Source organism: Porphyromonas levii DSM 23370, from assembly GCF_000379925.1.
GTDB classification, from domain to species: domain Bacteria; phylum Bacteroidota; class Bacteroidia; order Bacteroidales; family Porphyromonadaceae; genus Porphyromonas_A; species Porphyromonas_A levii.
Map to the genome: position 1 here is coordinate 1 of NZ_KB904239.1, position 57,671 is coordinate 57,671.

Annotated in this window: 45 protein-coding genes and 2 pseudogenes (1 of these 47 running past the window's edge); 33 read left to right on the top strand and 14 right to left on the bottom strand. The window is 45.6% G+C overall.

The window, feature by feature from the left end:
* Positions 1-256 precede the first annotated feature (256 nt).
* Positions 257-1,177, bottom strand: a pseudogene (locus A3GG_RS12595) (ATP-binding protein); the annotation flags it as partial.
* 810 nt (positions 1,178-1,987) lie between these two features.
* On the opposite strand from A3GG_RS12595, the gene A3GG_RS0103105 reads away from it, so the two are divergent.
* Together A3GG_RS0103105 and A3GG_RS0103110 are read left to right on the top strand one after the other, a co-directional pair.
* Complete coding sequence (locus A3GG_RS0103105; protein WP_051074812.1) at positions 1,988-4,504, top strand: glycoside hydrolase family 84 protein; 2,517 nt, start codon at positions 1,988-1,990, stop codon at positions 4,502-4,504.
* A complete protein-coding gene (locus A3GG_RS0103110) occupies positions 4,473-6,218 on the top strand; it encodes a DUF4091 domain-containing protein (RefSeq protein WP_018357863.1) in 1,746 nt (581 codons plus the stop codon). Before A3GG_RS0103105 ends, A3GG_RS0103110 begins: the two co-directional genes overlap by 32 nt.
* Here A3GG_RS0103110 and A3GG_RS0103115 read toward each other — a convergent pair.
* From A3GG_RS0103115 to A3GG_RS0103125, 3 genes are all read right to left on the bottom strand, one after another.
* Positions 6,209-7,549: an MATE family efflux transporter gene (locus A3GG_RS0103115; RefSeq protein ID WP_018357864.1), complete on the bottom strand. Its 1,341-nt coding sequence runs from the start codon at positions 7,547-7,549 to the stop codon at positions 6,209-6,211. The genes A3GG_RS0103110 and A3GG_RS0103115 overlap by 10 nt on opposite strands.
* Positions 7,550-7,636: 87 nt before the next feature.
* Positions 7,637-9,322: a DEAD/DEAH box helicase gene (locus A3GG_RS11715; RefSeq protein ID WP_018357865.1), complete on the bottom strand. Its 1,686-nt coding sequence runs from the start codon at positions 9,320-9,322 to the stop codon at positions 7,637-7,639.
* Between the two features lie 6 nt (positions 9,323-9,328).
* Positions 9,329-10,864: a THUMP domain-containing class I SAM-dependent RNA methyltransferase gene (locus tag A3GG_RS0103125; protein ID WP_018357866.1), complete on the bottom strand. Its 1,536-nt coding sequence runs from the start codon at positions 10,862-10,864 to the stop codon at positions 9,329-9,331.
* 131 nt (positions 10,865-10,995) lie between these two features.
* On the opposite strand from A3GG_RS0103125, the gene A3GG_RS0103130 reads away from it, so the two are divergent.
* From A3GG_RS0103130 to A3GG_RS11725, 18 genes are all read left to right on the top strand, one after another.
* Positions 10,996-11,256, top strand: a complete 261-nt coding sequence (locus tag A3GG_RS0103130; RefSeq protein ID WP_018357867.1) for a LysO family transporter — start codon at positions 10,996-10,998, stop codon at positions 11,254-11,256.
* Complete coding sequence (locus tag A3GG_RS0103135) at positions 11,253-11,855, top strand: LysO family transporter (protein WP_018357868.1); 603 nt, start codon at positions 11,253-11,255, stop codon at positions 11,853-11,855. The genes A3GG_RS0103130 and A3GG_RS0103135 overlap by 4 nt, the downstream gene beginning before the upstream one ends.
* Positions 11,856-11,984: 129 nt before the next feature.
* On the top strand, positions 11,985-12,605 hold the full coding sequence (locus A3GG_RS0103140; RefSeq protein ID WP_018357869.1) for a hypothetical protein: 621 nt from the start codon (positions 11,985-11,987) through the stop codon (positions 12,603-12,605).
* Positions 12,602-12,886, top strand: coding sequence for a winged helix-turn-helix domain-containing protein (locus A3GG_RS0103145; RefSeq protein WP_018357870.1), 285 nt, complete (start codon positions 12,602-12,604; stop codon positions 12,884-12,886). The genes A3GG_RS0103140 and A3GG_RS0103145 overlap by 4 nt, the downstream gene beginning before the upstream one ends.
* 40 nt (positions 12,887-12,926) lie before the next feature.
* Positions 12,927-13,379 carry a DUF2141 domain-containing protein gene (locus A3GG_RS0103150; protein ID WP_018357871.1) on the top strand — a complete coding sequence of 151 codons (453 nt, stop codon included), beginning with the start codon at positions 12,927-12,929 and terminating at the stop codon, positions 13,377-13,379.
* Between the two features lie 409 nt (positions 13,380-13,788).
* On the top strand, positions 13,789-14,709 hold the full coding sequence (dapA, locus tag A3GG_RS0103155; protein ID WP_018357872.1) for a 4-hydroxy-tetrahydrodipicolinate synthase: 921 nt from the start codon (positions 13,789-13,791) through the stop codon (positions 14,707-14,709).
* A 20-nt stretch (positions 14,710-14,729) separates the two neighbouring features.
* The gene (locus tag A3GG_RS0103160) at positions 14,730-15,998 is read left to right on the top strand and encodes a nucleoside permease (RefSeq protein ID WP_018357873.1); all 1,269 of its coding nucleotides are present in this window, start codon (positions 14,730-14,732) and stop codon (positions 15,996-15,998) included.
* Positions 15,985-16,506: a nitroreductase family protein gene (locus A3GG_RS0103165; protein ID WP_026215578.1), complete on the top strand. Its 522-nt coding sequence runs from the start codon at positions 15,985-15,987 to the stop codon at positions 16,504-16,506. Before A3GG_RS0103160 ends, A3GG_RS0103165 begins: the two co-directional genes overlap by 14 nt.
* A gap of 25 nt (positions 16,507-16,531) precedes the next feature.
* Complete coding sequence (locus A3GG_RS0103170; protein WP_018357875.1) at positions 16,532-18,517, top strand: DUF4954 family protein; 1,986 nt, start codon at positions 16,532-16,534, stop codon at positions 18,515-18,517.
* 178 nt (positions 18,518-18,695) lie between these two features.
* Positions 18,696-18,980: an HU family DNA-binding protein gene (locus A3GG_RS0103175; RefSeq protein WP_018357876.1), complete on the top strand. Its 285-nt coding sequence runs from the start codon at positions 18,696-18,698 to the stop codon at positions 18,978-18,980.
* 355 nt (positions 18,981-19,335) lie between these two features.
* Positions 19,336-20,997 carry an Rne/Rng family ribonuclease gene (locus A3GG_RS0103185; protein ID WP_018357877.1) on the top strand — a complete coding sequence of 554 codons (1,662 nt, stop codon included), beginning with the start codon at positions 19,336-19,338 and terminating at the stop codon, positions 20,995-20,997.
* Positions 20,998-21,166: 169 nt separating this feature from the next.
* On the top strand, positions 21,167-22,555 hold the full coding sequence (nhaD, locus tag A3GG_RS0103190) for a sodium:proton antiporter NhaD (protein WP_033408263.1): 1,389 nt from the start codon (positions 21,167-21,169) through the stop codon (positions 22,553-22,555).
* A 245-nt stretch (positions 22,556-22,800) separates the two neighbouring features.
* Positions 22,801-24,303 (top strand): cell division FtsA domain-containing protein, encoded by a 1,503-nt coding sequence (locus A3GG_RS0103195; protein ID WP_018357879.1) that lies wholly within the window; start codon positions 22,801-22,803, stop codon positions 24,301-24,303.
* 11 nt (positions 24,304-24,314) lie between these two features.
* The gene (gene ftsZ / locus A3GG_RS11720) at positions 24,315-25,673 is read left to right on the top strand and encodes a cell division protein FtsZ (RefSeq protein ID WP_018357880.1); all 1,359 of its coding nucleotides are present in this window, start codon (positions 24,315-24,317) and stop codon (positions 25,671-25,673) included.
* Positions 25,674-25,685: 12 nt separating this feature from the next.
* Entirely contained in the window at positions 25,686-26,135 is a 450-nt protein-coding gene (locus tag A3GG_RS0103205) for a GatB/YqeY domain-containing protein (protein ID WP_018357881.1), read from the top strand.
* A gap of 39 nt (positions 26,136-26,174) precedes the next feature.
* Entirely contained in the window at positions 26,175-28,394 is a 2,220-nt protein-coding gene (gene pnp / locus A3GG_RS0103210; protein ID WP_026215579.1) for a polyribonucleotide nucleotidyltransferase, read from the top strand.
* A 227-nt stretch (positions 28,395-28,621) separates the two neighbouring features.
* Positions 28,622-31,030 (top strand): family 20 glycosylhydrolase, encoded by a 2,409-nt coding sequence (locus A3GG_RS0103215; RefSeq protein ID WP_018357883.1) that lies wholly within the window; start codon positions 28,622-28,624, stop codon positions 31,028-31,030.
* Between the two features lie 76 nt (positions 31,031-31,106).
* Positions 31,107-31,472 carry a TfoX/Sxy family protein gene (locus A3GG_RS11725; protein ID WP_156808656.1) on the top strand — a complete coding sequence of 122 codons (366 nt, stop codon included), beginning with the start codon at positions 31,107-31,109 and terminating at the stop codon, positions 31,470-31,472.
* Positions 31,473-31,553: 81 nt separating this feature from the next.
* On the opposite strand, the gene A3GG_RS11730 is transcribed toward A3GG_RS11725, so the two are convergent.
* From A3GG_RS11730 to A3GG_RS14010, 5 genes and pseudogenes are all read right to left on the bottom strand, one after another.
* A complete protein-coding gene (locus A3GG_RS11730; protein ID WP_018357885.1) occupies positions 31,554-33,704 on the bottom strand; it encodes an ATP-dependent Clp protease ATP-binding subunit in 2,151 nt (716 codons plus the stop codon).
* Positions 33,705-33,771: 67 nt separating this feature from the next.
* Positions 33,772-34,428 carry a cytidylate kinase-like family protein gene (locus A3GG_RS0103230; RefSeq protein WP_018357886.1) on the bottom strand — a complete coding sequence of 219 codons (657 nt, stop codon included), beginning with the start codon at positions 34,426-34,428 and terminating at the stop codon, positions 33,772-33,774.
* The gene (locus A3GG_RS0103235; protein WP_018357887.1) at positions 34,418-35,734 is read right to left on the bottom strand and encodes an acetyl-CoA hydrolase/transferase family protein; all 1,317 of its coding nucleotides are present in this window, start codon (positions 35,732-35,734) and stop codon (positions 34,418-34,420) included. Before A3GG_RS0103235 ends, A3GG_RS0103230 begins: the two co-directional genes overlap by 11 nt.
* A 458-nt stretch (positions 35,735-36,192) precedes the next feature.
* A complete protein-coding gene (locus tag A3GG_RS14005) occupies positions 36,193-36,477 on the bottom strand; it encodes an integrase core domain-containing protein (RefSeq protein ID WP_167620606.1) in 285 nt (94 codons plus the stop codon).
* A pseudogene (locus tag A3GG_RS14010) lies at positions 36,475-36,708 on the bottom strand (DDE-type integrase/transposase/recombinase); the annotation flags it as partial. The pseudogene A3GG_RS14010 and the gene A3GG_RS14005, both read right to left, overlap by 3 nt.
* Before the next feature lie 452 nt (positions 36,709-37,160).
* Here A3GG_RS14010 and A3GG_RS0103255 point away from each other — a divergent pair.
* The 8 genes from A3GG_RS0103255 (at position 37,161) to A3GG_RS0103290 (ending at position 46,019) form a co-directional block, all read left to right on the top strand.
* Positions 37,161-37,379 carry a hypothetical protein gene (locus A3GG_RS0103255; protein WP_169333146.1) on the top strand — a complete coding sequence of 73 codons (219 nt, stop codon included), beginning with the start codon at positions 37,161-37,163 and terminating at the stop codon, positions 37,377-37,379.
* A gap of 220 nt (positions 37,380-37,599) precedes the next feature.
* Entirely contained in the window at positions 37,600-39,576 is a 1,977-nt protein-coding gene (gyrB, locus tag A3GG_RS0103260) for a DNA topoisomerase (ATP-hydrolyzing) subunit B (RefSeq protein ID WP_026215580.1), read from the top strand.
* 83 nt (positions 39,577-39,659) lie between these two features.
* Positions 39,660-41,378, top strand: coding sequence for a membrane dipeptidase (locus tag A3GG_RS0103265; protein ID WP_156808657.1), 1,719 nt, complete (start codon positions 39,660-39,662; stop codon positions 41,376-41,378).
* 54 nt (positions 41,379-41,432) lie between these two features.
* Entirely contained in the window at positions 41,433-42,230 is a 798-nt protein-coding gene (locus A3GG_RS0103270; protein WP_018357894.1) for a sulfide/dihydroorotate dehydrogenase-like FAD/NAD-binding protein, read from the top strand.
* Between the two features lie 6 nt (positions 42,231-42,236).
* Positions 42,237-43,715: an NADPH-dependent glutamate synthase gene (gene gltA, locus A3GG_RS0103275; RefSeq protein WP_018357895.1), complete on the top strand. Its 1,479-nt coding sequence runs from the start codon at positions 42,237-42,239 to the stop codon at positions 43,713-43,715.
* Between the two features lie 171 nt (positions 43,716-43,886).
* Positions 43,887-44,720: an enoyl-ACP reductase FabI gene (locus A3GG_RS0103280; protein ID WP_018357896.1), complete on the top strand. Its 834-nt coding sequence runs from the start codon at positions 43,887-43,889 to the stop codon at positions 44,718-44,720.
* Positions 44,721-44,722: 2 nt separating this feature from the next.
* The gene (locus A3GG_RS0103285) at positions 44,723-45,376 is read left to right on the top strand and encodes a DedA family protein (protein ID WP_018357897.1); all 654 of its coding nucleotides are present in this window, start codon (positions 44,723-44,725) and stop codon (positions 45,374-45,376) included.
* Positions 45,369-46,019 (top strand): DsbA family oxidoreductase, encoded by a 651-nt coding sequence (locus A3GG_RS0103290; protein WP_018357898.1) that lies wholly within the window; start codon positions 45,369-45,371, stop codon positions 46,017-46,019. The genes A3GG_RS0103285 and A3GG_RS0103290 overlap by 8 nt, the downstream gene beginning before the upstream one ends.
* Here A3GG_RS0103290 and menA read toward each other — a convergent pair.
* From menA to A3GG_RS0103315, 5 genes are read right to left on the bottom strand one after another with little or no spacing between them, the layout of a single operon-like run.
* On the bottom strand, positions 46,016-46,900 hold the full coding sequence (gene menA / locus A3GG_RS0103295) for a 1,4-dihydroxy-2-naphthoate octaprenyltransferase (RefSeq protein WP_018357899.1): 885 nt from the start codon (positions 46,898-46,900) through the stop codon (positions 46,016-46,018). The genes A3GG_RS0103290 and menA overlap by 4 nt on opposite strands.
* Positions 46,897-48,246: an aspartate kinase gene (locus A3GG_RS0103300; RefSeq protein WP_018357900.1), complete on the bottom strand. Its 1,350-nt coding sequence runs from the start codon at positions 48,244-48,246 to the stop codon at positions 46,897-46,899. Before A3GG_RS0103300 ends, menA begins: the two co-directional genes overlap by 4 nt.
* A gap of 8 nt (positions 48,247-48,254) precedes the next feature.
* Complete coding sequence (locus A3GG_RS0103305) at positions 48,255-48,944, bottom strand: cell division ATP-binding protein FtsE (protein ID WP_026215581.1); 690 nt, start codon at positions 48,942-48,944, stop codon at positions 48,255-48,257.
* A 53-nt stretch (positions 48,945-48,997) separates the two neighbouring features.
* Positions 48,998-50,338: a tRNA lysidine(34) synthetase TilS gene (tilS, locus tag A3GG_RS12765; protein ID WP_018357902.1), complete on the bottom strand. Its 1,341-nt coding sequence runs from the start codon at positions 50,336-50,338 to the stop codon at positions 48,998-49,000.
* A 3-nt stretch (positions 50,339-50,341) separates the two neighbouring features.
* A complete protein-coding gene (locus A3GG_RS0103315; protein ID WP_026215582.1) occupies positions 50,342-52,198 on the bottom strand; it encodes an SLC13 family permease in 1,857 nt (618 codons plus the stop codon).
* 362 nt (positions 52,199-52,560) lie between these two features.
* On the opposite strand from A3GG_RS0103315, the gene cls reads away from it, so the two are divergent.
* From cls to pstB, 5 genes are all read left to right on the top strand, one after another.
* Positions 52,561-54,000, top strand: a complete 1,440-nt coding sequence (cls, locus tag A3GG_RS0103320; RefSeq protein WP_244973099.1) for a cardiolipin synthase — start codon at positions 52,561-52,563, stop codon at positions 53,998-54,000.
* 163 nt (positions 54,001-54,163) lie between these two features.
* Positions 54,164-55,219: a phosphate ABC transporter substrate-binding protein PstS gene (pstS, locus tag A3GG_RS0103325; protein ID WP_018357906.1), complete on the top strand. Its 1,056-nt coding sequence runs from the start codon at positions 54,164-54,166 to the stop codon at positions 55,217-55,219.
* A gap of 100 nt (positions 55,220-55,319) precedes the next feature.
* Positions 55,320-56,171, top strand: a complete 852-nt coding sequence (pstC, locus tag A3GG_RS0103330) for a phosphate ABC transporter permease subunit PstC (protein ID WP_026215584.1) — start codon at positions 55,320-55,322, stop codon at positions 56,169-56,171.
* Positions 56,172-56,175: 4 nt separating this feature from the next.
* Positions 56,176-57,072: a phosphate ABC transporter permease PstA gene (gene pstA, locus A3GG_RS0103335; RefSeq protein ID WP_018357908.1), complete on the top strand. Its 897-nt coding sequence runs from the start codon at positions 56,176-56,178 to the stop codon at positions 57,070-57,072.
* Between the two features lie 16 nt (positions 57,073-57,088).
* Positions 57,089-57,671, top strand: partial view of a phosphate ABC transporter ATP-binding protein PstB gene (pstB, locus tag A3GG_RS0103340; RefSeq protein WP_018357909.1) — the 5' portion only. It continues 263 nt past the right edge of the window; 583 of the gene's 846 nt are visible here — the first part of the coding sequence; it begins with the start codon at positions 57,089-57,091; the stop codon falls past the right edge of the window.

The following is a 57,671-nucleotide window of genomic DNA, read 5'->3' on the forward strand; positions in this document are numbered from 1 at the left end:
GTTGAGCAGAATACGCGAACGCACTCTCCCCAACTTATCCCGAAAAGACTCTTTGATACGGTAGTACTTTTCGTCCCTCCCAGAATCCGGATTATATCTTGTCTGCGAAATAAAATGCATAGTGCCACAAAGGTAAGGATAAAAAAATCCACCGCTGTGTACTACATTTCGATTTAAAAAACAACTACCCCGATGAAATCAGCATTTCACTCCTCAAAATGCCCAAAAAACACCTCAAAATATACTCTAGGGGTCAAACTTGGGTTAGGTAGTACTTGTTGTTGGCTGAAATAGTCTCTTTACCCTTGATGTTATATCTTTCTACCTTATGTACTAGGAAGGTACTCTCGAGGTGGGAGATATAATTGGAGAGTGTCTCGTAGTTGGTTTTCCTGTTTCGTGACTTAAAGAAGTTGACGATGTTGGCAATGGAGATAATATTGGATGCGTTATTGACCAGATACACAAAGAGGTCATCCAAGAGCTTTACATCCTTTACTTTATACCTTGCCACAATGTCACGAAGCATAACCGTATCTTTTACTGAAGAGACATAGTTCTGCTTCATCTCTTCATTGGGCAGATTAAATAGCTCGGGAAGTGCACCAGTTTGAAGGAAGTCGATGTAACTCTCTTTGTTAGGCTCTTTCTGGCTAATGCCACAGAACTCTGAAAAACTAAAAGGGAGTATTTCAAACGCTACATATCTTCCTGAAAGCAGAGTCGCAAGTTCGCCGGATAGCAGACTAGAGTTGGAGCCACTGATAAATAGCTCGCAAGGCTCAGTAAAGTCTTGAGAGTGTGAATTGACAAACCGCTCCCACTCTTCAATTCCCTGTATTTCATCGATGAAGAGGAATACTTTCCCTTGCGGATTGAGTTCCTTCTTATACAACTGAAAGAGACTCTCAAGATCTTGATAGTCATGAATGTCTGCAAACTCAAGGTATTCCTTATTGATATAAAGGATATTATTGGGGGAGGCGCCGTTGGCAATTAGTTGTGCCGCTATTTGCCTTAGGATGTAGCTCTTCCCCGCACGTCGCTGACCTACCAATACTTTGATCAGTTTGTTATCAATGTATTGACTAATCTTTCCTGTGTAGAATGTGCGTGGGTAACCCAAGTTAATAGGGTTCTCATCCCAGAAGTTGTATTTTCGTATTGGTGTAACCATATCAGGTGTACTTGAAATTATTTTGTAAATATAGATAATTTCAAGTACACTTGAAAATTCTATCATTGTAACAATAATTTCAAGTATGCTTAAAATTCGCTCTGTGTTATAACTAACAGAGCTTGCTCTTCGGTTTGTTGTAGAGAAAGTCTGCAATCAAAAGAGAGGAAACAATGTCAACGAGGAAACCAGGAGGTTAATACGGATCTGTAAGCTTTGTATTTGTAGACTCTTATAGGTACAACTTAATAGATGTGTAGATTCTAACTATATTAATACGTAGACCATATCCTTCCTTCAGGATTAATATATTGTACCTTTAGGTCTTCGCCTGAGTAATGAAAGTCTCTCCCCAGAGGGACTCCAGTCTCTCCCTAGAGGGACTCCAGTCTCTCCCTAGAGAGACTCCAGTCTCTCCCTAGAGAGNCTCCAGTCTCTCCCCAGAGGGACTCCAGTCTCTCCCTAGAGAGACTCCAGTCTCTTCCCAGAGGGACTCCAGTCTCTCCCTAGAGGGACTCCTGTTTCTCCCTAGAGAGACTCCAGTCTCTCCCTAGAGGGACTCCAGTTTCTCCCTAGAGGGACTCCAGTTTCTCTCCTGAGGGACTTTCAGTACTATGCCTAGTCATTATTGTTCCTCTAGGGAGAGACAAAATAGGAGATCGGTTAGTTGGGGCAGGGCAGACGCTTCTTTCAGAGCCTAGATAGTGCGTTTTTTGTAGTATTAAGTAGGGAAAAATTGGTATATTGTCTCTCAATTTGTAGAGCTCTCTAACAGAAGAGTTCATTGTTGTTATACATATAGTTAGGTTTATGATTAGAAAAGTTTGTTTGGGTATCAGTCTAGTGGGAATGCTTTCTACTTATGGTGTCTTGGCACAGACCGATAGTTTTGACCTCGGAAGCCAGCGTCGTGAGTCGCAAGTGGTCAGTACAGTGCCAGGAAAGAAGGTGGATCACAAGGGCATTGTCTTGAATCCAACACCTCAAGAGATGAGGATTGATTGGAGTAATAGTCTTAGTATCCGAAATGGGTTCTCTATCCGTGATCCCAAGAAGAGTTATAGTCGTGACATAGACTTTCTTACAATACGAAGTGGAAAGGGCACTATTCGGGTGACTGTCGACTATGGAGAGCGTATTGCGAAGCGTGCCGGTGTTAAGGCCGTGTCGGGGGCATATTTCCTCTCAATAGGCAAGAAGGGTATTACTATTACAGGCTACGACGATAGGGGCGCATTTTACGGACTGCAGACGCTTCGTCAGTTACTCTCTAGCCCTTATTTACGTGGTGGAGTGCTACCTTATATGACCATTAATGACTATCCCGACTTCCCTAATCGTGGCGTAGTAGAGGGCTTTTATGGAGCACCTTGGTCGCACGAGGTTCGGCTATCATTGATAGACTTCTACGGTAAAAATAAGATGAATATCTACCTCTATGGCCCTAAAGATGATACCTACCATCGTACTCCAGGGTGGCGCTTACCTTACCCAGAGGAAGATGCGAAGAAGATTGTTGAGCTAGTTGAAGCGAGCAAGCGAGCTCGCGTAGACTTCGTATGGGCTATCCATCCAGGTCAGGATATCCATTGGAATGAGGAGGACTTCAATAATATTGTGCGTAAGTTCGAGATGATGTACGACCTTGGGGTGCGCCACTTTGCTGTCTTTTTCGATGATATTAGTGGTGATGGCACCAATCCGTATAAGCAAACGGAGTGGCTCAATCGTTTGACCACGGATTTCGTAGATAAGAAGGGCGATGTATCTCCGCTTACTGTTTGCCCCACCGACTATACTAAGTTGTGGGCTAATCCTACGGAGGAGGGTGCCCTTGCTGTATATGGTAAGACATTGAACCCCGAGATTAAGGTATTCTGGACGGGCGATGTCGTGTGTGCCGATCTTACTTGTTCCACGCTAGAGTTTGTAAATAGCCGTATCAAGCGCCCTGCTTACTTTTGGTGGAACTTCCCTGTCACCGACTATGCTCGTCAGGTGCTTATGATGGGACCTTCGTATGGTTTGGATACTACTCTAACGAGCAATGAAGTAGTGGGTGTCCTGAGCAATCCAATGGAGCATGGTGAGGCCAGCAAGTTGGCTCTTTATGGTGCTGCGGACTATGGTTGGAATGTGCAGGACTTCAATTCTATGGACAATTGGGAGCGCGGTTTGGTAGAGATTGTGCCAGAGGCTCCAGAGGCTTTCCGTACTTTTGCTATCCACGCTACAGATACGGAGACTGGCTATCGTAGAATTGAATCGTGGGAGACCGAGACCTTTACGATGGAGCAATGGGAGCCTGCAAAGGTAAGTGCACTGAATGTGGAGTTCATCAAAATCCAAGAAGCAGCGAAGTGCCTACTGAGTGTGGGTATCAATCCCCTTTTGCTCTCAGAGCTGAAGCCTTGGATTATAGAGTTGGGTAAGCTAGGAGCCCGTGGACAGCGTGCTATTGAGCTTGGGCAAATCTATAATGATGGGCACAGTGATGCTCTATTCTGGAATAGGTATGTAGCCAATGTAATGAGTGATGACGAGGTAAAGAACTACCAAGCGCATAAGTCAGGGACCATGAAGCTACAGCCTTTCTATGACCATATGATGGCCGATCTCGCTTTCTTATTTTACCAAAAGCTCACTAATGAAATTCCTCACGACTATAAGGGCATTAGTTCGTTTGCCAATAGTGGTGGGGCTACTTCCAAGCTGATGTTGGATAGAAATGATAGTACCTATTACACATCAGCGGTATCTCAGCAAGCTGGTTCGTGGATAGGAGTAGATCTTAGAGAGGCTCGTCCTGTCCGTGAGATACGTATATTGCAGGGACGTAATAGTGTGGATGATGTAGACTATTTCGACCATGCTACGCTACAATACTCAGTAGACGGTAAGGAGTGGCATACTCTGATTCCTGAAGTAGAGAAGAAGTATGAGATAGAGTGGAAGGGCAAAGAGGTGCAGGCACGGTATGTACGTCTCATGCGTCTCAATTCTGAGCGCCGCAATTATGCTGCCGTGCGTAGCTTCGAGATTAACCCTATGGAGGGGTACAATGCAGCAATGGATTGCAGTCTTTCTACGGCGCTTGATCTGAATGGTTCTCTCGAGTTGGAGGTTGCTTCAGGTGCCAAGCAGCTGGTATTGCTCCTCGGTGAGGTGTCCGCACCAATAGAGGTGAAGCAGCTTAATGCCAAGGGAGAAGTGGTGGCAACTGATAGGGTTACGAGTCCGTATACTCAATTGGATAAGGTGAGTCCTCAGGTGACCAAACTATTGATAAGTGGTAATGGAACTATCTATGAGGTTATTACTAGATAAGTTAGCAATGGGTGTGTGGCTGGTGGCGATTCTTTCGTCACCAGCACTACTTGCTCAGGACTATGTGGAGCTGGGCGATCCTAAACCGCACGATAGTGCGCAGGTATGGGATAAGGGTTTGCAAGAAAAGATGGCTGTGGAGTGGGGTTCGACTAATACCCGCTATCCTAAGCACGATCTCCCACGAGAGATAAGGGGTAAGAGTGTAGAACTATCGGCGTGGCGAGGAGAGCGGGTTAATGCCCAAGCGGTACTGTATACTCGGGTGCCCCTTCATCAAGTAAAGGTGGAAGTGAGTGACCTGAGAGGTGAGCAAGGTTTAATACCTTCGGATGCTATACGTACCCACTTCGTACGCTATGTGATGAGTGATGAGCTAAATCCTGAAGGTTCGGGCAGCGGAGGCTGTGGTCAGAGACCCGACAAGAGTCAGTGGGACTCTATCCTTGTGGCTGACGTACTAGATAGTATTGCAACTCGGGATGTGCAGGCATATACCGTCCAACCCATTTGGGTACAAGTGGCTGTGCCGAGCGAGGTGGCTCCAGGACTATATACGGGGAGTATTGGAGTAGCAGGACATAAGTTGACTCTAAAAGTAAGGGTAGGGGTGAGAGAGCTTCCTCCACCTTCGGAGTGGCAACAGCATCTTGACTTTTGGCAAAACCCTTATGCCGTAGCACGATATCATCAGGTTCCGCTGTGGAGTAAGGCACATTTCGAACTGATGAAGCCCCTATTTGGTATGCTACGTGATTCAGGTCAGCGGGCTATCACAACAACTATACTGTACAAGCCTTGGAATGGACAGACCGAGGATCACTACGATAGTATGATTGGTCGTACTCTTAATATTGATGGTACTTGGCGCTATGATTATACGGTATTTGATAGATGGGTGACCTTTATGCTCGAGGAAGTAGGTATAGATGGGATCATTAGTTGCTACAGTATGATACCTTGGCAGCTTAGCTTCGACTACTACGACCAAGCTACCTCTAGGGTAGAATACGTAAAGGCAAAACCAGGAGATAAGGCATATACTGACTATTGGTACCCCTTCCTGAAAGACTTTGCTAAGCATCTAAGAGAGAAAGGGTGGTTCGACCGCACTATGATTGCCATGGATGAGCGCCCTATGGAGGCTATGCGTGAGGCTATCAAGATTATTAAGAGTGCCGATGCTGACTTTAAGATATCGCTAGCAGGCAACTATCATGAGGAGATTATTGATGACCTTTACTATTGTAGCATTCCCTATGGACACAAGTTCCCCGAGCAAAAGCTCAAAGAGCGAAGAGCAAAGGGACAGATCAGCACGGTGTATACTTGCTGTACGGAGGCTTTCCCCAATATCTTTACCTTCTCGCCACCTGCCGAGGCTTCATTTACTGCAGTCTATGCACTAGCCGCTAATTACGATGGCTATCTGAGGTGGGCTATTAATAGTTGGGTCAAGGATCCATTGAGGGATAGCCGTTTCCGCTCATTTGCCGCTGGTGATCCTTACACTATCTATCCAGGGGCAAGGAGCAGTATTCGTTTCGAGAAGTTCCTCGAAGGCAAACAGATGGCTGAGAAGGTACTTATCCTCAGGCGAGAGGGCTACAATCCACACCTAGAAAAGCTCCTCGAGAGATTTGTCTCCAATGAGCGACAAGAGAGTGCAGAGGAACTGATAGAGGCGCTTGGGGTACTTATCAATCAGTTGTAAGACTTTGTGAGCCTCGTGATATAGCGATAGCTCATGATACCAATGAAGAGGAAGTAGATCACCTCTACGGTGAAGCACATGGCTACTGTAGCACCTAGGAGATAGACCATTACGGCTCCGTATACGAGATAAAAGGCAGTATTGATGAGTTCGATCAGGAATACCATCTTGGTATTTCCGGTCGAACTCACTGCATTGAAGTACATATTACCTGCAGAGGCAATGAGTGCTGCAAGTGAAAATACCCTTAGGGTGGCTACTGCATCATGGATAAGATCCGGATTGTCTGTAAATATGCGGAGCGGTAGCTCAGGAAATAATTGTATGAAGGTAAAGATAATGAGCATCGTGCCAAAGGAGAGACGTACTGCGCGTGCCATATATCGTGATAATTGTTCTAGCTGTCCAGCTCCTACGATATGCCCTACGGTGGTACGTACTGAGGTTCCGTATGAGTTCATCGGCATAAATATAAGGACATAGATCTGTCGGGTAATAGATGCCACTGCCAGCTGCCTCTCGCCCAAACTCTCTAGCATGAAGAAGAATATTGCCCATACCGATTGGCTAACAAATGCTTGTAGCATTAGGTATGAACTCATATTGAAGAGTTGTTTGGAGAGCTGTCTATCTAACGCCAATAGGCTAGATCTATTGATGCCGAATACTTCGGTATCTACCTTGAATCGGATATAGAGGATATAAAACAGCACGGATGCTGCTTCGGCTGCTACACTCGCTATAGCTGCTCCTTTTACGCCCATCTCTGGGAACCCTAGATTGCCAAAGATAAGTCCGTAGTCTAGTACGATATTGACAATGGACATCACTACTGAATTGAGCGTAAGTACCTTGGTGCGACCAATGCCTACAAAGAAGGAGCGGAAGGTGGCAGAGAGAAAGGCGAATACAAAACCGAAGCTGCGATATGTCCAATACTCTATCGCTGTTTCCGCAACCCTTGGGCTACTGAGTAGCCCTCTGAAGAGGGTCGGACCAGCAACTATAGCGATGGTGGTAACGGTAAGTGCTGCTAGGATGAGGAGTTTGATACTTTGCCCCAATACCCTGCCGATGTCGGCTTTGTTATTCGCTCCGTAACGATGACTGGTGAGGATCTGAGTACCACTTGCCAATCCCCATCCTATGGTGTAAATACTAAAGTATACCAAGCTGCCCATAGCGGTACCGCCGAGCTGAATTTCTCCCACACGGGTGATGAAAGCAGTATCCACTACCCCAATAAGGCTTTGAGCTATTAGGGAGATAAAGACAGGCCACGATAGCCTGAGTATATTCTGGGTTGTAAGATCTAGTTTATATTCCGACATATATCGCACTGGATGTTTGTTTCCTACGCAAATATACCCAATATAAATAGGAAAAGCCCGTGGAGTAGGGTGCTCCACGGGCTTCTATTACTTCTTGCGCTTATGGCGGGTAACCCTGATGGGTTTCTCTCGGTATTCAAACTCATTGAGCGCCTCTTGCACATCCTCAGCATCGTGCGGACGTATCTCGAAGGTAGCATTGCGGTCATAGACATCTATCTTGCCTATAGGCACTCGGCGGCCAGTGCAGTGCTCAATCATATCTATCAGGATATTTGGGTAGAGCTTATCTTTCTTCCCGAAGTTAATCTGAAGGAGCTCCATATTCTCTCGCCCTTTACCTTTCCTTGGCTTCTCACTCCTTTCTCGTTTATTGCCTCGCTCAGGTCGCTCAGGTCTCTCCTGCCTATCACGTCTCTCCCTTTTATCCTCTCGAGGTGCTCTATCGGGAATTTCTTCTATCTGCTGAGCATTCTTGTAGTAGTCGAGCATCCGAGAAATCTCTATATACACTAGCCTTTGTAATAGTTCCTCGCTATCCAACCATGAGAGGCGGTTTATTACAGCCTCCATATAGGGAGCTATGGCCTCAAGGTCTGGCACAGTATGTTCCATGCGATGGACAAATTGCATTAGCTGTTTCTCGCAGATATCTTCTGCCTTAGGGAGCATTGCCCGTTCGATAGTGATGCCACTCTCCTTTTCTATGCGCTTAATCTGTCCCCTCTCTCTTGCGTGGCAGATAGCTATAGAGATACCTTTTTTCCCCGCACGAGCTGTACGACCACTACGGTGGGTATAGTTCTCGACCTCAGTAGGGATACCATAGTGGATGACGTGCGTAAGGTTATTCACGTCTAGTCCTCTAGCTGCTACATCTGTGGCTACAAGCAACTGAATCATTCCGTGACGGAAACGATTCATCACGTTGTCTCTCTGTGCTTGGGATAGCTCCCCATGGAGCGCATCGGCACTATAGCCATCGGCGATCAACTTTTCCGCTATCTCCTGGGTGCTCCTACGTGTCTTACAAAAGATGATACCATAGATATTGGGGTAGTAGTCCGCAATGCGTTTGAGCGCTAAGTAACGGTCATCCGAAGACACTACGTAGTAAAGATGCTGTATATTGTGATTGACCCTCTGCTCATTACCCACCGAGATTTCAGTAGGATCTTTCATGTACTTGCTGATAATCTTTCTTATCTCCTCGGGCATTGTAGCGGAGAAGAGTAGTAGATGGCGCTCGGAAGGAATGTTCTCAAGGATACTATCAATATCCTCGCTAAATCCCATATTGAGCATCTCATCGGCTTCGTCGAGTACGACATCGTAGACCTGACTTAGGTCAATCGCTTTCCGCCTCAGGAGATCGAGCAAACGCCCAGGCGTAGCAACGACTATCTGAGCCCCTCTTCGGATACGTGAGATCTGATCCTCTATAGAGGCTCCACCGTACACAGCTACAATATTAACATCGTCTAGGTGGATAGCAAACTGGGCTAAATCACGAGTAATCTGCATACATAGCTCACGGGTAGGAGCTAGTATTAGCGCTTGTGGATGGTGCTGAGTCGTATCAAGATTTTGCAGAATCGGAAGTCCGAAAGTGGCGGTCTTGCCACTACCTGTCTGTGCGAGTGCAATAATATCTCGGGCTTCGCCTAAGAGCAGTGGTATTACTGCTTCTTGTATAGGCATAGGGGCTTGGAAGCCCATCTTGTTGATGGCTTCGAGTAGGGGACGAGATACCCCCAATTCTGCAAACGTCATAATGTTTTATTCTTCAGAAGGTGTGTTGTCTCCAGGCTTACGCTCATGATTGGCTCTAGGGGTGAAGCGAACTGGCTCACACTCCTCGCGGTGGCGAGAGCTGAACATAGACCTCTGCTCCTCATACGCTTCATTGGCATGATTGGCTTGGAAACTACGACGTTCTCCACGCTCCTCCCTTGGTTGGGAACTGCGTCTGTCGTCGCGATTGTTACGGTTGTCGCGTCTGCGATCGTCGCGATTGTCTTGTCTTGGTCGGCGGCTACTCATACGGAAAGCTTGTTGCTCACGCTTCATCGCCTCGCGCTCACGATAGTACCGCTCACGCTCCTCGAGTGATGGAAGTAACCCCTGTTCACTAAGCTCCTCTAGGTGGTCGCTACGCTTGCCCTCAAACATCTCGTAGCCTCTGAGTTCACACTCAATCATCCCATTGTAGAGCTTCTCTCTATGGAATTGCTTTAGTCCAATGGCATTGAACCCTTCCTCTAGGCTGCCACTTATAATCCACGCTTTCCACCCTGTAAATACATGCTTAAGGGTAGACCCAATATTGCTATAAAGCTTCTCAAGGTCATTGGGGCGCATACGGTCGCCATAGGGAGGATTCATGACGATGATACCCTCACTTGCAGGTCTATCCTCTAGAGTGTACTCCTCAAAAGCCTTTACCTGAAGGTCTACATACTTTGTGATACCAGCATTCTTGATATTTCCTCTCGTGATAGCAATAGCCTTAGGATGATTGTCCGAACCATATATCTTATGTTCGAAAGGCTTCTCTTCCCAGTCCTCAAGGACGTCACTAAATAGTTCGCTGTCGAAGTCTGTCCAGCGCTCAAAGGCATACTGAGCTCTGAATATACCTGGAGGTATGCCTAGCGCAATCAACGCAGCCTCTGTTAGGAATGTCCCACTACCACACATGGGGTCTAGGAAATCGCACTGTCCTTCCCAGCCAGCTCGTAATAAGATACCGGCAGCTAGCACCTCACTGATAGGCGCATCGTTTTGTCCTAGACGATAGCCACGCTTGTGCAGACTTTCCCCACTAGAGTCGAGAGCCAGGGTTACAGTAGTATCCGCTATATGTATATGGAATAGCACATCAGGATCCGCTACCGATACATTCGGACGGCGATCTGCGACATCATTGAAATAGTCTGCAATAGCATCCTTAGCTCGATAGGCTACAAACTTACTATGAGTAAACTGCTCTGAGTAAACGACTGTGTCTACTGCGAATGTAGTACGAGGAGTGAGGTATTGATCCCACTTTATATTATCGTAGAGGTATTGGTAGATTTCATCGGGATTGGTTGCTTCGAATTGAGCAATAGGCTTGAGTATCCTAAGCGCTGTTCGGAGGTGGATATTGGCTTTGTAGAGCATCTTTTGATCTCCTCTAAAAGCTACCATTCTCCTTCCTGGTACTATATCCTTTGCGCCTAACTCTTTAAGCTCATCCACCAAGATATCCTCCAGACCATACATGGTCTTGGCAAGCATATCAAACTCCCCAGTAATCACTTCGTTCACCATTTTTGGTTCCTAACAGACTCTTAAAATCAATTTCGGGCACAAAGGTACAAATAATCAGGGGAATATCAATAGCATACAGCGAGATTGAGTATCTTTGTCACTAATTTGCAAAACTATATAAGGTAGAATATATGTTCAAAGTCGTAGCATTTATGCTCTTAGGCGTGGGGACTGGTTGGCTACTCAGACGATGGAGGATGAAGTGGATTAGTCAGGTAACCATGTTGCTTATCTGCTTACTACTCATTGTCCTCGGAGCAGAAGTCGGTTGGTCTAGAGATGGTATTGACAACGTATTTGTAGTGGTCGGTAGTGCACTCCTTGTTGCCGTTCTTGGCATAACTGGTAGCGTATTGCTTACCCATATATTGCACAGGAAGGAGCAGAAATGAGAGACAACTTTATACTCCTAGGTTGCTTTTTCCTCGGACTCGTACTAGGTATTTACGAATTAATTCCACCCCAGGTTATAGAGTCTGACCTTAGCAATTACCTTCTATATCTTCTGATGTTCACAGTGGGGATGAGTGTTGGTAATGATGCCGAAACACTCAAGGGCTTTCGCAAACTGCCAAAGCGCATCGTAACACTACCATTTCTCTCTATTGTAGGTAGCTTACTAGGGGGCGTAGCGGCTGCGCTTATCCTCGGAGGTAGCTTTTTCTCCACTATGGCGATAGCTTCGGGACAAGCCTATTATTCTCTCTCCAGCATCATCATCACTGAGCGATTAGGGATAGCGCTAGGCGCCATTGCACTTCTGGCTAATGTGATACGCGAACTATTGACCATTGTACTTGCCCCTATGTTGGCTAAGTATATCGGACCTCTGGCTCCGATTGCAGCAGGTGGAGCTACTACCATGGATGTTACGCTTGCGCCGATCCTCAGAGCATCAGGCGCTGAATACTTAGTGCCCTCGATATACCATGGTTTTGTCTGTGACTTTAGTGTGCCTATCCTTGTCACACTCTTCGTAGGATTAGTGTAGCAAAATAATCCTCCAAACATTTGGTTTATATTATAAACTTATATACCTTTGCATCGAGAAAGGTGGTGCGCACCCTTTTTTATTGTGTGAATGGTTTATAATATAAACTTACTTTGACTATGTGAGATTATGGATGATAAGAAGATGAACGAGTATGAGAGCCTGAAGACGATAGAACAAATGCTACAGGCTACAAAGAGTGACGATGTACGCGGTATCCGTGCGAGCTTTAGGGTATGGGGCAGTGCCTGTCTCTTACTTGGCTTAGGTGCCTTTTTTGCCACTACCTATTTTACCAGTCCTTGGTGGAATATGCTGTGGTTCCTCCTATTTCTATTGCTACTTATCCCTGCGGCTCGTGGTAAAGGAAATAGTGAGCATGTCACTACCTACCTAGAGGAGAGTGTCTCCAAAGTGCTAGGTGCGATGGGCTTCTGTTTCGCTGCCATTAGTGTGGCATTCTTTATTACGTTATTTGCCAAAGGGGAATGTCATTTTCAGCTGATGGCACCATTATCTGTAATAATTGTGGCGCATACCTCTATGCAAGTGTGGAGCTTAGCGAAGAAGAAAGGCTACTTTATCTTTTCGATGGTGATACTGATTGCAGGTATCTTACTGATGAGCAAGGTTGTACTGTCGCTGCCTCACTTTTCTCCTGTCCTACACCTATCAACGGGTGTGCTTTTGGGACTTCTATTCTTGGTGCCAGGGAGTTATTACAATAGAAGGAAGGGACGTAAGTTATGAGAGATTTGGATCCACTACTACACTCTCAGTTGAGGCTCTCTATTGTCTCTATCTTGCTGAGTGTAGTCGAGGCAGACTTCGTCTATCTCCGCCAGAAGACAAGAGCCACCAGCGGAAACCTCAGTGTGCAGCTCGATAAGCTGTCCGAGGCAGGCTATATAGAGGTGGAGAAGGAAAATGCAGGGCGATCTAGCCGCACTAGTTGTCGCCTAACAGCTAAAGGTCGTGCCGCACTAGAGACTTATATCAGGGTGCTCAAGGAGGACTACTTCCCTATGTAGTAAAATAATAAGAAATCAGTAATGTAAGTTTGATAATAATATGAATGCGATAAAAAGAATGATCTTCCCACTGGCTATCTTAGCTATGTGCCTAGGAGGTGTTGCCAAAGTTTTCGCTCAAAGTGAGCAGGAGACTATCGAAGCTAATCTTAAGATTTTTCTAAAAGGTCTTGAGTGTAATGAGGGGCAAATTATGATAGCGGTATTTGATTCCCCAGAATTTTTTCTCCTGAAGCCAATCAAAGCAATTGCTATTCCTGCAGATAGTATATCTTCCATCCCAGTATCACTAAATCTTCCTAGAGGAATATATGCTATCGCACTATTTCAGGACGCCAATAACAACGGAATATTAGATATTGGAAACAACGGTATCCCTACAGAGAAGTATGGTTTTAGCAATGATGTTGAACCTGTGACGGGTCCGCCTAGTTTTAAGGATTGTTCCTTTGAAATAGAGGAAGACACTACCGTCATGATATCTATGAGATAGCAATATCAGGCCCTAGATTCCGCAAAGTATGCGTTAGCCCCTGATTATTAGTAGGTGGCGCTATTGATAATTAAAGCCCTGTATTCTCCTTGAATACAGGGCTTTAATTATCAATAGCGCCACCTACTAATAATCAGGGGCTAAAGCACACTTTGCGGAATCTAGGGCGCGAGCCGTGATGTCTTTTCAGGGAACTAGCATGGCATGAGTTCCTTTTGAACTCTCTTCTAATCCACTGGGGTGGGGAATGATTGTGCTTCTTCCTGAGTGGATGAACCGAGAGTATTCATCCGTGTCTATTTCTCTAGACTACCGCAAGATATGTTTTCCAAGAGGTGAAGTAGGGCAGATGCTTAGTTTTTTGTAATTTTGCTCGGGTGAGAGGGTGACACATTATATATATTAATATATGAGCAACAAGAGAGAGAGATTATTCCTCAAGGGAATGGGTACGGCTATCGTAACCCCTTTTAAGCAAGATAAAAGTGTAGATTATAATACATTAGAGGCTCTAGTAGAGCGACAAATAGAGTGTGGTGCCGACTTCCTCGTCGTTTTGGGTACTACTGCTGAGACTCCCACGCTTAGCACGGCTGAGCAAGATGTCATTATCCATACTTGTGTAAAGGTCAATAATGGGCGAGTTCCTCTTGTCGTTGGGGCTTCGTCCAATGGCACTTTGAGGACAATTGATAGGCTCAAGACCATGCCAACAGAGGGCGTCGATGCTGTGCTCGTTGTATGCCCCTACTATAACAAGCCCTCTCAGGAGGGACTCTTTCAGCACTTCAAGGCTGTCTCTGAGGCTTCTCCGCTCCCTGTTATATTATATAATGTGCCTGCACGTACAGCGGTGAATATGCTTCCAGCCACTACCCTGCGATTGGCTACAGAGTGCCCTAATATTATAGGAATTAAGGAGGCCAGTGGGATTGTAGGGCAGATAGACTTGGTGTCTAAGCAACGCCCTAAGGACTTCTTTGTGCTTGCGGGAGATGATACCATCACATTCCCACTTATGGCGATGGGTGTAGATGGCGTCATCTCTGTAATTGGCAATGTATTCCCAAAGCAATTTGGGCGCATGGTGCACCTAATGCAGGAGAAGCGATATGAGGAAGCGTTGGTGATTCATCACTTCTTTAAGGAGCTTTATGGACTACTTTTTGTGGATGGTAATCCTGTGGGGGTGAAGTGCGCTATGGCTCAGTTGGGACTTCTAGAGGAAGTTTTGCGATTGCCACTTGTGGAGATGCAAAGCCCTAATAGAGAGAAGATGGTGGAGGAGATGAAGTTACTATGTGCTTCGGAGATTATTAAAGGAGAATAATTAATTTGGTACAAGATTAAATGGATCACACTACAACAAAAAAGACAGGAGCGGGGGGCGTAACGCTACAGTTGATAGCGATGAATTTCTTGCAGTTCGCAGTCTGGGGGGCTTGGCTTATTTCTTTGGGCGCATACCTAGGAGGCACACTACAGTTTAGTGGAATACAGATTGGTAGCTTCTTTGCTACGATGGGTATTGCGGCTCTCTTTATGCCTACTCTGATGGGTATAATTGCAGATAAATGGATTCCTGCTGAGCGATTGGTTGCCATCTGTCATCTTTTTGCAGGCGTGCTAATGGTGTACGCTGCTCAGAGAGTAGACTATTTCGGGCTGTACACCTTTGTCCTACTTAGTGTCTGCTTCTATATGCCCACACTGGGGCTTACCAATGCGGTTGCCTATAGCAAGCTCAATGAAGCCAATCTTGATACCGTGAAGCACTTTCCCCCAATTAGGGTATTTGGTACTATTGGTTTTATTGTAGCGATGCTCGTAGTAGACTGGAGTGGTGTGAAGATGACCAATATTCAGTTTTATATCTCAGCTGGACTCTCCTTTGTGCTGGCGTTATTTATGCTTACCTTCAGACCTACTCCTATAGTCGACAAAGTGGAAAAAGCCAATCGCACGCTTGTAGAGAAGCTCGGCTTGCAGGCTTTTGCGCTCTTTAAGGAGCGGAGGATGGCTATCTTCTTTATCTTCAGCATGCTTTTGGGGATTTGCTTGCAGATAACCAATGGATACGCCAACGACTACCTCACCAATTACTTTGGCAAGATGCCCGAGTATGCCAATAGCTTTGGGGTGAAGTATTCAGGTACACTGATATCCATCTCTCAGATATCCGAGGCGTTGTGCATCTTGATGATTCCTTTCTTTCTTAGGAAATATGGCATCAAGGCAGTGATGCTGATAAGCTTATTCGCTTGGGCTTTGAGGTTTGGCTTCCTAGGGTTTGGTAATCCTGGAAGCGGGGTGATTTTACTTATCCTCTCCATGCTCGTCTATGGAGTGGCATTTGACTTCTTCAATATCTCTGGTTCACTCTATGTGGACAAGAATACGGATGTAAGCCTGCGCAGTAGTGCCCAAGGCGTATTCCTGATGATGACCAATGGATTTGGTTCGTTTATAGGTTCGTATGTGGCAGGATGGGTCGTAGATAAGTGGGGTTATCCTTACTCGTGGTACATTTTTGCTGCCTATGCGCTGACAATTACGATTGCATTTTATTTCTTATTTCAAGATAAATCCAAAGACAAAATAGCGTATGAACATGCTTGAATTATTGAGGACACGCCGCTCCATCCGTAAGTTTGATAGGAGTAGGGCTGTGCCAGACGAAATACTAGAACGCATCTTAGAGGCAGGGCATATAGCACCTTCGGCATGCAATAAACAGCCTTGGCATTTCTATCTGATCAAGAGTCAGGAGGCTAGGGAAAAGGTATGGGCATGCTATGATCGACCATGGGTACAGGATGCTTATGCCTATGTCTTGATTACAGGCGAGGTGGATCAGTGTTGGACTTATCCCGATGGATTAGGCGATACATCACTCTATACCGACTGTGCTATTGCAACAACTAGTATGATGCTACAGGCAACAGCCGAAGGGGTAGGGACCTTGTGGATCTGTAATTTTGATAGACCTAAGTGCTGTGAGCTGTTTGGACTGGATGTCAATAGCCGACGCCCGATAAGTTTCCTCGCTATAGGCTACCCCGATGAGGATACTTCTACACTGCCTTTCAAGCGGAAAGAAATGGAGGAGATCCTAACCATACTCTAAAACACACCATATAAATTTAATACTTATGAGAGCATTGACAAAAGATGAAGTGGTAGTATTGGAGCACAATAACTGCCACTCCGATGATTGGCCTCTGATAACAGTGGCAGAGGGGTTCGACCCTATGTGCTGTAGGGATGTTGTATTCATAGGGCAGTGTACTATCGGAGACCTAAGTGGGAGCCGAACCAATGAATACGGCGTGCCTATACCTAATGGAATCCGTTCGGCACGTATTCATGAGTGTACTATTGGTGATGGTGTATGTATTGACCATATACACGACTGCTTGTCTCGCTATGATATTGGAGACCATGTAACCATAACCAATGTGGATGTGGTGGCAATGAAGGGAGAGAGTTCTTTCGGTGTAGGTGTAAGAGCTTCTGTGCTAAATGAGACAGGCGGTATCGAGGTGCCTATCTCTCGGAACTTAAATGCCCAAACAGCCTATATGCTTACCCTGATGAGCTTCCAAGATAGAGCGTTGAGAGTGAGCTTAATAGAGCTGATTGATGCAGAGTCTGAAGCGGTGCGCTCTACTAGGGGGATAATCGAGGAACATGTGGAGATAAAAAACACGGGTTCCATTGTTAATGCTTTCGTGGGGGCTTATGCCACAATTGAAGGCGCTACTAAGCTGGAAAATTGTAGTCTATGTAGTAGTGTGGAGCACCCGATACGTATAGGATACAATGTGCAGGGGCGTGATTTTATTGCTTCTTTGGGCGCAATGATTGGTGGTAGCTCCATTGTAGAGCGCTGCTTTGTAGGTCAATCGTGCCATATAGACCACTTATTTTCGGCTCATGATTCGTTGATATTTGCCAATTGTAATCTAGAGAACGGTGAGGCTTGTGCTATCTTCGCTGGACCATTTACTGTCTCCAGCCACAAGAGTAGCTTGCTGATAGCTGGGCACTTCTCGTTCCTCAATGCAGGTAGTGGTTCCAATCAGAGCAATCACCTCTATAAACTAGGTCCTATCCATCAGGGCGTAGTAGAGCGTGGTTCCAAGACAAGTTCGGATTCGTATGTCTTATGGCCCTCTCGGATTGGTGCATTCACCTTGGTTATGGGGCGACACGTACATAATGTAGATACAACCGACTTCCCATTTAGTTATCTGATAGAGTCGGAAAATAAGAGTTTCCTTGTTCCTGGTCGTAGCCTACTTAGTGTGGGTACAATGCGTGACGCTAAGAAGTGGCCAGCAAGAGATAAACGCCCCAAGAGCTCTCGTCCAGACTGTATCAACTACAACCTCCTTAGCCCCTTTACCATTGGCAAGATGGAGTGTGCCTACAACAAACTAAAAAGTCTTCAAGACTTTCTTGGACTACACGACCACGTCTATGCTTTTAATAATATCTTCATCAAGTCGAGTAGCCTAAAGCGAGGTCTGGAGACTTATCGCTGGGGTATTGAGAAGTTTGTCGGGAACTCCCTTATCCAGAGAATACAAGATAAATTTGGAGATAAAGCCATCTCCTCCCAAGAGGAGTTGCTCACAGCCCTTCGCCCCGATCATACAGAAGGAACAGGTGAATGGATAGATATGAGTGGTATGATAGCTCCTATCCAGGGGATACACGAGATTATTCGTAAGATAAAGTCTGGCGCCCTTGCCACACTTCCGGAAGTAAATAGTGCGGTGCGTGATCTCCACAGTCGGTACTACGATTTGGAATGGGACTGGAGCTATGAATTGCTGTGCCGGTGGTTCGGAGAACCATTGTCAGCTTCTAAGGTAGTGGAGATAATAGAAAAGTGGCTTCGTGCTGTGGTTGCGATAGACCAGGCACTACTGAATGATGCGCATAAGGAGTATAATATCATAGGTAGGGTAAACCTTGGTATTCAGCCTGATAATGAGATGAATAGATCTTATGGAGAGCAGATAGAAGAGGAGTTTAGTCACAATTCTATTGTGCTCTCAGTACAAGAGCATATTGAGCGCAAGCGAGCCCTAGCTTCGGCTGTTTTGGCTCAATTATCCGGATTATGCTAGTTAATTTTCTACCAATATAAAGGGAATTAGAGTGTTACGGCACAAAAATATAGCTCAAGATTTCGGAAAGCCAATTAAAAATGCTATCTTTGCAATCCGATTACTTTGTGGACGAGAATAACGCTGCTCGGAATGGGAGCGGTGGGAAGTATATAACGATTGTAAAGACATAGATATCATGACTAAAGCAGAGCTCGTAGGAGAGATCTCAAGAAAGACAGGTCTGGAGAAAAAGCAGGTGATGGATACCGTAGAGACCCTGATGGATGTAGTGAGCAATAGCCTCTCAGCGGGTGAGCCGGTATATCTCCGTGGTTTTGGAAGTTTTATCATCAAGCAGCGTGCAGCTAAGACCGCTCGTAATATCACTAAGAATACTACGATTCAATTGCCTGCACGTAAGGTACCAGCGTTTAAGCCTTCTAAGACATTGTCTGTAAAGGTAGATAAGAAGAATGCCTAAGACTAGGCAAAATTGATAACAACTAATATAGATTTGTAATATGCCAAGCGGAAAGAAGAGAAAGCGCCATAAGATGGCCACGCACAAGCGTAAGAAGAGACTGCGTAAGAACCGCCATAAGAAGAAGTAATAACACTTTTGAATATGGTGTGACTCCAGCATGAGTACCCAACTGGGCATAGATTGGTGGCTATGAAGCTACAACAGGCATGCTAAGAAAGCATAAGCTCTTGGAGAGGTTGCCGCCTACTTGTATTAGGTACAGCGACGACTCCAAGGGCTTATCTGCTTTATTGGGGAAAGGGAATATACTGGAGAACTGAAGTTTATTAATTTATTATTTACCAAAACTCGCGTGAAAAGTGAACTAATCATAGATGTTAGACCTAAGGAGGTCTCCATTGCTGTCCTGGAGGATAAGCGACTGGTGGAGCTCCAGAGGGAGAAGCAAAATATTGCTTACTCCGTGGGCGACATCTACCTCGGCAGGGTGAAGAAGATCATGCCAGGTCTGAATGCGGCTTTCGTAGATATCGGGCACAAGAAGGAGGCTTTTCTCCATTACCGTGATCTAGGAGCTAGCTTCAGGACTGCAAAGATCTTTATCCAGGCACAGAGGAAGTATGGCAAGGGCTTTTCTCCCGAGAGGGTAAGGTTGGAAAAGGAGATTGACAAGGCTGGGGCTATCGCAGATATGCTTCAGCAGGGTGATGAGCTGATGGTGCAGATTACCAAAGAGGCAATTTCGACCAAGGGACCAAGAGTTTCTTCGGAGCTGTCGTTTGCGGGTCGATACCTCGTGCTTATCCCATTTGCCGACAAGGTGTCGGTCTCACAAAAGATAAGAGCAGCTGAGGAGAGGCAAAGGCTCAAGCAATTAATCCTCAGTATTAAGCCCACCAATGTATCCGTAATAGTAAGGACATCGGCTGAGGGCGTAAAGGTGGCAGAGCTTGACCACGAATTGCGTTCGCTTGTCAAGAAATGGCAGACTACGGTAGAGAACTTAGGTAAAGAACCAGAGCAGGAGCAACCCAAGGGCAAGAAGGGGAAGCAGAATAATAAGCCTGCAGTGTGGATGCTACATCAGGAGAGCACTCGCCTTCTGAGTCTATTGAGGGATACCTATAGCTCGTCATTTAAGGAGATATGGATCAATGACAAATCGCTCGTACAAGAGACAGCTGATTACATTGATCTAATCGATCCAGGGCACGGTAATATCGTAAAGCTCTATGAGGGACAGAAGCCCATCTTTGATTACTATGAGGTAAGCCGACAAATCAAGCATCTATTTGGTAAGACTGTTACTTACAAGAGTGGAGCATACCTTGTGATAGAGCAGACAGAGGCGATGCATGTAGTCGATGTAAATAGTGGCAATCGCTCTCGAGGTTCTAAAGAACAGGAAGAGACTGCGGTAGATGTCAATCTCTCTGCAGCAGAGGAGATTGCTCGTCAGATGAGGCTGCGAGACCTAGGTGGTATCATTATTATCGACTTTATCGATATGGCTCAAGCCGCCAATAGGCAGAAGCTATTTGAGCATATGAATGAGTACATGCGAAATGATCGTGCAAAGCATACTATTTTGCCTATTACTAAGTTTGGTCTGATGCAGATTACACGACAGCGTGTGCGCCAAGCTACAAAGATTGAGACAGAGGAGGTATGCCCTACCTGCCATGGTAAGGGACAAGTACAGCCCACTATTTTCTTTACCGATCAGGTAGAAGAGATGGTGCGTAAGCTGGCTAATGAAGAGAAGATCAATAAGTTTGCCCTCCATCTCCATCCATATGTGGCTGCCTATCTTACTAAGAAAAAAGGTTTCCTAGGTGGGTCGATACTCACATCATGGCGTTCGAAGTACGGCAAGGGTATTAATGTGATACCTGATGAGTCATTGGGGATGCTTGATTATGAGTTCTACGACTCTGATAAAAACGAACTCTCTTATCTCCTTGAGCCTGAGGATGACAATGAGAGAGAGGACAAAGAGGATTTAGGAAAATAGATAATTATCGCTTTTCCAACCTTCTCCCATAGGGAGAATTTAAGCGTAACTACTCGAAGTGGAGCTATCGGAGATCACCGACAGTTCCACTTCTTCTTGATATTGTGCTTGGTTGCTGATGCTCTTTTTGTACCTTTGCGGCTCTAAATTACAATTAATACTGTTGGTTATGACTTTTATATTAATGCCAATTGTTTTTGTGCTAGGTGTTATAGGTATCGCTTTTGAGGATAAACTGCATATCAATAAGAGCGCAATAGCGCTTCTTATGTGCGTTATTCTTTGGGGGCTGCTTATTGTAACTTACCATGGGAATTATTCTAACGAACTCTTTCGTACTTTCCTAGAGCACAATCCTGCTCTTGCCGATGCCTCTCGGATAGATAAGGCTCAGGCTTATGTTGCAGAGTCTCTTAACATCCACTTGGGCGATGTGGCGGGGACTTTGTTTTTTGTCCTTTGCTCCATGCTTATTGTTAATACCGTAGACCGATATGGAGGATTCAAAGAGATTGCTGCGAAGCTTGCTACAGCCAATAAGCGTAGGCTTATATGGCATATTGGTTTTCTTGCCTTTTTCTTCTCAGCTCTCTTGGATAATCTTGCAGCTGCCATTGTGGTTATTGCTATTATTCGAAAACTGGTGCGGGATAAGACAGATCGCATGAAGTATGCTTGTATTTCTGTAATCGCGTGTAATGCAGGAGGCTCTTGGAGCCCAATCGGTGACGTGACCACATTGCTCCTTTGGCAGAGCGGATATATCACTCCTTTTGTACAGATTAGTCGTCTGTTTATTCCAGCTTTAGTCAATCTACTAGTCCCTCTTACTATTAGTCACTTCTGGTTGTTTAGAAAAGGTGATCAGCTACGTCAAGTGACTCCTCCTCTCTTTGCCAATAAGCACAAAGTAGAATTGCCAGGCACTACTCGAGTAACCGTCTTTATTATTGGGTTCTTGTCGCTCGTTATGGTGCCAGTCTATGAAGTGCTATTTGGTATACCAGCATATATGGGAGCTATCATTGGTCTAATCATCCTCTGGATCTACACCGATCGGATGCAGCTTCGTTTGGAGAATGCAGAGGATCTAAAGGTAGTTCACTTGCTCAAGGATGCCGATCTCTCTTCTCTCTTCTACTTCCTCGGGGTGCTTATGTCTGTGGCAGCTCTTATCACTGGAGGGCAATTGGCAGTAGCTGGTGGGTATTTAGAGCGAGTTACTGATCTATCAGGAAACCAATTTGCTGATACTTCATTTCTCGCTGCTATCTTAGGTGTACTGAGTTCCGCAGTAGATAATGTGGCTCTTGTCGCCGCTACGATGGGTATGTTTCCTGCTGGATATAATGCCGCTATGGTCGTGGATGGCTCATTTTGGCTCTTCCTTGCTTATGCAGCGGTCACGGGTGGTAGTTTGCTGATTATCGGTTCTGCTACTGGAGTTACTGTAATGGGACTAGAGGGCGTGACCTTTGGCTATTATCTAAAACGCTTTTCCGGTCTCGCTCTGGTTGGCTACATAGCAGGGGCTATGGTCGCTTTGATGTTAGTGTGAAGCAGATTAGTCTAGGGAGAATACGATACATTTAGGTCACTTATTACTTCTCAATAGCGACGTTGATACATCTCTATTGAGGAGTAATTGCTTATATCGTGATTACAAATTTGATAATCACCTATTTCCACTCGTTATTTGTGCCAAAAAGTGTAGGATAGGTGGGGATAAATTTGTAATTTTGTGGGAATTATAGTGCTCGGCTATTGGGAGAGGTAGCTTTGTGGTAGTTGGATATATAATTGATGATGGATAGCAAGGATAAGAAAATGGTGGTAGCGGTGCTAGACTTCGGTAGTAGTGCTATCAAGTTGGCTGTTGCAGAGAAGGAGCTGTCGGGAGACTCAAAGATTCCAAGAGATAGATTCAAGGTGATTTATCTTGATACAGAGCCCTCTGAAGGTGCTGTGCAGCGTGGCGTAGTATTTAATCTCTCTGAGACTTCTGAGAAGGTGCGTAACCTATTGGTGCGTGCCGAGGAGGAGATAGGGGTTAAGATTACCAATGTGCATGCTAATATTTCAGGTCAGGGTTTGCACTCGCTTCTGGCAAAGATGTCGGAGGAGTATTCATCACCTCACGAGATAACTGATGAGGATATTCGGAATATCTGGAGTGCTCTGGACGAGGAACCAGGTAAGCTTTATCTCTATTCTGATCCTGCTTTTGCTCGTTTCGTAGTCAATGGTAGTGTTGTGCAGCGTCCAGTGGGTGTTAAGGCTATGAAACTGGAGATGAGTATTCAGGCTGTAGTGACAGAGTCTTTTGTAGGAGACAACGTGGAGGAAGTCGTATCAGGAAAGCTAGGGCTTGGATTACCTCCTTTTCTTGTAGGCGCTATTGAACTTAGCAAGAGAGCTCTTACGCCAGAACAAAAGAGGATAGGTTCGGCTATGATAGACTTCGGTGCAGAGACTACTACTGTTTGTTACTTCAATCACGGAGTACTAGAGTCACTAAGAGTGCTACCGATGGGTGGTAATCAATTGACATATGACCTTACATCACTGGATATTAGTCCTGAGGAAGCGGAGCGCATCAAGCTTACTAGTGGTTCGCTTACATTGGATACCAGCGATAAAGAGGAGCTAACGGTTAAGGCTCCAGATATGCGTACGGATAAGAGGGTTTCTCGCTATAAGGTCAACCAGTTTATCGAGGCGCGCACACGAGAGATTATTGATAATGTAAAGGCTATTATCGCTCGTGCAAAGGGCGCCGATGACGATTATAGACTGCCTGGAGGTATTGTTATTACGGGTGGTGCTTCTCGACTTGCAGGACTTGTAGAGTATGTTAAGGAACAGTTCGGAGGAGAATTGAGTGTAAAGCAGGTAGGAACAGGTTTCTTTCCTGATGCTAATAATGAGGAGCTTATCAATAATCCCGAGTTCCATTCTGTCTATGCACTATTATACCAAGCCGATGAGGATGCAACATTGGCTGTGGAGGTAGAACGACCTGCCCATGTGACTCAGCCAGAGACGCCAATTGTAGTTACACCGGTCGAGACTGAAAACAATGAAAAGGCTCCTACTGTTATAGAAACTGCTACTCTATTCGACGAAGAGGAGATGGAGGAGATGATAGAGGATGAAACTCCAGTAAAAGAGGTTCTGCCTACACCGAAGAAGACAAAGAAGAAAGCTGCAAGGAAGGGTAGCTTTTGGGGGTCTATTGGTAAGGGGATAACAGACCTCTTTGCAATGCAAGGTGATGAGTCACAACTGTCTGATGATGAGGATTGATAGAGGAGAATATGATGGGAGATTTTGTAGAAGGCGTATTGCCAATAAAGGATAAAGCTAAGAACCAGCGTACAATCATCAAGGTAATTGGCGTAGGTGGCGGTGGTGGCAATGCTGTGAACTATATGTATAAGCAGGATGTGGAGAATGTCTCCTATTTGCTCTGTAATACCGACCAGCAGCATCTCAATGCCTGTGATGTGCCTCATACTATATGCCTCGGAGAAAAGACAACTAAAGGTCTTGGTGCTGGCAATAATCCTCGTCTAGCACATGATGCTGCCGAAGAAAGCGAGCAAAAGGTGCGTGAAGCACTTAGCGATGGTACTGAGATGGTCTTTATTACGGCTGGTATGGGAGGTGGCACAGGTACGGGAGCAGCTCCTGTAATTGCTCGCATCGCTAAGAGTATGGGTATCCTTACGGTAGGTATCGTGACAATTCCCTTCCTGTTTGAGGGACGTAGTAAGATTCTTCAGGCTATCGATGGCGTAGAGGAGCTTAAGAAGAATGTAGATGCCATACTTGTGGTCAATAACGAGTTGTTGAATAAGATTTATCCCGACTTAAGGATGACTGAGGGCTTTCGTAAGGCAGATGAGACACTTACCACGAGTACCCGTTCTATCTCTGAGATGATTACTATTCCTGGTATCGTGAACCTCGACTTTAATGATGTTAAGACTACTTTGGAGTCGGGCGGGGTATCGATTATTACTCGCGGCTTCGCTAGCGAGGAGGAAGGTCTCAAAAAGGCGATGCAAGAGGCTCTAGACTCTCCACTTCTCAATACTTCTAACTTTAGCCAGGCTACTAGGTTGCTGATACAAGTGACCTATAAACATGATCATGAGCCAACGACCAAGATGGCGGAGGAGCTCAAGGATATGACTGCCAAGGTGACGACTAAGTTCGACTTTATCTGGGGTATGAGTGAGCGTAATGATGATACGATGGAGAATGACCTGGGCTTCATATTGCTTGCTTCAGGCTTCGACGATAGTGTCATGATTGCAGATGAATATCAGGATGAGATACCTCGTAGAAGCAAAGAGGAGGAGGAGAAGACGATTGGTAATTACTACGGTAGTGACCTATCGCAAGCTAATACTTACAAGGAGTATGAGACTGTGATCTTCACTGACGAACTGATGGTCAATAATGGTTTTATCTCACTTGTTAATCAGCGCCCTACACTTACCCGCTCTAAGGAGCAGCTTGAGACTATCAAGCAGTTCCTTGATGGGGATAATGGATTTGGTAATTGGAGTGCACAACCAGTAATCTCCTATCCAAGGGAGAATAAGCCTGTAACAAAGTCAAATACTGGTGCTACTACCGGTGGAGTAATTAAGTTTGGTGACGATTAAATAATAGAATATATGGGACTTGTAGAACAAGTAAACGAAGGAATTAAGCAGGCAATGCTGAGCCGTGACAAGGTAAGACTAGAGGCTCTGCGTGCTATGAAGAAAGAGTTTCTCGAGGCAATGACTGCCAAAGGTGCCACGCATGAGCTAGGTGACGATCAAGCACTTAAGATTGTGGCTAAGCTGGTGAAGCAGAGAGAGGAGAGCGCTAGTCTCTATCGCGATGCTGACCGATTAGAACTTGCCGAAGCAGAGGAAGCAGAGGCAGAAGTATTTAAGGGGTTCCTCCCCGCACAGCTCTCCGAGTCTGAGATAGAGGAAAAAGTAAAAGAGATTATTGCACGTCTTGGTGTAACCGATATCAAGGGAATGGGTCAGGTCATGGGCGCTGCTACAAAGGAGTTAGGAGCTTCGGCAGAGGGTAAGGTAATCTCACAAATAGTAAAGAAGCTATTATCATAAGCGAGACATATTATAAGCTGTTTTATATAGACGTTTTTTATCATGAATGTAATCACTAAGACCATCACAATGGGTGATGGACGCACCATTACAATTGAGACTGGCAAGCTAGCTAAGCAAGCCGATGGTGCCGTAACTGTTCGCATGGGCAACACCGTATTGTTGGCAACGGTTACTGCTGCACAGGATGCTAATCCTGGGGTAGATTTTATGCCTCTTCAGGTAGAGTATAAGGAGAAGTTCTCCGCTATTGGTCGTTTCCCTGGAGGTTTTACTCGTCGAGAGGGTAGGGCTTCCGACTATGAGATTTTGATTTGTCGTTTGGTAGATAGGGCACTCCGTCCACTATTCCCAGAGGATTACCACGCCGAGGTATTTGTTAATATCATCCTCTTTAGTGGAGACGAGAATGAGCTTCCTGATCAGTTAGCTGGTTTGGCAGCTTCAGCCGCACTCGCAGTGAGTACCGTGCCTTTCCAAGGACCTATCTCTGAGGTGCGTGTGATTAGGCTTGATGGTAAATTCATAGTAAATCCTTCTAAGGAGCAACTCGATAGAGCTGATCTGGATCTAATGGTGGCAGCCACACTGGACAACATCATGATGGTCGAGGGTGAGATGAAAGAGGTTCAGGAGGCAGATATGCTCGAGGCTATCAAGATTGCTCACGAGGCTATCAAGGAGCAGTGCCAGGTTCAGATCGACTTGATGAATGAGTGTGGTACTAACGAGAAGCGTACCTACAGCCACGAAGATAACGACGAAGAGCTAAGGAATAAGGTACATGAGTTCTGCTACGATAAGGCATACGCTGTAGCAACTTCAGGTACTTCTAAGCACGAGCGTACCGATGCTTTCGCGCAGATTGTAGCAGACTTCAAGGCTCAGTTTACTGAGGAAGAGTTAGCTGAGAAAGAGGGTATGATTAACCGTTACTACCATGCTGTAGAGAAAGAGGCAATGCGCCGTATGATTCTAGACGAAGGCAAGCGCCTTGATGGTCGTGATACCAAGACCATCCGTCCAATTTGGTGTGAAGTGGACGCACTACCAGCACCTCATGGTTCATCTATCTTTACCCGTGGAGAGACACAGGCTCTAGCAACTGTTACCCTAGGTACTAAGAGCGATGAGAAGCTTGTCGATGATGTTCTTAATTATGGAAAGGATCGTTTCCTACTCCACTATAACTTCCCACCATTCTCTACGGGGGAGGCACGCCCACAGCGTGGTGTAGGTCGTCGTGAGATTGGTCATGGTAACCTTGCACAGCGTGCACTCAAGGCAGTAATTCCTGCCGACTATCCATACGTTATCCGTATCGTTAGTGATATCTTAGAGAGTAATGGCTCATCATCAATGGCAACTGTATGTGCTGGAACCCTTGCACTTATGGATGCAGGTGTGAAGATTGAGAAGCCAGTGAGCGGTATCGCTATGGGTCTGATCTCAGAGAATAAGGGTCAGAACTATGCTATCCTCTCCGATATCCTAGGAGACGAGGATCACCTTGGTGATATGGACTTCAAGGTAACTGGTACTCGTGATGGAATCACTGCTACTCAGATGGATATCAAGGTAGATGGTCTTAGCTATGAGATTCTGGAGAATGCATTGGCTCAGGCTAAGGCAGGACGTATGCATATCCTCGATAAGATTACCTCAACAATTGCTGAGCCACGTGCCGACTTCAAGCCTCAGACTCCTCGTATCGTGACTATGCGTATACCTAAGGAGTTTATTGGAGCTGTCATTGGTCCTGGTGGTAAGATTATCCAGAGCATACAGGAGGAGAGTGGCGCTAGTGTAAATATCGAGGAGGTAGACAATGTAGGTCTCATCGAGATTGCCGCTGCAGGTAAGGCTCCTATCGATAAGGCACTTGAGATGATCAATGCTATCGTAGTTATTCCAGAGGTTGGTAAGGTATACGAGGGTAAGGTAAAGAGCGTTATGCCTTACGGTGCTTTCGTTGAGTTCTTGCCTGGCAAGGAAGGTCTACTTCATATCTCTGAGTGGGATTGGAAGCGCTTCGACACCATCGAGGAGACAGGTGTAGAGGAAGGTCAGAAGCTCAATGTAGTACTTCTTGAGATTGATCCAAAGACAGGCAAGTTCCGTCTCTCTCGTAAGTCTCTCTTGGAGAAGCCAGAGGGGTGGGTAGACCGTCCAGAGCGCCCTCGCAACGATCGTCCTCGTAATGACCGTCCACGTGGCGACCGTGGTGATCGTAACAATAACCATCGCAACAACGACTAATCGTCTTCCATATAAACTTAATGAGTGATTATTTGTAGGTTTAGAGACCTCATAATCACTCTAAGTATTTGAGATATCTTCGCTATAGAGGGCTTTTGTCTCCTCTGTAGTGGAGATTTTATTGATACTCAAGTAGAACGGATGATAATGCTCTCTCCTAAAAATATTTAGTAACTTTGTGATGGGTAAGAGTGTAACTAATAATCAACATTAAATATAGTTTTGATATGAAGAATGTATTGAAGGTTGTGCTTGCTGTTGCGACAACTACTATCGCTTTGGTAGCTTGTGGTAAAGGCTCTAGCACTATCGTGGATCACCCGTATAATGCTGGGATCAACGTCATACCTATGCCTGCATCTATAGAGGCTAAAGGTGAGGGTGGCTTCGAGCTAACCAAAAATGTCTCTTTCGTTGCTGATGGTGAAGAGCTAACGAAGATTGCTAAGTTCTTTGCTTTGAAAATTAAGGGCTCTACTGGTTTTGAGCTACAGACAATTCCCGCAAGTAAGAACCCAAAGCAGGAGATTGCTTTTGCTCTTGTTGGTGCCGATATTGTACCAGCTGAGGAAGGGTATACACTGGATGTATCTAGTGAGGGTATCAAGATTCAAGCTCAGACACCTAGAGGTATTTTCTGGGGTATGCAGACACTACTCCAACTCCTTCCTGCCGAGATTGAGAATCGTGATGTGATTCGTAACGTGGATTGGAAGATTCCTTATGTGTCTGTCATAGACGAGCCTCGATTTGGATATAGAGGACAGCACCTTGATCCATGCCGTCACTTCCTTACTGTAGAGGAGACCAAGAAGTTTATCGACGTACTATCTATGCTCAAGATCAATAAAATGCACTGGCACCTTACTGATGATCAAGGTTGGAGGGTCGAGAGCAAGGTATTCCCTAAGCTGAACGAGATTGCAAGCAAACGTATAGAGGGCGATGGCAGTACCTACGGACCATTCTTCTATACTCAAGAAGAGATTAAAGACATCGTGGCGTATGCCAAGGAGCGCTATGTAGAGGTAATTCCCGAAATCGAGTTCCCTGGGCACAATGTAGGTGTGATTACTGCATATCCTGAACTAGGGTGCTGGGGAGAGGAGTTCCCTTATGAGGTGCGTAATATCTGGGGTATCTCCGACGAGGTTCTATGCGCAGGTAATGACAAAGTCTTTGAGTTTGCCGAGAAGATTCTAGATGAGATTATACCATTATTTGATAGTGAGTATTTCCACATCGGTGGTGATGAAGCACCAAAGCGTATTTGGGCTAAGTGTCCTAAGTGCCAAGCTCGTATCAAAGCCGAAGGTCTCAAGGATGAATATGAGCTACAGAGCTACTTTATCCATAGAATAGAGGAGATCGTACTAAAACACGGTAAAAAGATGATAGGCTGGGAGGAGATTCTCGAGGGCGGTCTCGCTCCTAGTGCTATCGTGATGAGTTGGACTGGTGAACAGGGTGGTATCACCTCTGCAAATATGGGACATGACGTAATAATGACTCCTGCGAGCGCAGGACTGTATGTCGATCATTATCAGGGAGATCCAGCTATTGAGTCACAAGCTATTGGCGGATTCTCTACCCTAGAGAAGGTGTATAGTTACAATCCAATCCCTGAAGCTATTCATGCAGATAAGCGTCACCATGTGCTTGGAGTGCAGGCGAACCTATGGGCAGAGTACTTCTATGAGAGTTGGCAGAACGAGTACCACGCTTTCCCTCGTGAGATAGCTGTCGCAGAAGTAGGTTGGACTCCACTAGAGAAAAAAGACTTCGCCGACTTTGAGCGTCGACTTCAGAATATGCAGAAGCGACTCGACTACCACGATATGATGTATTACATCCCACAGCCTGAGCAACAAGGATTGGGCGGAAGCATCAATACAGTAGCATTTGTGGATAGCACTACCCAGGAGTTTAAGACCAGTGGACATGTGTACAAGATCATTTATACCCTCGATGGTTCGGAGCCAACCGCAGATAATGGTACCGAGTACACGAAGCCACTCACCTTTACAGATGATGCTACTCTAAAGATAAGGTCGCTTGTGTTAGGGGGCAAGATGAGCCCAGTACGTGAGATCAATATTCTCAAGCAGTCTTATGAACCAGCTATTGCTCAGCCAGAGGATGCTGGAATCGCCAAGGGTATTAACTTCGGTATCAAGCATGGTCGCTTCACTAATACCGATGAGGTACTAGCACTTCCTACTGATAGTCTAGACTGGACGGAGGGTATTGCCTTCTCTAAGACAGGTCAGCCATTCTATATCGAGGATCGACTAGAGCACCTTATGTCTAATGTAAATCACTTTGGCGGAATCTATGAGGGCTATATCAATATCCCAGAAGACGGCGTGTACCGCTTTTGTTCATTGCACCACAAGCTCTGGCTCAATGATCAGTTAGTCGTCAATAATGAAGGAGAAGTGATGAAGACCGCTCGCCACGATATTTCTGTAGCGCTTGGTAAGGGGTTACATAAGATTAAGATTGTGACTATTGGAGAGATCCAAGGCGGATGGCCTACTTTCTGGAACGATGTTCGTCTCCGTTGGTCTCGTATGGATAAGGGCGAGGCTCTCGACTTTATTCCAGATGAAGCTTTCTTTCATTCAGTGAAGTAACTAGTGTTTTGTGCTTAATGATAAAGGCGGGCAGTATCCATTTGGTGCTGCCCGCCTTTATTATTACTTTTGCCGTATGAATGTATCAGAAGAATATGCAAGCTTTGTAGCCGATCAGTGCTCTGGCGCTGGAGAGATAAGGCTGCGCAAGATGTTTGGAGCTTATTGCCTATATTGCAATGATAAGGTAGTGGCTTTTCTTGTTCACGATGAGTTTTTGCTCAAGCCTACCGAGGCGGTTCGTCCGCTACTCAAAGAGGTGGAGGAGAAGGAGCTATTCCCAGGCTCCAAGGGCTTCTTCTGTATTACAGATATTGATAATCATCGGTACATGTCGGATATCGTACGGGCTACATACGAAGCACTCCCTATGCCCAAGCCTAAAAGACCTAAGAAACCTATAAAAGGCGATGGACTTGAGAAGATTATCAATGAACGCTAGTGGTAAAATGGTTGAGACCTTGCCTATGTGCAACATAAAAGGACTACGCAAATCTTGCTTTTGCGTAGTCCTTTCATCTTCTTACTGTGCTGCTATTTCTGGTTGTAGCAACCGTAGTTTTTCAGGCGATTTCCCATGATCTACGTCGATAAGATAGCGCCCACCAGGGATAGCTTCACCATCGATAATAGCTTGGGTAATCAAGTCCTCTACATACTGAGCAATGGCTCGGTTGAGAGGTCGGGCACCGAGCTTAGGGTCATATCCTTTCTTAGCAAGAAATGCGCGTGCCTTTTCGCTGTACTCAACTGTAATCTCCAAGGCATCCAGTCTAGGCGCAAGTTCTTGCAGCTGAATGTCCACAATCGAACGGATAACCTCAGGGCTCAGAGCATTGAAGGTTACAATCTTATCTATACGATTAAGGAACTCAGGAGCAAAGCTCTTCCTAAGCATCTTCTGTATTACCTCCTGAGATAGTTTGCTCATCTCCTCTGCGCTTGCATCACGGAATCCTATGCCCGTACCGAAGTCATCGAGTTGGCGGGTACCTACATTGGAAGTCATGATGACAATGGTATTCTTGAAATTGACCTTTCTACCATTACTATCGGTGAGCACACCATCGTCCAGCAATTGCAGGAGGATATTGTGGACATCGGCATGAGCTTTCTCAATCTCATCAAAGAGAACCACAGAGTATGGCCTACGCTTAATCTTTTTCGTAAGTTCACCACCCTCGTCATAACCTACATATCCTGGAGGTGCTCCTACAAGACGGGAAACCGTATGTCGTTCCATAAACTCGCTCATATCCACTCGGATCATGGCATCCTCACTTCCGAATAATTCCTTAGCTAGGTTCTTGGCTAGGTGGGTCTTGCCCACACCTGAAGAGCCAAGGAATAAGAATGACCCAATTGGTTTCTTCGGATTACGTAGCCCTATCTTATTTCTCTGGATAGCACTAGCTATGGCATCGATTACATGATCCTGACCCTTTACCTTTTCTTTGAGCCTATCAGCCAGCCCTGCTAGCGATGCCAGATCGTCTTTGGTAAATGACTCCACTGGCACTCCGCTTGTGAGCGATACCACCTTTTGTATCTCCTCCACACCGACCATTACCTTCTGCGTAAGCATCTCGCCACGCTCCAGTCTAGCCTTGTATTGGTCAAACTCACTTATTGCTTCCTTCTCCTCATCGCGGTACCTTATAGCTAGCTCGTAGTCGCTCTCACTTACGGCTTTTTGCTTAAGGGCACGTGCCTCGTTAATCTTTGCTTCGAAGTGAGAGAGGTCAACCGGCTTTTGGTTTGCCATGAAGGCATAAGCCCCAGCTTCATCGATAGCGTCGATAGCCTTATCGGGGAAGAAACGATCCGTTACATATTGATCGGTGAGCTTTACCGCTGCCAATAGGGCATCGTCGGAATAAGTTACGTGGTGGTGCTCCTCATATCTAGGGCGTAGCTTGTGGAGTATCTCCAGGGTCTCTTTAGTATCAGGAGCCTCCACGACAATCTTTTGGAAACGGCGCTCCATAGCACCATCCTTCTCGATAGTCTTGCGGTACTCCTCCAAAGTTGTAGCACCTATTACCTTTATCTCGCCTCTAGAGAGAGCTGGTTTTAGAATATTAGCTGCATCGAGCCCACCTTGGCTATTGCCGCTACCCATGAGCGTGTGTATCTCATCGATATAGAGGATAATATCGGGATTAGCCCTTAGCTCCTTGATCATCCCTTTCATACGCTCCTCGAACTGACCTCTATACATCGAGCCCGCTACCATACTTGCCAAATCTATAGATATGATGCGCTTATTCAGTAGGGTAATAGGTACATCGTTGGCTACTATCTTTTGGGCTAAAGCCTCCACAATAGCTGTCTTACCCACACCAGGCTCTCCTAGAAGAATTGGGTTATTCTTCTTTTTCCGTGCTAATATCTGTGCTACGCGTTGGATCTCTCCATCACGTCCGTATATTGGGTCGAGCTTATTTTTTTTCGCAAGGTCATTGAGCCAAGTGCCATATTGGTCTAGGGTAGGGGTATCCGACTTGCCTTTACCTCCGCCTGTGGTGCCCTTATCCTTACTTGGCTCCTTGTTGCCCTCATGCTCCTCACCTTTGCCCTCGTCCTTACTGAATAGTTCGCCGAGGTCATCGTCAGGATAATTGGGCATCGATGCCATCATATCTAGTCTATGTTGTCTTGCTCTATCTTTCATATCTAAAAATCCCCTCATAAGTATCAACGTATACTCATGAGGGGATTGGTATAATTATGAAATCATCCTATTCCATAGGGAAACCACGTCTCCTCATGAGTCCTACTATCATATCTACCGCATAATCTATGCCAACAGACGATAGCTTAATAGACAGGTCATAATTGTCAGCCCTGCCCCAGTTCCGAGAGGTGTAATAGTTGTAGTACTCTCTACGATCTTTGTCCACCTTTTCCACTTCTGCTGTAGCATCCTCTATAGCCTCCATTCCGAGACGCTCTTGGATATGCTTAGCTCTCAGCTCTATGTCATCTGCAATATAAACAGTCAGCAAGTGGGGATGTTCGCGAAGTACATAGTCTGCACATCTGCCGACAAATATGGCGGAACCCTTCGCCGCTAGTTTTTGGATGGTCTCAGCCTGGAGTGTGAAGAGATGATCATTGGAGAGGTAGTTATTGGTGTACATATAGAAGGGATTAGGCATACATAGAGTACTGCCTACTACTAGGGGAAGCTCGTAAACATTCTTTTCGTCTGCCTTCTCGAAGAGTTCTTTGCGGATATTGTTGTCCTCGGCAGCCTTGTCTAGTATCTCCTTGTCGTAGAGCATTACCTTGAGTCTCCTCTGTAGCTTACATGCAACCTTATAGCCTCCGCTTCCGAAAGAGCGTCCAATACAGATGGCGAAGGTATTGTCTGGGTAAATCATCTCATTCTCCATAATTCATCAAAAAAAACTTCTTGGTAGGGAATTGCTCCATTACAGAGCGCTCTAGCTCTTCTCTAAACTTAGGGTGGGCGATGCTCACTAGTGCTTCTGCACGCTCTAGTTCGGTGCGTCCCGAAAGCTCTGCCACACCATACTCAGTTACCACGTAGTCAATATCATTGCGTAGGGTAGTGACTACGTTTCTATTACTTAGGGTAGGGGCGATACGGGATATCTCACCACCCTTTGCTGTAGACTGAATAGCGATGATGCTCTTACCTCCCTCAGAGATGCGTATACCACGGACATAGTCAAACTGACCTCCCGAGCCACTAAACATCTTGCCACCTACTTTCTCGGCACATACCTGTCCATACAGATCTACTTCAATACATGAGTTGATAGAGATCATGCGAGGGTTCTTACCAATAATATAAGGGTCATTCATCAGGTCTACAGGATATTGCTCGAAAAGCTCATTGCCATCTAGGAAGTCATACAGTGCTTGGTCTCCCATCGTAAAGGCAGCAGTCATCTTGCCTTGGTGTATGCCCTTGTATCTACCAGTGATTGCACCACTCTTGAATAGCCCTAGCACACCTGGAGTGAGTAGCTCAGTGTGAATACCAAGTTCGCTGTGGTTGGTTAGTAGCGATAGTACCGCATCAGGTAGCGCCCCAATACCAATCTGTAGGGTAGCCCTATCGGGTACGAGTTCTGCACAGAATGCCGCAATCTTCTTGTCTAAATCGCTTTGCTCAGCACTAGGAACAAGGTGTGGCTGTGAGCTATGCTCCACGATGACATCTATTTCATCAGCGGTAAGGAAATTATCTCCACCTACAAAAGGAAGTTGATTATTGACCACTGCCATTACCTTCTTAGCATATCTTGCAGCTGGAAGTCCAAAGTCGCTAGAAAGGCTGCAACTGTATCTGCCCTGATTGTCTGGAGGTGTTACTTGTAGGATAGCCCAGTCCGGCTCAAAAGTACCACCAGGAGCAAATAGAGATGGTACCTGAGAGAAGTGACGTGGGATAAAATCAGCACGTCCCTCATTCACTGCATCGCGCATCGCTTTGCCACTCATGAAAGGTGAGCAAACCCTTATGTGCTTCTCCATCCCTGGCTCCAAGTGCACTGGTGTACCTAGGTATATCAAGTGGAATAGCCTAAGGTTCGTAAAGCGCTCTTTTTGCCTTACAATCTCTTCTACCACACAATTGGGGGTTACTGCTCCATGTCCGAGCACTAGCTTTTCGCCATCCTTAATCTCTGCTACTGCCTCGCTGAGTGGCATTACTTTAGCTCTTTGCATATTACTACTTAATTCGGTATCCAAAAATTATTATAGGTTAGGTTGTACTCCCTCTCCACCCACAAATTTACCAAAATTGGCTATCGTGTGCAACAAACACTTCAGAATAAGCCTAACTCCCTTTGGCTTCTTGGGATAGAGCCCAAAGTTTCCTACGTTGGAAAGGAAAGTTTCCAAGGAGGGAACAGAAGTTTTCCATGCTTGGAAAGAAATCTTTCCAAGCATGGAAAATATTTTGGAAAATATGGTATTCCTGAAAATAGTACACAGTTTGTTTGTTATTCCTGTTATTGTATACACTTCTTTTTGCAATCCTAAATGTGTACACACCCTGTGCCCTCTAACCCTGAATGGGTACACAAATATAGATGTTTTTGCGCAGATTACGGGCGGAGCCCACGAGCCGCCGCCCCCCCCCCTCTCTCTCTTAGGGGCGGGCGAGCTCGTGCGTCATATAATCAAGCGATATTAGTCCGCTTCGTGAGCGGGTTTTGGTGCTGTGGTAGTAGCATCTGCATGGGTGGTATCATGCCGATGGCGCGGTGGGGGCGAGCTGTATTATAGAGTTTTATTGACTCAGATATCCTTTTCTGTGTCTCCTCAAAGCTTAGGCTCTCGTAGTTGTACAGCCAGTCGTTCTTTATGGTGCCGTTAAGTCGCTCTGTCATAGCGTTGTGGAGCGGGTCTCCTGTTTGGGTAACACTCGTAATCATCCCTAACTCTGCTTCATAATTGGTCATCATGCTTGATACATACTGGCTACCTCGGTCGCTGTGGAAGATAGCTCCTGAGAGATCTATCTTGTGTTGTCTACAGAAAGCTACTGTCTGATCTAAAGCTTCGAGGGGACCGTCTGTGAAGAGGCTGCGCTGTAGGCTAAAGCCAGTGATAATACGACTATAAGCATCCATAGTAAGGGATAGATAAAGAAAGCCTTCCTTCGTTTTGAGGTAAGTAATATCTGAGACAAAGAGCATACCATGTCCTGTTGGGATGTACTTAGGTGTGGTATTAAGGTGATCATAGAAGCCGTGATTAACTACTCCCATAGTAGTGCGGGGAGGGCGATAGGTCTTTTTGTTCTCAAGAGCATATCATTGGCTCCAATCTATAAAACAGTTGATGTAGAAGTATTTATTTTGCGGTATAATAAATAATCTATATCTTTGGAAATAAGAATTTTGTCTTGAGTACTAAGAGATGATTGTATAACTAATATCAAATGTATGATGATGAAAAAGAAGTTCGCATTTCTATTTGTAGCAATGGGGCTATTTATGTTTGCCTCATGTTCTTCAGAGGATAGTCTAACACATAAGAGGCTACTCAGGTAGAGACTGAGGCAGAAGTGCCCCCAATGAATTATGGAGATGAGGGTCCCGTTTATTGCAATGACTCAGGCGAGGCCGTGGTTCAAGTCCTTTCAATGGATGAGAAAGAATTGAGCATTCGTTTGCTTGATAGAGATATGATTCTCGAGCTCCAGCGTGTAGAAGGCGAGGGGATTGTCTATAAAGACATGAACCAGAATATGACAACCTTTGAAAGTGAGGAGTACCAGACCATGACAGTTCTGTATGCAGATGCTGCTGAGCAACCTATTGAGCTACAATTGCGTAATGGTAATTCTGTAGTAGCAGAATAACCTTCTGTCGTATTTTTTGGGGGGGAGAAGTCGGTAGTTCCAATTGTCTGTCTGTGGCGTAAACGCAGGTAGAGTATTGCGATTCACTCTATAGGAGACCTTAGCCTCTGTAGAGTGAATCGAGTATTTTAGAAACGAGTGGGGGTGGGATATATGGGGGATTTTTGGTATCTTTGTGAAGATATGGGGGAAAGATATTGAGCGTAATAAGGAAGATAGTATGAGTGAAGATTTGAAGGATGTAGTAAATGGTGCTCCTGTGCAAAAGGAGCATTATGATTCGTCCAATATTCAAGTATTAGAGGGACTAGAGGCTGTGCGTAAGCGCCCAGCTATGTATATAGGCGATATTAGTAGTAAGGGTCTGCATCATCTTGTGAATGAGGTGGTGGACAACTCTATAGATGAGGCTATGGCTGGTCATGCTACTCGTATCGAGGTGGAGATAAATGAGGATAACTCTATTTCGGTACATGATGATGGTCGTGGTATTCCCGTGGATATGCATAAGAAGCTCGGAAAGTCGGCGCTTGAAGTGGTGATGACGGTGCTACATGCTGGAGGTAAGTTCGATAAAGGGTCTTATAAGGTATCTGGTGGTCTCCATGGTGTGGGCGTTTCCTGTGTTAATGCGCTATCTACTAAGCTAGTCGCTGAGGTTTATCGTGATGGTAAGATTTATAAGCAAGAATACTCAAAGGGTATTCCTCAGACCGAAGTAGAGGTGATTGGGGAGACGGATAGGACCGGTACTTCTGTTACTTTTCTCCCAGATGACTCCATCTTTATGGTCACGGTATATGAGTATAATATCCTTGCCAATAGGCTTCGTGAACTGGCGTATCTCAATGCTGGAGTTAAGATTAGTCTAACCGATTTCCGTGATAGGGATGAGGAAGGCAATCCTCGGAGCCAGACTTTCTACTCTCAAGAGGGGCTAAAGGAGTTTGTTCATTATCTTGATAGTAGTAAGGAACATCTGATGGAGGAGGTGATACACATGGTCAATGACAAAGGCGATATGCCTGTGGAAGTGGCTATGACCTACAATACGACATTCAATGAGAATGTATACTCTTATGTTAATAATATCAATACAATAGAGGGTGGTACGCACCTCACTGGTTTCCGTCGTGCGCTTACCCGCACGCTTAAGAAGTATGCCGATGACTCGGGTATTCTGGAGAAAGAAAAGGTAGAGGTGCTTGGAGATGACTTCCGTGAGGGACTTACCGCAGTCGTTTCTATCAAGGTGGCTGAACCGCAGTTTGAGGGACAGACCAAGACTAAGCTCGGTAATAGTGAAGCTGTTGGAGCTGTAGATGCGGCGGTGTCAGAGGCTCTTACCGTCTTCCTAGAGGAGCATCCTAAGGAGGCTCGTCTTATTGTGGATAAAGTTGTACTTGCTGCTAAGGCTCGTATGGCAGCTAAACGCGCAAGGGAGATGGTACAGAGGAAGGGTCCGATGTTCTCGGGTGGGCTTCCTGGTAAGCTGGCTGACTGCCGTAGTCGTGACCCTGAAATATGCGAGCTATTCCTTGTGGAGGGTGACTCGGCAGGTGGTACAGCTAAGCAGGGTAGGGACTCGATGTTCCAAGCAATCCTTCCTCTTAGAGGTAAGATTCTGAATGTGGAAAAGGCAATGGTACACCGTGTCCTAGAGAATCAGGAAATTCAAGCGATGTACACTGCACTAGGTGTCTCAATTGGAACGGAAGAAGATCCTAAGGCACTCAATATAGATAAGCTGCGCTACCATAAGGTGATTATCATGACCGATGCCGATGTGGATGGTAGCCATATCGCTACACTATTGCTGACCTTCTTCTTTAGGCAGATGAGGGTGCTCATAGAGCGTGGATACGTATATATAGCTACACCTCCACTGTACCAATGTAAGAAAGGCGATGTTATTCGCTATTGCTGGAACGATGAGGAGCGTCAGGCATTTATTGAGAAGTATGGTGATGGCGACGAGAATAAGATTATCACCCAGCGCTACAAGGGTCTTGGAGAGATGAATCACGACCAGCTATGGGATACTACTATGGATCCTGAGCAGAGGTATCTGAAGCAGGTATCTATGGAGAGTGCAGCTGAGGCAGATGTGGTATTCTCTACGCTGATGGGCGAGGATGTGGAACCACGTCGAGAGTTTATTGAGTCCAATGCTACCTACGCTAATGTGGACGCTTGATACAAAATAATCATGAGAGGAGGAGGGGATAGAAGAGCTTAGGAATGTTCTTGTATCCCCTCTTCGTTCGTTATCAATGAGCAATGGAAGGAATGAGTTTTTCGCTAAAGGAACTACAGTTGGAGATATCAAGATGTAGTAGGTTCCTTAAGGGGGACAAACCAGTGATAGGTATCTCTACTAACCACAATCATGTGGATGAAAATACGCTCACTGATACTTATTGTGATAGTATCAGGCATGCGGGGGGTATTCCTATGATTATCCCTAAGACGGATGATAAAGAGCTATTGCTGGAGACTCTAGGACGGTGTGATGCGCTGATTATCAGTGGGGGTGGAGATCCTCATGCTCTGTGGTGGGGCGAGATGCCACACCACAAGATAGGGAAAGTGGTGTATGAGAAAGATGTCTTCGACCTTGCACTCATACAGAGTGCATTTAGGCTCAATGTACCTATCTTAGGGATTTGCCGTGGTCTCCAGTTGCTCAATGTGGCACTAGGTGGATCGCTGATTCAGGATATTCCGAGTACCATTGAGGGTGCTTTTAACCATTCGCAGACGGCGACACGATATGAGGAGTGGCACTCAGTAGAGATACTACCAGGGGGTAGGCTTCAGACGATAGTGGGGGAAGAGATGCTGATGGTCAATTCCTTCCACCATCAGGCAGTTGGTACGATTGCAGATTGTGGCGTGGTGTGTGCTCGGTCTAGCGATGGGGTAGTAGAGGCAGTGGATTATTATCCAGAGTATAATGCCCTTGGGGTACAATGGCATCCCGAGGCACTTGCCTGTGGAGGGAAGTCGAGACACCTAGAGCTATTTAAGTGGTTAGTAGGCGAGGCGAGGTTGTTCCAAGAGGCTCGCCGTATTCATCAGCATGTTGTTACGCTTGATTCGCATGTAGATACACCATCATTATTGGTTGGGAACCCTTGTGGAGATAGCGATACGGCTCGGGTAGATTATCCTGGAATGGTGATTGGTGGGCTGGATGTGGTCTTTATGGCGGCTTATGTAGCGCAGGGGAGCGACGATGCCTATAATCATGTGATAGAGATGCTTGACGCTACTGATAGGTATGCCGAACAATCGGAGGGTAAGATAGTGGTATTGGGAGAGACCACTAAGGCTTGGGAGAATAAGGTAAGTCGTCGGAAGATGCTCTGCAAGGCGGTAGAGAATGGGTATGCCATAGGCGATGATCTTACGAAGCTAGAGGTGTTGGCTCATCGTGGTGTAAAGTATATGACCCTTTGTCACAACGGTGATAATCTCATCTGTGATTCTGGAGCAAGGAGTCTGCAAACACATGGTGGGTTAAGTGACTTTGGAAAGAAGGTCGTAAGAGAAATGAATCGGCTAGGTATTATAGTAGATGTATCGCATGCCTCTGATTCTACTGTGCGTGATGTATTGGCGGAGAGTGATCAACCGATTATTGCTAGTCATAGTTCTTGTAGAGCACTCTATGACCACTCGCGTAACCTACCCGATGAACTACTGAAGGCAATAGCCGAGAAGGGTGGAGTGGTTCAGCTCTGTATGTACTATGGATTCTTGGGGGGCAAGCATGCAACACTATTGGACTTTGTAGACCATATACTACACGCAATGGAGGTGATGGGAGAAAAGCACGTGGGTATTGGTACAGACTTTGATGGCGGGGGAGAAGTTATTGGTTGCCGAAATACCGCTGCTTTGCCACGCATTACGGTGGAACTTCTGCGCCGAGGAGTTGCAATAAAGCAACTAAAGGCGCTTTGGGGAGAGAATTTATTAAATGTGATTAAGTAATTGTTTATCTTTGTGGCTGATTGTCAGAATTAACCTACTACGTATATTAGTTGTATGAATAAGATTGTCTCCAAGGAGTTCCTCTCCGAAAGGGTAGTTAAGTTTGTAATCGAGGCTCCTCGTATTGCGAAGTCACGCAAGGCAGGGCATTTTGTGATTGTGCGTGTCGGTGCGATGGGCGAGCGTATTCCGCTTACTATTGCCGACTCAGATCCTGTAGAGGGTACCATTACAATGGTGGTACAGAATGTCGGTAGAAGCTCTCAGAAACTCTGTGCTCTGAATGAGGGTGAGTATGTCACCGATGTGGTGGGGCCTCTCGGTCAGGCTACTAAAATAAAGAAATATGGTACTGTAGTCTGTGCTGGAGGTGGCGTAGGTGTTGCTCCGCTTTTCCCTATAGTACAGGCGATGCATGAGGCTGGTAACCGTGTGATTGTGGTACTGGCAGCACGTAATAAAGATCTCATAATACTAGAAAAGGAGATGCGTGCTAATTCGGATGAAGTAGTCATCATGACCGACGACGGTTCGTCGGGAAAGCAAGGACTAGTGACCGCAGGTATCGAAGAGGTATTGCAGCGGGAGAAGGTAGATCTTTGTGTTACTATTGGTCCTGCTATCATGATGAAGTTTGTGGCAGAGCTTACTAAGAAGTATGAGGTACCTACCTATGCTAGTCTCAATACGATTATGGTGGATGGTACTGGTATGTGTGGCGCTTGTCGAATCACGGTGGATGGCCAGACTAAGTTTGTGTGTGTCGATGGTCCTGAGTTTGACGCACACAAGGTGGACTTCGATGAGATGCTTAAGAGGATGAACGCATTTAGAGATCAAGAGAAGGCATAATAAGACATGGATCTAATCAAAGAAAGACGTGCCCAAGAGTGGCGTGAAGAGCTCCGTAAGGCTACTAGCCCTAAGGAGCGTATGGCGATGACTAGGGTAGAGATGCCTGCCTTAGACGGTAAATACAGGGCTACGAACCATGAGGAGGTAAGCCAAGGTCTTACTGATGAGATGGCAAGAAGCGAGGCCAAGCGTTGTCTCGACTGTGTCAATCCATCATGTATGGAGGGTTGCCCTGTAAGTATTCATATACCTAGCTTTATCAAGAATGTAGAGGCGGGTAATATAATGGATGCAGCTAAAGTTATTCGCGAGACTAGCTCATTGCCTGGTGTGTGCGGTCGTGTTTGTCCTCAGGAGAAACAGTGTGAGAGCAAGTGTATCTACACCCAGAAGATGAATAAGCCAGCGGTGGCTATCGGTTTCCTAGAGCGTTATGTTTCGGACTATGAGCGTAAGGCTATCCTTAGTGGCGCAGTCAAGGAGGATACTGAAGAGATTGTCCCTAATGGAATTAAGGTGGCGATAGCAGGTGCTGGTCCAGCTGGTCTCTCTTGCGCTGGTGACTTGGCAAAGTGGGGCTATGATGTGACGGTATTTGATGCACTGCACGAATTGGGAGGCGTACTCAGGTATGGTATCCCAGAGTTTAGGTTGCCTAATGATATCGTAGACTTTGAGATTGATAGGCTAAAGGCGCTTGGTATTAAGTTCGAGACCAATGTAATTGTGGGTAAGACTATCTCCTATGAAGATCTACATGAGGAAGGCTTCAAGGCTATTTTTGTAGCAAGTGGTGCGGGACTTCCACGCTTCATGCATATCCCTGGTGAAAACCTAGTTGGTGTGATGTCTAGTAATGAGTACCTCACCCGTGTCAATCTGATGAAGGCTGGTCAGCCAGGTGCAGATACTCCTGTTTCTCATGGTAAGAATGTCGCCGTTATTGGTGGAGGCAATACAGCTATGGACTCTGTGCGTACCGCACTTCGCTTGGGAGCAAAGCGCGCTATCATTGTTTATCGTCGTAGCGAAGATGAGATGCCTGCTCGTTTGGAGGAGGTACACCATGCCAAGGAGGAGGGTGTTGAGTTTATGACGCTCCATAATCCTATTGAGTACGTGGATGATGGGACAGGCAAAGTACGTGCTATGCGTGTGCAAAAGATGGAGTTAGGCGAACCAGATGCATCAGGACGCCGTAGCCCAGTACCTGTAGAGGGTGCTATCGAGGAGATTGAGGTAGACCAGGTAGTAGTGAGTGTTGGTGTTTCTCCAAACCCTATTATTCCTACTAACTTCAAGGGGCTAAAGATTACTAAGAAAGGAACTATTGAAGTGAAAGCTGAGACCAATCAGAGTGATCTTGAGGATGTATTTGCTGGAGGCGATATTGTACGTGGTGGTGCTACTGTAATCCTCGCTATGGGCGATGGTCGTAAGGCTGCTGCTGGTATCCATGAGTATCTCCAGTCTAATAAGTAATATAAATCCTTTACTATAATCTACACACACTAGGGGTTGGCTATTCGGTAGCCGACCCCTTTTTACATAATGGACAGTGGAGGATCAGGTCTTATATTTGGCATAACGTAGCGGTATTTGTGCCAAAAATAAGTATCTTTGTCGCGGTAATAATTTTTGAAAGATAACGTTATGGCTTACGGTTTATTAAAGGGGAAGAGGGGAATAGTATTTGGTGCACTTAACGAGCAGTCTATTGCTTGGAAGGTAGCGGAGCGAGTAGTAGAGGAGGGAGCAACAATCACCTTGACCAATACTGCTATTGCGCTTCGTATGGGTACGCTCAATGACCTTGCGGCTAAGACAGGCGCCAAGGTTATTGCATGTGATGCTACTAGTATTGAGGATCTTGAGAATGTGTTTATCGAGAGCCAAAAGGAGCTTGGTGGTAAGATAGACTTTGTTCTACACTCTATAGGCATGAGTCCTAATGTGCGTAAAGGTATTCCTTATGATGATATCAACTACGCTAATATGACCAAGACACTGGATATCTCGGCAATCTCATTGCATAAGATGCTATCGGTGGCTAAGAAACTTGATGCTATCTCTGAGGGTGGTTCGGTAGTCGCACTCACCTATATTGCAGCACAGCGTAGCTTTGTGGGCTATAGTGATATGGCAGATGCCAAGTCACTTCTTGAGTCTATCACTCGTAATTTTGGCATGATCTATGGTAAGGAGAAGGGCGTTCGAATCAATACTGTGAGCCAGTCGCCTACTGTGACTACAGCGGGTAGTGGAGTAGAGGGTATGAATCTGCTTCGTCACTTTGCTGAGAAGGTAGCTCCTCTGGGCAATGCCGATGCCGATGATTGTGCAGACTACTGTGTAACTCTCTTTAGTGACCTTACTCGTAAGGTGACCATGCAAAACCTCTTCCATGATGGTGGTTTCTCTACCACAGGTATGAGCGCAGATGCTCTTGAGCAATACACTAAGGGTGGTCTTGATAATATAGACTAAGGATGGAGGATGTAGGATTTATCCAATGGGCGCTAGAGCACCTAAATTATTGGACAGTGACCTTATTGATGGCCATTGAGAGTTCTTTTATTCCATTTCCTAGCGAGATTGTTGTTCCACCTGCAGCATATATGGCTGCTTCAGGCGAGAGCGATATGACCTTCGTGGGTATTATCTTTTTCTCTACTCTAGGCGCAATGATAGGAGCTTTTATCAATTATTCATTAGCGCTTTGGTTGGGACGGCCGATAGTGCATCGCTTTGCAAGAAGTAGAATAGGGGGCTTTTTCCTACTTTCCGAAGAGGCTGTAGTGAAAGCAGAGCAGTACTTTAATGAGCATGGCAAGATATCGACGTTTATCGGGAGATTAGTTCCGGGTATTCGTCAGTTAATCTCAGTCCCTGCGGGGTTGGCTAATATGCGTATAGCTAAGTTTGCCCTTTTTACAGCACTAGGTGCGGGTGTGTGGAATATGCTACTCGCTACAATAGGGTGGTATCTACAGGATGTAGTGCCTTATGATCAGCTTCGTACTAGTGTGGAGCACTACAGTAAGCCTATTGGTTACGCGATCTTGGCCATTGTCCTCTTGGTACTCAGCTACATGCTCTTTAAGGCTTTATCAAGACCGAAGGTTAATATAACAAATGACTAAGAAGATAATTGTAGAGATTTGGGCTGATATTACTTGCCCCTTCTGTTATATCGGGGAGACCTTACTACAGCGAGAGCTTGAGCAATGGGTACATGCCGATATGGTGGATGTGAGGTGGAGGAGTTCGCTCCTTTCGCCACAACTTCCTCTTGAGAAGTCTTTTACTTGGACTGAGACTGTGGCTAGGATAAAGGCTCCAGAGCAACTAGCTCTTTTCCAAAAGAAGACTGAGGTATTGAAGCGCCTATCCGAGAAGTATGGCTTGGCATACAACCTAGAAACAGCTTACTCACACAATGCCCAGCGTGCAGCTAGGCTATTAAAGGCCGCAGGAGAGTTCGGGCTTACACTACGGCTTGCAAACCTATTTGGTCGGGGGTATTTTTCTGAAGGGAAGGACTATAGTAAGCCTGAAGAGCTAAGAAACACTGCACTTGAGGCTGGACTTCCTAAGGAGGTTATCGACAATGTGCTTCATGGAGATCTCTATCTAGCAGAGGTGGAGGCAGACCAAGTGCTGGCGGAAAAGTATACCCCTAACTACGTCCCAACGATCTACTTTAATGGCAGTGAGATGATAGAAGGTATCCTCAAACCGGAGCAGTTAAGGCGAAGTCTTGAGATGGCTTGGGAGAAGCTTTAAGAGAGTAGTGAACACATAACGACTACGCCGATTATCAGAGTCGTCATATTAGTATAGCGGAGGAGCTTGTTTAGGCTCCTCCCTTTTAGTCTACGAATGGCAAGATAACCATTGCCGAATAGTAATAACCCTACAATCCCAACAACGATGGCACCTACCCAGCTCCCTTCATTCCCCAATCCTATAATTAAGAATACGAGTGTCAATAGGGCGTTGATTAGGTAGAGCATCGGCCCCGACCTTCTACCCATTCTCACGATAAGCGTTCGCTTGCCGCTCTCCATATCTTCGGTGTAATCTCGGTAGTTGTTACACACAAGAATATTTGCCTCCCAAAGCCCAATCCCAAGGGCGAGGAGGATAAGATAGAACGGAGGCCTACAAGCTGCGATAGCATAATAGGCAGCCAGAATAGGCACCAGACCATAGAATAGCACTACAGCAAAATCTCCTAAGGCAGTCCTAGATAGAGAGTAGGGAGTCGCAGAGTAGGCAATCACACCGATAACCACTATTGCTCCAATCGCTATTAACCACCAATTGGTTAGAGCCACAAGAGAAATGCCTGCGATAGCGCACACAGAAAGTGAGAGACCAAGAGCCATCAACATCTGCTTTGGTGTTACTTCCCCAGTAGTCAGCAACCTCGAAAAGCCTATCCGCTGATCCGTATCTTCCCCACTCTTATAGCCGAAGTAGTCGTTAGCGAAGTTGCTAGAAATCTGAGCCGTAACGGCGACAATGAAAGCAAGTAGATACAATCCCCAATGCATATTATCTTCGGCAAGCAAAGCACCGAGCAGTATCAGCATTGGCGCAATGGAAGCACCTAGAGTGTGCGGACGGGTCGCATATATCCAAGTACGGATGCGGTCTTTCATACCCCCTCGTGAAAGAGGTGATAGCTCAGTAGGCGAAGAGATTCTATCTTATCCTCATTCCTAACGAGGATAGATACGCCATAGTTAGACCCTCCATAGGAAATCATTCGTACCGGTATATCTTGTAGCGCCTCTATTACTTTGCTCTCAAAGCCAACATTTTTCCAGTTGAGGTCACCCACCACACTAATGATAGACATATTCTCGTCTACTGATACATGTGCAATCTTATTCAGTTCAGATAGAATCTCCTCTAGTCTATTCGGATTGTCAATGGTTAGCGACACAGCTACTTCACTAGTTGTCACCATATCTACTGGAGTCTGATGACGTTCAAATATTTCAAATACCTTCCTCAGAAAACCTTGAGCCAGTAGCATGCGCGTACTCAGTATGCGGAGTACCGTAATACCGTCTTTAGCGGCTACAGCCTTAAGCTCACCTTCAATGATTCTATTAGAGATAAATGTGCCCTCTGCCGATGGCTCCATGGAGTTGAGCAAACGGACAGGGATATTAGCCATCTTAGCCGGATGAATACATGTTGGATGCAATATCTTCGCACCGAAGTAAGCAAGCTCAGCTGCCTCATCAAAGTGGAGATGACGCACCGCAGTTGTATGGCTTACCATACGAGGGTCATTATTGTGTAGCCCATCTATATCCGTCCAAATCTGAATTTCCTTAGCATCCACGGCAGCACCGACCAGCGATGCAGTATAGTCACTACCGCCACGCTTTAGATTGTCTACCTCGAGGTAAGCATTCCGGCAGATGTACCCTTCTGTAATAAATATTTGTTGCTGTGGGTAGTGGCTAAGGAGTTCAAGTAGTTGTTCCTTGATGAGCTTTTGATTGGGCTCACCCTGCTTATTGGTAATCATATAGTCCAGGGCAGAGATCTTGATAGCCTTCAAACCCTCTTCTACTAGGTGAAGGCGCATCATCTCCACCGATATTATCTCTCCTTGGGCTAGCACCTGACGCTCTTCAAAGTCGGTGAAATACTCCCCTTTGAAGCCGCGAAGGAAATCCATAATCTCAGCTACAAAAGCTCTGGAGGATGCTCTATTTTTCTCATCCTTATACAGGTCATGTATTACGGCATGGTACAAGCTTTCTAGCTCATTGATTTTATTGAGTGCTCCCTGAGCATTGTTGCTATAATAGAGTTGACTAATCTCTACCAGCCTATTGGTAACCCCCGACATGGCACTGAGGACAACTATCTTCCTCCCTTCGGTGCTGACTAATTGGGCTACATTTCTAATACGCTCAGCGTTACCTACAGAGGTGCCGCCGAACTTCATGACCACTAGATCTGAATAATTATTGCTTTGAATCATCGTGCCGATTAAATCTCTTCCCTTAATTGCATCTCTTTCAGTTTACCCTCTATCACTTGGACTATACGAGCTGGGTGCTTCTTCACAAGCGCATAGTTGTGCGTACTCATCAATACGGCTGTACCTGCATTGCTAATTTCTCTAAGTAGCGTAACAATCTGCTCTCCTGTGAGAGGGTCAAGATTTCCTGTCGGCTCGTCTGCAAGAATCATCTTAGGCTTGTTAAGTAGGGCACGCGAGATTACCACACGTTGCTGCTCACCACCCGAGAGTTCATGTGGCAACTTGTAACCTTTGCTTTCGAGACCTACCTGCTCCAATACCTCTGAGATACGGTTGCGTATAAGAGACTTATCCTTCCAACCGGTGGCTTTGAGGACAAACTCTAAGTTCTTTTCTACAGAGCGATCAGTGAGCAACTGAAAATCTTGGAAGATGATGCCGAGATGGCGGCGGAGATATGGGATTTGTTTCCTTTTAATCTTCCTAAGGTCATAGTCTGCAAACCGCCCCTCGCCCTGAGCAATAGGGAGGTCGGCATAGACCGACTTGATAAGTGTGGACTTGCCAGCACCTACACGTCCTATGAGGTAAACAAATTCTCCTGGAAATATGTCGAGCGAAGCACCATTGAGAATGATATTCTCATCGCGCTTCACAATTATATCTTTTAGCGTAAGTAATGCCTCTTCTGCCATCTCTATCATACTATAATATTATGGTGCAAATTTAGTCAATTCCCACCACTTCCCTAAATAACGCTCAATAAATTACCTAAAATACTTCCTAATTGTGTAGAAGATGTTTCGATGCCAATAACCAAAGCACTATCTACGTCGGTAGCTCTGGCCATCTCACTTATATCGAAGGGTAGTGCTGCAATTATCTCCCCATCGCACTCCAGTACAGGGCAAAATGGTCTGTAGAACTCAGGGACACCTTTCTCCCCTAGATACCTGAAGAGTGATTTTCGTCCTTGCTTCATGCCAAAGGGCCGGAACATATCTTCATGCTTTCCCATTCGCACCAATAGCTCCTTATCCCTATAACCATTGTCTATATACAGTATCTTCGTTCCCCTCTTTTCTCCTTTATGGATGGTTAATGAGTCGAGAACACATGAGTCCGTTAGTGGTATTGGCTCGAAGCCCTTGTACTCCGATTCATGTCCTATTATATACAACTTGCTCCGATATATCTGTGCCAGTGCATCTCTATTCCGAAAGGAAATACTCTTCTTGCTCTCTGAGCTCTCAAGCATATCCTCAGCTTGAGCATAATTAAACCCAAGGTAGTGTACCCACCTTTTGAAGAAGTATCTACTACTAGTACTGTGTATCGCTTCTCTTAGGTCGATACTATTTTCCTTTACATCAACATAACGGCTCTCAAATATCTCTTTCTGCTCATCCAGCACTAGTTGCTCTTCTTCGATGTGCGACATACTCTCCAGCATGCTAGACCTAAACGAAGGATTAAGCACTTCAAAAGCAGGTATCAATTTGTGCCTTATGTAGTTGCGCTTTATCTCAGTGTCTCTATTTGTGCTATCCGTCACATACTCTAGTTGTTGTGTTTCGATATACTTAAGCACCTCTTTTCTCGTTGTGGTGAGGAATGGGCGGAAGATATTACCATTGACCACCCTCATGCCTGCTAGCCCATTTCCACCAGTGCCTCTTGCCAGATTGAGTAGAGCTGTCTCTACCTGATCATCGGCATGATGCGCCACAGTAATCCATTGGCATTGCTTCTCAGATGCCACAATACCAAATACTTCGTATCTAATCTCACGGGCAGCCATTTCTATAGATATTCCTTCTCCCTTAGCAACAGCTTCTGTCTGAGCCGATGATATGGCAAGAGTAATACCAGGGAAGTGCGTCTTACAAAACTCCTCTACAAATCTCTGATCTCTCTCGCTCTCCTCTCCCCTCAGATGGAAGTTGACATGAATTGGGAGTATCTGGTAACCCATACTATACAATAGGTGGGCGAGAGCAATTGAGTCTGCCCCTCCACTTAGCCCTACGAGCACTTTTTCGTCTGGCGCTATCGTATGCCTAATCAGTCTCTTCGCTTCTTCTAGCATAACTTAGAATGGATAAATAAGGGGTAGCGCTACTACCATCACAATCAGAATCACCACCTGTAGTGGTAGCCCAACCTTGATGTAGTCCTTAAAACTATACTTACCAACACTCATCACCATGGCATTAGGGGGTGTGGAGAATGGGCTAGCAAAGCACATACTGGCAGCTACGGTAACCCCTATAAGGAAGGGCATGGGGTTTACCTCTAGCATCTGAGCCGCAGCTATAGCAATAGGAGCAAAGAGGATAGCTGTAGCAGTATTGCTGATAAACATTGTGAGTATGGAGGTGCCAAGAAGAATCCCCGCAAGTACGGCATAAGGACCCATTGACCCTAAAGAGTGTACAAGTCCATCCGAGATAAGGCTACTAAGCCCCGTATTCTCCATGGCAGTCGCTAGTGGCATCATGCAAGCAAATAGCACTACACTGTCCCAATTGATTGTATTATAAGCATCCTTAGCACTCCTGAAGCAGCCTCCGAGAATAACCAGCACAGTGGCAATCAATACCGATACCACAGGGGGCAACCAATTAAATACCATGGATAGAATCATGAGTAGGATAACAATAGAGGCAAAGGTGCCCTTATGGTCTAGCGTTATCTTGGAAGCCTTATCCTCTGGTTGCCCAATGACTACAATATCACTCTCCATTTGGCTCATTTTCGCAATATCTTCCCAGGTGCCTTGTACTAAGAGCATATCACCCGAGAGGAGCTTTGTATTGGAGATATCCTGTAGGAGATAATTGTCATTGCGTTGCACAGCTAGGATATTGACATTGTACATGTTCCTCAGGTGTGTATCCCGGACTAGTTTGTCGTTAAGGCGTGACCCTCTTAGGAGTACCACTTCCGCCAATCCAAACTGGTTGAACTTAAACTTGCCGCTAAACTTAGGTGGGGTGACCGCTAGTTCGGAAGTAGCATCGAAAAACTTCAGACGATTCTCCTCTGCAAATCGCTTTATATCATCAAACTCTCCCAAGACATACAGGAGGTCATTCAGCCCAATCTCAGTATCTCCTTCAGGTAAGTTGGCAACCACATTCCTACCAAATGCTGTATGGTGACGGGTACGGATCTCTGCTATCGTACAAGAATAGCGCTGAGTGATGGCGAGTTCCTTGAGGGTCTTCCCTATTAAGGGAGAGTCTTTTGCAATATCCAGTCTATAGAGATTATCTACAATCTTGTATTCATACGATAGTTGATGTTGGCTCTTGACTCTCGACTTGCCTCCATTGCTTTGCCCTTTCTCTCCTTTTTCTAATAGCTTGGACATTGGAATCAGCATCACCATACCCAATACTAGAATGATCAGACCTACAGGAAGGGTGGTAAAGAAGCCGAGCCCCTCATACCCTGCCTTCATCAACACACCGTGTACGATGAGAGTAGGGGGCGTACCGATAAGAGTCATCATACCGCTGATACTACACATGAAAGCCATGGGCATCAGTAGGCGGCTAGGATTGGTATTAGACTGGTTGGCTAGGCTTATCACAATTGGCATCAATATAGCAGCAGTACCTGTATTGCTCACAAATAATCCTACTACAACGGTCACGAGCATCACCATCATTGAGAGTTTATTGGGACTACCTCCAGCAAGAGCCAATGTCTTATTGCTAATCTTAGTAGCTATACCTGTCTGGGTTATGGCTCCGCCTATGATAAATAGCCCTGCAATCATGATGACTACCGAGTTGGAAAACCCTGCCAATCCCTCTTCGGGTGTGATTACCCCAGTGAGTACCAATGCCAGCATTGAGCAAATGGCAATGATATCGGAGCGAATCTTATCCCATACCAATAGTGCTGAAGTGAGCACTAATATTATAAGTGTCGCAATCATACTAAATTTCATTCCTATCGAGTATTTGCAAACTTAACTATTTTTTGAGACTATAGCACTTGCGGTATTGACCCTTTGTCTTTTGTCTCTTCCTCTTTCTGTAGGTACTATTTCCAGCCAGGCTCTAGGTATATCAGAGAAAGTCCCTCTAGGGAGAAACTGGAGTCCCTCTAGGGAGAAACTGGAGTCCCTCGCCGGAGAGACTTTTTCTACTCAGTAGTGCGCCATCTTATTTTCTATAGAGAGAGGAACTCTCTAGGCATGATCTTTTTTATCTATTTGGGTAATTATTAGTAAATTGCAGGTCGAATCACCTGATTTGCTATAGTATGGGCTGGAATATCTTGGGGAACATATTATTGATGATTATAGTTATTGGCATTATCTTTGTCATTATACTAGAAAACAGAAATCCACACAAGGCTATTGGTTGGCTAATCATATTAGTACTCCTGCCTGGCGTGGGGGTCTTGCTGTATGCCTTACTTGGGCAGGAAAAACTTTATCTGCGGAAGATCAATAGACATGCACCAGAGCACTTTGATCTCAATGAAACGCCCTCTTTTTCGGAGGATAATAAAGATCAAGTAGTCAATGATCAGCAAAAACAACTCTATGATATGGTGTATCATGCTACCCTAGGTAGCATGCTCAAAGCGGATGAGGTGGCTACGTTTACCAATGGTATTGATAAGTTGTATGCACTTCTGGAGGATATCAAGCGTGCCAAGCGTTTTATCCATATAGAGTATTATCGCTTTTTAGATGATAAGTCGGGGCAGCTTGTCTCGGAAGCTCTGAAGGAAAAAGCAGCACAGGGCGTGAAGGTACGATTGCTTTGTGACTATGTTGGAAGCTTCTCTACACGTAATTCTTTCTTTTCTGACCTCAGGAAGCATGGGATAGAGGTTCGGCAGTTCCTCAAAGTAGTGTTCCCATCTCTAAGGAGTGATATTAACTTCCGTGACCATCGCAAGATAGTGGTTATCGACAGCAATATTGGCTATATCGGGGGCATGAATATCGCTGATCACTACTCTTTTGGTAATATTAGGGGGACATGGAGGGACGCTCACTTTAGAATAACTGGTCTAGCTGTGAATGGTCTGCAAGCTGCCTTTATGTCGGACTGGTATGTAGCAAGCAAGATAGCTCTTTCTTACGACTATTTCTTAAATCCCATTGAGGGGCGACATGTACAGGCAGCACCTAATTTCTCGGATGGTTATGTAAGGGCACCTAAGGTAGGGGATGTGCAGATGCAGACTTTCACGAGTGGTCCTACAAGTCTGTATGATACTTTGCTACAAGTCTGGTGCCGAAGTATTTATGGGGCTAAGGAGCGTATCTATATAGAGACACCTTACTTTTTACCACCCGATGCCCTCCTAAAAGCACTCATTGGTGCAGCTCTAGGAGGTGTGGAGGTGTATATGGTTATCCCTGCAGCTAGTGACATCTGCCCCTTAAAGTTTGCTATCCAATCATACTATGAGGAGCTTCTGGAAGCAGGTGTTAAGCTCTACAGGTACGACGGTGAGTTTAACCACTCTAAGCTACTGACTATTGATGGAGAGGTATGCTTTATTGGTTCAGCTAATATGGACTTCAGGAGCCTTGAGCATAATTTTGAGATAACATCGGTGGTATATAACCAGCCTTTTGCTCGTCAGATAGAAGATATGATAAGGCAGGATATTGATAAGTACTGCACTGTTTACGACCTCGAGCGCTGGAAGAGGCGCAGCTTAGCCCTGAGATTTACACAGTCCTTTTGTAGACTATTCTCTCCTCTTATGTAACGCAAATGTAACAGCTCCGAAACACCATAGATACACCACCTTATTATCTTTGCGATAGAAAAAGGGAAGATGAGGATATAGGCAGTAGATAATCACAGTCTAGCATATTGCTAAACCTCATGAAGAGTATTCATAATGAAATGATAATAGGTGTATGAAATTAATGAAATGGTCAGTACTTGCTGTAATATCAGTGTCGCTACTCACAGCTTGTGGTAGTGGAGGGAGTAAGGTATCACTAAGTGGTGCAGGAGCTACGTTCCCTGCCCCATTTTACAATGATGCTACGAAACAGTACGGAGAGATTTCTGGCTTACGGGTGAGCTATGGCGCCACCGGTAGTGGCGCAGGTATCCGTAATCTTCAGGATCTTACTGTAGACTTTGGTGGTACTGATGTATTCCTTTCGGATGAGGAGATGAAGAGGATGTCTGGGGAAGTGCTGCATATCCCTACTTGTATCGGTGGAGTTGTGATGGGCTATAACCTTCCTGGGGTGACGGAGCTTAACCTTAGTCCTACTCTCGTAACCAAGATGTATATGGGTGAGATTAGTAATTGGAATGACCCACAAATTGCAGCAGTCAATCCAGGTGTCACACTCCCAGACCAAGCTATTACACCTGTATATCGGAGTGAGGGTAGTGGGACAACAGCTGTATTCTCGGGCTTTATGTCGGCAGTGGACTCAGTGTGGGCTGCTACTTTCGGTGCAGGGAAGTCGATTGACTTTACTAATGGCATCGCTGCAAAAGGCAATCCTGGTGTTGCTGGAGTAATCAATGAGACAGTAGGTTCGATTGGCTATTTGGGCTCTGAGTATACTTTGGCTCTAAATATCCCATCTGCTAAGATGCTCAATAGTGCCGGTAACTATGTGGATGCCAATATGGAGAGTATCTCTCTGAGTGGCGATGTCGCAGATATGCCAGATGATACCCGAAAGGTTATCTCTAATTCGGCTAATCCTAACGCTTATCCAATTAGTACATTTACTTGGCTGATTACCTACAAGGAGCAGTCCTATAATAATAGGAGTGTTGCACAAGCTAAGGCGTTGCAGAACTTCCTCCTTTATCTTGTGGGTGATGAAGGCGCAGAGAGTGCAAGTAAAACTCACTTCTCTCCACTTCCAGCAGCCGCAAGGGCAAAGGCTGAGGCTGCTATCAATAGTATGACCTATGGTGGTGCACTCCTCAAGGATCTCGGAATAGAGTAAGTCTTCATAGGGCTTTGGGTGGTGAGTGGTGGACAGTAGGTGCCAAAATATACTAGTTCATAGCTCACCACTTTTCTATTATTATTAAGCTATTGGTCGGATGAAAGACAAGTTGTTTAATCTGCTACTCACGTTCTCAGGGGTGCTGATTATTATGGTCGCGGGCGGTATCCTCTATGCGCTGATGAGCCAGAGTCTACCTGCTATCCAAGAATACGGACTATGGCACTTTATCACCTCTGCGCAGTGGTCAGATAGGGAGAATGTCTTTGGAGCACTCCCATTTATTATAGGGACCTTGATGACCTCGGTATTGGCACTTCTCTTCTGTATCCCTTTCTCACTCTCTGTAGCGCTGTTTACTGGTGAGTACTTTAGGGGCAAAAAGGTCGCTTTGGTTGTAGGTACGGTGGTAGATTTGCTTGCTGGTATTCCATCGATCGTATATGGTCTATGGGGCTTCTATACAGTTCGTCCACTTATGATAAGCATGGGGGTGAATGACCAAGGTATGGGAGTTTTGTTGGCTTCTATTGTGCTCGCTATTATGATTATCCCTTATGCGTCATCATTGAGTTCGGAATTTATTAGCATGGTTCCCAATGATCTTAAAGAAGGGGCGTATAGTTTGGGAGCAACTCGCTTGGAGGTGATAAAGAGCGTATCTATGCCAGCTGCAGGTAGCGGTATATTTGCTGCTTATATCTTGGCATTTGGTCGAGCACTCGGAGAGACAATGGCAGTGACTATGCTGATAGGTAATACCAAGAATATCCCGCTTAGTCTTAGAGATACAGGTGATACAATGGCGAGTGTGATTGCCAATCAGTTTGGTGAGGCTTCTGGTCTTAAGCTGAGTTCGCTCTTCGCTATTGGCTTCCTATTATTCCTCATAACTGCTCTAATCAATCTCTTCGCAAAGAGTGTGATTAAGCGTGTCAATAACCAATAATCCTATGAGTAAGATAAATATTGATACAATCTCTAAGCGCTCAGGCAACCTTAAGCGCAGAGGCGCTCTGAGTAAAGGAGTATTCTTTGCTGTTATCTTACTTAGTGTGCTAACAGCAGTCCCATTGCTCTTTATTCTCTTAGACCTCATCCTAAAGGGTTGGAAACAGTTTAACTTTAGTCTATTCACCGAGGTCGTGCCCACTTCTATGGAGGCGATGTTCGCGAGACAGACTGGTGATATTATCCCAGGTGGTATTCTCAATGGTATTACAGGTACTTTGGTGATGCTGGGTATTGCGATGGTGCTATCAATTCCTATCGGACTCTTTGGTGGCATATACTTATCGGAGAAAAAGGGAACTAAGATGGCAAATATCGTGCGCACCCTTACCGATATACTCCAAGGTATACCTAGTATTGTCTGGGGTATTGTGGTGTACATGCTGGTAGTGAAGGCTATGAATAGTTATAGTGCACTTTCGGGCGGTATCGCACTAGGGCTCATGATGATTCCAATGATTATCCGAAGTACCGAAGAGGGGTTATTGATGATACCATCGACCTATAAGGAGGCAGGGCTTGCACTTGGTGGTTCGTATACTTCCGTAATGTTCAAAGTGATTATTCCAAGCGCCTTCGGAAGTCTTTTCACGGGTATTCTGTTGGCTGTCTCCAGAGTGATGGGAGAGACGGCTCCCCTGATGGTCACAGCACTAGGGGCTACCTATGTGCACTGGGATATATCCCAGCCAATGAGTGCTATCAGTTTGCTGATATGGGAGTTTTATAACGACCCTAATCTAGCTGACTTAGTGTGGTCATCTTCTCTCCTTTTGCTACTTCTTATTCTTAGCATGAATCTTCTAGCGAAGTCTATTGCCGCTAAGTGGAGAATATAAATACATACGATTGATAATGATTATGAACGATAATAAGACCCCCCTCGGAGGTATTCCAGTAGCGGATGGCCTACTCGCTACTCCATCAATATCTAAAGGTGAGCTAACACCCATCATTGAGGTGAAGAACCTATCTGTATCCTATAGTCCGGAAAAGAAAGCTATCAAGGATGTAGATGTTACAATCTATAAGAACCTAATTACCGCAGTAATGGGCCCTAGTGGATGTGGGAAGAGTACCCTACTGCGTGCTATAAATCGCATGCACGACCTCTATCCATCTATAAAGGTGGAGGGACAGATATTGATTGATGGCGAAGACATGTTGTCAATGGATCCCATGCTAGCACGTAGGAGAGCGGGGATGGTATTCCAACGCCCCAATCCCTTTCCTACCATGTCGATTGAGGAGAATGTATTGGCAGGTTATAAACTGAATGGTATCAAGCTCTCTAAAGATGAGCGAGAGGAAATCGTACAAACTAGTCTAGAGAGCGTTGCTCTATGGGATGAAGTGAAGGACTCTATGAAGAAGCGGGGCTCTTTCCTATCAGGAGGTCAGCAACAGAGACTCTGTATCGCTCGTGCCTTGGCACTTC

Bases quoted from the DNA above. Each gene is read 5' to 3' on its own strand.
- A3GG_RS0103115 (WP_018357864.1), bottom strand. From the start codon at position 7,549: ATGTCGGAATATAAACTAGATCTTACAACCCAGAATATACTCAGGCTA.
- A3GG_RS0103230 (WP_018357886.1), bottom strand. From the start codon at position 34,428: ATGGAGAATGAGATGATTTACCCAGACAATACCTTCGCCATCTGTATT.
- A3GG_RS11715 (WP_018357865.1), bottom strand. From the start codon at position 9,322: ATGACGTTTGCAGAATTGGGGGTATCTCGTCCCCTACTCGAAGCCATC.
- A3GG_RS0103170 (WP_018357875.1), top strand. From the start codon at position 16,532: ATGAGAGCATTGACAAAAGATGAAGTGGTAGTATTGGAGCACAATAAC.
- A3GG_RS0103215 (WP_018357883.1), top strand. From the start codon at position 28,622: ATGAAGAATGTATTGAAGGTTGTGCTTGCTGTTGCGACAACTACTATC.
- A3GG_RS0103165 (WP_026215578.1), top strand. From the start codon at position 15,985: ATGAACATGCTTGAATTATTGAGGACACGCCGCTCCATCCGTAAGTTT.
- A3GG_RS0103205 (WP_018357881.1), top strand. From the start codon at position 25,686: ATGGGACTTGTAGAACAAGTAAACGAAGGAATTAAGCAGGCAATGCTG.
- A3GG_RS0103300 (WP_018357900.1), bottom strand. From the start codon at position 48,246: ATGATTCAAAGCAATAATTATTCAGATCTAGTGGTCATGAAGTTCGGC.
- A3GG_RS0103110 (WP_018357863.1), top strand. From the start codon at position 4,473: ATGGAACTATCTATGAGGTTATTACTAGATAAGTTAGCAATGGGTGTG.
- A3GG_RS0103270 (WP_018357894.1), top strand. From the start codon at position 41,433: ATGAATAAGATTGTCTCCAAGGAGTTCCTCTCCGAAAGGGTAGTTAAG.
- cls (WP_244973099.1), top strand. From the start codon at position 52,561: ATGATTATAGTTATTGGCATTATCTTTGTCATTATACTAGAAAACAGA.
- A3GG_RS0103305 (WP_026215581.1), bottom strand. From the start codon at position 48,944: ATGGCAGAAGAGGCATTACTTACGCTAAAAGATATAATTGTGAAGCGC.
- A3GG_RS0103255 (WP_169333146.1), top strand. From the start codon at position 37,161: ATGGATGAGAAAGAATTGAGCATTCGTTTGCTTGATAGAGATATGATT.
- gyrB (WP_026215580.1), top strand. From the start codon at position 37,600: ATGAGTGAAGATTTGAAGGATGTAGTAAATGGTGCTCCTGTGCAAAAG.
- A3GG_RS0103130 (WP_018357867.1), top strand. From the start codon at position 10,996: ATGTTCAAAGTCGTAGCATTTATGCTCTTAGGCGTGGGGACTGGTTGG.
- gltA (WP_018357895.1), top strand. From the start codon at position 42,237: ATGGATCTAATCAAAGAAAGACGTGCCCAAGAGTGGCGTGAAGAGCTC.
- menA (WP_018357899.1), bottom strand. From the start codon at position 46,900: ATGAAAGACCGCATCCGTACTTGGATATATGCGACCCGTCCGCACACT.
- A3GG_RS0103315 (WP_026215582.1), bottom strand. From the start codon at position 52,198: ATGATTGCGACACTTATAATATTAGTGCTCACTTCAGCACTATTGGTA.
- A3GG_RS0103145 (WP_018357870.1), top strand. From the start codon at position 12,602: ATGAGAGATTTGGATCCACTACTACACTCTCAGTTGAGGCTCTCTATT.
- tilS (WP_018357902.1), bottom strand. From the start codon at position 50,338: ATGCTAGAAGAAGCGAAGAGACTGATTAGGCATACGATAGCGCCAGAC.
- A3GG_RS0103195 (WP_018357879.1), top strand. From the start codon at position 22,801: ATGATGGATAGCAAGGATAAGAAAATGGTGGTAGCGGTGCTAGACTTC.
- ftsZ (WP_018357880.1), top strand. From the start codon at position 24,315: ATGATGGGAGATTTTGTAGAAGGCGTATTGCCAATAAAGGATAAAGCT.
- pstA (WP_018357908.1), top strand. From the start codon at position 56,176: ATGAGTAAGATAAATATTGATACAATCTCTAAGCGCTCAGGCAACCTT.
- A3GG_RS0103175 (WP_018357876.1), top strand. From the start codon at position 18,696: ATGACTAAAGCAGAGCTCGTAGGAGAGATCTCAAGAAAGACAGGTCTG.
- A3GG_RS0103280 (WP_018357896.1), top strand. From the start codon at position 43,887: ATGGCTTACGGTTTATTAAAGGGGAAGAGGGGAATAGTATTTGGTGCA.
- A3GG_RS0103135 (WP_018357868.1), top strand. From the start codon at position 11,253: ATGAGAGACAACTTTATACTCCTAGGTTGCTTTTTCCTCGGACTCGTA.
- A3GG_RS0103140 (WP_018357869.1), top strand. From the start codon at position 11,985: ATGGATGATAAGAAGATGAACGAGTATGAGAGCCTGAAGACGATAGAA.
- dapA (WP_018357872.1), top strand. From the start codon at position 13,789: ATGAGCAACAAGAGAGAGAGATTATTCCTCAAGGGAATGGGTACGGCT.
- nhaD (WP_033408263.1), top strand. From the start codon at position 21,167: ATGACTTTTATATTAATGCCAATTGTTTTTGTGCTAGGTGTTATAGGT.
- A3GG_RS0103150 (WP_018357871.1), top strand. From the start codon at position 12,927: ATGAATGCGATAAAAAGAATGATCTTCCCACTGGCTATCTTAGCTATG.
- A3GG_RS0103125 (WP_018357866.1), bottom strand. From the start codon at position 10,864: ATGGTGAACGAAGTGATTACTGGGGAGTTTGATATGCTTGCCAAGACC.
- A3GG_RS0103105 (WP_051074812.1), top strand. From the start codon at position 1,988: ATGATTAGAAAAGTTTGTTTGGGTATCAGTCTAGTGGGAATGCTTTCT.
- A3GG_RS0103290 (WP_018357898.1), top strand. From the start codon at position 45,369: ATGACTAAGAAGATAATTGTAGAGATTTGGGCTGATATTACTTGCCCC.
- A3GG_RS0103285 (WP_018357897.1), top strand. From the start codon at position 44,723: ATGGAGGATGTAGGATTTATCCAATGGGCGCTAGAGCACCTAAATTAT.
- A3GG_RS0103265 (WP_156808657.1), top strand. From the start codon at position 39,660: ATGGAAGGAATGAGTTTTTCGCTAAAGGAACTACAGTTGGAGATATCA.
- A3GG_RS11725 (WP_156808656.1), top strand. From the start codon at position 31,107: ATGAATGTATCAGAAGAATATGCAAGCTTTGTAGCCGATCAGTGCTCT.
- A3GG_RS11730 (WP_018357885.1), bottom strand. From the start codon at position 33,704: ATGAAAGATAGAGCAAGACAACATAGACTAGATATGATGGCATCGATG.
- A3GG_RS0103235 (WP_018357887.1), bottom strand. From the start codon at position 35,734: ATGCAAAGAGCTAAAGTAATGCCACTCAGCGAGGCAGTAGCAGAGATT.
- A3GG_RS14005 (WP_167620606.1), bottom strand. From the start codon at position 36,477: ATGATGACCAATTATGAAGCAGAGTTAGGGATGATTACGAGTGTTACC.
- pstC (WP_026215584.1), top strand. From the start codon at position 55,320: ATGAAAGACAAGTTGTTTAATCTGCTACTCACGTTCTCAGGGGTGCTG.
- A3GG_RS0103160 (WP_018357873.1), top strand. From the start codon at position 14,730: ATGGATCACACTACAACAAAAAAGACAGGAGCGGGGGGCGTAACGCTA.
- pstS (WP_018357906.1), top strand. From the start codon at position 54,164: ATGAAATGGTCAGTACTTGCTGTAATATCAGTGTCGCTACTCACAGCT.